The 57,671-nt window shown below is 41.5% G+C and carries 49 protein-coding genes (1 of these 49 only partly in view); 8 read left to right on the top strand and 41 right to left on the bottom strand.

Annotation, left to right across the window (positions count from 1 at the left end):
• Nucleotides 1–172: 172 nt before the first annotated feature.
• The 4 genes from RB160_RS16155 to RB160_RS16140 all read right to left on the bottom strand — a co-directional run bounded on the left by RB160_RS16155 (nucleotide 173) and on the right by RB160_RS16140 (nucleotide 4,244).
• On the bottom strand, nucleotides 173–1,201 hold the full coding sequence (locus RB160_RS16155; RefSeq protein WP_316571458.1) for a threonine aldolase family protein: 1,029 nt from the start codon (nucleotides 1,199–1,201) through the stop codon (nucleotides 173–175).
• Between the two features lie 147 nt (nucleotides 1,202–1,348).
• Entirely contained in the window at nucleotides 1,349–2,566 is a 1,218-nt protein-coding gene (locus tag RB160_RS16150; protein ID WP_316571457.1) for a M20 family metallopeptidase, read from the bottom strand.
• 186 nt (nucleotides 2,567–2,752) lie between these two features.
• Nucleotides 2,753–3,427, bottom strand: coding sequence for a VOC family protein (locus RB160_RS16145; protein WP_316571456.1), 675 nt, complete (start codon nucleotides 3,425–3,427; stop codon nucleotides 2,753–2,755).
• A gap of 253 nt (nucleotides 3,428–3,680) precedes the next feature.
• Entirely contained in the window at nucleotides 3,681–4,244 is a 564-nt protein-coding gene (locus tag RB160_RS16140) for a 3D domain-containing protein (RefSeq protein WP_316571455.1), read from the bottom strand.
• Nucleotides 4,245–4,535: 291 nt separating this feature from the next.
• Here RB160_RS16140 and RB160_RS16135 point away from each other — a divergent pair, with 291 nt between their 5' ends.
• Entirely contained in the window at nucleotides 4,536–5,111 is a 576-nt protein-coding gene (locus RB160_RS16135; protein WP_316571454.1) for a TetR/AcrR family transcriptional regulator, read from the top strand.
• A 114-nt stretch (nucleotides 5,112–5,225) separates the two neighbouring features.
• A complete protein-coding gene (locus RB160_RS16130) occupies nucleotides 5,226–7,334 on the top strand; it encodes an MMPL family transporter (RefSeq protein WP_316571453.1) in 2,109 nt (702 codons plus the stop codon).
• 238 nt (nucleotides 7,335–7,572) lie between these two features.
• On the opposite strand, the gene RB160_RS16125 is transcribed toward RB160_RS16130, so the two are convergent.
• The 5 genes from RB160_RS16125 to RB160_RS16105 form a co-directional block, all read right to left on the bottom strand.
• The gene (locus RB160_RS16125) at nucleotides 7,573–8,661 is read right to left on the bottom strand and encodes an NAD(P)-dependent alcohol dehydrogenase (RefSeq protein ID WP_316571452.1); all 1,089 of its coding nucleotides are present in this window, start codon (nucleotides 8,659–8,661) and stop codon (nucleotides 7,573–7,575) included.
• A 577-nt stretch (nucleotides 8,662–9,238) separates the two neighbouring features.
• The gene (locus RB160_RS16120; protein WP_316571451.1) at nucleotides 9,239–9,475 is read right to left on the bottom strand and encodes a hypothetical protein; all 237 of its coding nucleotides are present in this window, start codon (nucleotides 9,473–9,475) and stop codon (nucleotides 9,239–9,241) included.
• Nucleotides 9,476–9,497: 22 nt separating this feature from the next.
• A complete protein-coding gene (locus tag RB160_RS16115; RefSeq protein ID WP_316571450.1) occupies nucleotides 9,498–9,734 on the bottom strand; it encodes a hypothetical protein in 237 nt (78 codons plus the stop codon).
• A 477-nt stretch (nucleotides 9,735–10,211) separates the two neighbouring features.
• Nucleotides 10,212–10,727: a hypothetical protein gene (locus tag RB160_RS16110; protein ID WP_316571449.1), complete on the bottom strand. Its 516-nt coding sequence runs from the start codon at nucleotides 10,725–10,727 to the stop codon at nucleotides 10,212–10,214.
• A gap of 186 nt (nucleotides 10,728–10,913) precedes the next feature.
• Nucleotides 10,914–11,114 carry a hypothetical protein gene (locus RB160_RS16105; RefSeq protein WP_316571448.1) on the bottom strand — a complete coding sequence of 67 codons (201 nt, stop codon included), beginning with the start codon at nucleotides 11,112–11,114 and terminating at the stop codon, nucleotides 10,914–10,916.
• A gap of 1,071 nt (nucleotides 11,115–12,185) precedes the next feature.
• Here RB160_RS16105 and RB160_RS16100 point away from each other — a divergent pair.
• Nucleotides 12,186–17,513: a S8 family serine peptidase gene (locus RB160_RS16100; protein ID WP_396954731.1), complete on the top strand. Its 5,328-nt coding sequence runs from the start codon at nucleotides 12,186–12,188 to the stop codon at nucleotides 17,511–17,513.
• A 155-nt stretch (nucleotides 17,514–17,668) separates the two neighbouring features.
• On the opposite strand, the gene RB160_RS16095 is transcribed toward RB160_RS16100, so the two are convergent.
• A complete protein-coding gene (locus tag RB160_RS16095) occupies nucleotides 17,669–18,148 on the bottom strand; it encodes a PaaI family thioesterase (RefSeq protein WP_316571501.1) in 480 nt (159 codons plus the stop codon).
• A gap of 391 nt (nucleotides 18,149–18,539) precedes the next feature.
• Between RB160_RS16095 and RB160_RS16090 the strand changes: the two genes are divergently transcribed.
• Nucleotides 18,540–20,177, top strand: a complete 1,638-nt coding sequence (locus RB160_RS16090) for a hypothetical protein (RefSeq protein WP_316571446.1) — start codon at nucleotides 18,540–18,542, stop codon at nucleotides 20,175–20,177.
• 120 nt (nucleotides 20,178–20,297) lie between these two features.
• On the opposite strand, the gene RB160_RS16085 is transcribed toward RB160_RS16090, so the two are convergent.
• From RB160_RS16085 to RB160_RS16000, 19 genes are all read right to left on the bottom strand, one after another.
• On the bottom strand, nucleotides 20,298–21,071 hold the full coding sequence (locus RB160_RS16085) for a TerC family protein (RefSeq protein WP_316571445.1): 774 nt from the start codon (nucleotides 21,069–21,071) through the stop codon (nucleotides 20,298–20,300).
• A 427-nt stretch (nucleotides 21,072–21,498) separates the two neighbouring features.
• Nucleotides 21,499–21,912, bottom strand: a complete 414-nt coding sequence (locus RB160_RS16080; RefSeq protein WP_316571444.1) for a RidA family protein — start codon at nucleotides 21,910–21,912, stop codon at nucleotides 21,499–21,501.
• Between the two features lie 176 nt (nucleotides 21,913–22,088).
• Nucleotides 22,089–22,583 (bottom strand): DinB family protein, encoded by a 495-nt coding sequence (locus tag RB160_RS16075; protein ID WP_316571443.1) that lies wholly within the window; start codon nucleotides 22,581–22,583, stop codon nucleotides 22,089–22,091.
• A gap of 167 nt (nucleotides 22,584–22,750) precedes the next feature.
• Nucleotides 22,751–23,155: a VOC family protein gene (locus RB160_RS24050; RefSeq protein ID WP_396954733.1), complete on the bottom strand. Its 405-nt coding sequence runs from the start codon at nucleotides 23,153–23,155 to the stop codon at nucleotides 22,751–22,753.
• Between the two features lie 67 nt (nucleotides 23,156–23,222).
• Nucleotides 23,223–23,750 carry a P-loop nucleotide/nucleoside kinase family protein gene (locus RB160_RS16070; RefSeq protein WP_316571442.1) on the bottom strand — a complete coding sequence of 176 codons (528 nt, stop codon included), beginning with the start codon at nucleotides 23,748–23,750 and terminating at the stop codon, nucleotides 23,223–23,225.
• Nucleotides 23,751–24,054: 304 nt separating this feature from the next.
• Nucleotides 24,055–24,756 carry an ABC transporter ATP-binding protein gene (locus RB160_RS16065; RefSeq protein WP_316571441.1) on the bottom strand — a complete coding sequence of 234 codons (702 nt, stop codon included), beginning with the start codon at nucleotides 24,754–24,756 and terminating at the stop codon, nucleotides 24,055–24,057.
• Complete coding sequence (locus RB160_RS16060; protein WP_396954730.1) at nucleotides 24,756–26,396, bottom strand: ABC transporter permease; 1,641 nt, start codon at nucleotides 26,394–26,396, stop codon at nucleotides 24,756–24,758. The genes RB160_RS16065 and RB160_RS16060 overlap by 1 nt, the downstream gene beginning before the upstream one ends.
• A 152-nt stretch (nucleotides 26,397–26,548) precedes the next feature.
• A complete protein-coding gene (locus RB160_RS16055) occupies nucleotides 26,549–27,628 on the bottom strand; it encodes a Fe(3+) ABC transporter substrate-binding protein (RefSeq protein ID WP_316571440.1) in 1,080 nt (359 codons plus the stop codon).
• 411 nt (nucleotides 27,629–28,039) lie between these two features.
• Entirely contained in the window at nucleotides 28,040–28,756 is a 717-nt protein-coding gene (locus tag RB160_RS16050; protein WP_316571439.1) for a DUF6946 family protein, read from the bottom strand.
• Between the two features lie 94 nt (nucleotides 28,757–28,850).
• The gene (locus RB160_RS16045) at nucleotides 28,851–29,234 is read right to left on the bottom strand and encodes a hypothetical protein (RefSeq protein WP_316571438.1); all 384 of its coding nucleotides are present in this window, start codon (nucleotides 29,232–29,234) and stop codon (nucleotides 28,851–28,853) included.
• Nucleotides 29,235–29,625: 391 nt separating this feature from the next.
• Complete coding sequence (locus RB160_RS16040; protein ID WP_316571437.1) at nucleotides 29,626–31,353, bottom strand: sigma 54-interacting transcriptional regulator; 1,728 nt, start codon at nucleotides 31,351–31,353, stop codon at nucleotides 29,626–29,628.
• Nucleotides 31,354–31,388: 35 nt separating this feature from the next.
• Entirely contained in the window at nucleotides 31,389–32,351 is a 963-nt protein-coding gene (locus RB160_RS16035; RefSeq protein WP_316571499.1) for an ABC transporter ATP-binding protein, read from the bottom strand.
• A 3-nt stretch (nucleotides 32,352–32,354) separates the two neighbouring features.
• Nucleotides 32,355–33,344 carry an ABC transporter ATP-binding protein gene (locus RB160_RS16030; RefSeq protein ID WP_316571436.1) on the bottom strand — a complete coding sequence of 330 codons (990 nt, stop codon included), beginning with the start codon at nucleotides 33,342–33,344 and terminating at the stop codon, nucleotides 32,355–32,357.
• A gap of 14 nt (nucleotides 33,345–33,358) precedes the next feature.
• Nucleotides 33,359–34,267, bottom strand: coding sequence for a nickel transporter permease (gene nikC / locus RB160_RS16025; protein ID WP_316571435.1), 909 nt, complete (start codon nucleotides 34,265–34,267; stop codon nucleotides 33,359–33,361).
• Nucleotides 34,268–34,291: 24 nt separating this feature from the next.
• A complete protein-coding gene (gene gsiC, locus RB160_RS16020; RefSeq protein WP_316571434.1) occupies nucleotides 34,292–35,212 on the bottom strand; it encodes a glutathione ABC transporter permease GsiC in 921 nt (306 codons plus the stop codon).
• A gap of 66 nt (nucleotides 35,213–35,278) precedes the next feature.
• Entirely contained in the window at nucleotides 35,279–36,901 is a 1,623-nt protein-coding gene (locus RB160_RS16015; protein ID WP_316571433.1) for a glutathione ABC transporter substrate-binding protein, read from the bottom strand.
• Between the two features lie 23 nt (nucleotides 36,902–36,924).
• Nucleotides 36,925–37,947, bottom strand: coding sequence for an asparaginase (locus RB160_RS16010; RefSeq protein WP_316571432.1), 1,023 nt, complete (start codon nucleotides 37,945–37,947; stop codon nucleotides 36,925–36,927).
• 603 nt (nucleotides 37,948–38,550) lie between these two features.
• The gene (locus tag RB160_RS16005; RefSeq protein WP_316571431.1) at nucleotides 38,551–39,906 is read right to left on the bottom strand and encodes a hypothetical protein; all 1,356 of its coding nucleotides are present in this window, start codon (nucleotides 39,904–39,906) and stop codon (nucleotides 38,551–38,553) included.
• 410 nt (nucleotides 39,907–40,316) lie between these two features.
• Nucleotides 40,317–40,583: a nucleoside hydrolase gene (locus tag RB160_RS16000; protein WP_316571430.1), complete on the bottom strand. Its 267-nt coding sequence runs from the start codon at nucleotides 40,581–40,583 to the stop codon at nucleotides 40,317–40,319.
• A 232-nt stretch (nucleotides 40,584–40,815) separates the two neighbouring features.
• Between RB160_RS16000 and RB160_RS15995 the strand changes: the two genes are divergently transcribed.
• Nucleotides 40,816–41,046: a WGxxGxxG family protein gene (locus RB160_RS15995; protein WP_316571429.1), complete on the top strand. Its 231-nt coding sequence runs from the start codon at nucleotides 40,816–40,818 to the stop codon at nucleotides 41,044–41,046.
• Between the two features lie 111 nt (nucleotides 41,047–41,157).
• Here RB160_RS15995 and rihC read toward each other — a convergent pair whose 3' ends face one another.
• The 4 genes from rihC to RB160_RS15975 all read right to left on the bottom strand — a co-directional run bounded on the left by rihC (nucleotide 41,158) and on the right by RB160_RS15975 (nucleotide 45,158).
• Complete coding sequence (gene rihC / locus RB160_RS15990) at nucleotides 41,158–42,054, bottom strand: ribonucleoside hydrolase RihC (RefSeq protein WP_316571428.1); 897 nt, start codon at nucleotides 42,052–42,054, stop codon at nucleotides 41,158–41,160.
• A gap of 546 nt (nucleotides 42,055–42,600) precedes the next feature.
• Nucleotides 42,601–43,416, bottom strand: coding sequence for an undecaprenyl-diphosphate phosphatase (locus RB160_RS15985; protein WP_316571427.1), 816 nt, complete (start codon nucleotides 43,414–43,416; stop codon nucleotides 42,601–42,603).
• 684 nt (nucleotides 43,417–44,100) lie between these two features.
• Complete coding sequence (locus tag RB160_RS15980; RefSeq protein ID WP_316571426.1) at nucleotides 44,101–44,304, bottom strand: hypothetical protein; 204 nt, start codon at nucleotides 44,302–44,304, stop codon at nucleotides 44,101–44,103.
• Between the two features lie 197 nt (nucleotides 44,305–44,501).
• The gene (locus tag RB160_RS15975; protein ID WP_316571425.1) at nucleotides 44,502–45,158 is read right to left on the bottom strand and encodes a hypothetical protein; all 657 of its coding nucleotides are present in this window, start codon (nucleotides 45,156–45,158) and stop codon (nucleotides 44,502–44,504) included.
• Nucleotides 45,159–45,489: 331 nt separating this feature from the next.
• Between RB160_RS15975 and RB160_RS15970 the strand changes: the two genes are divergently transcribed.
• The 3 genes from RB160_RS15970 to RB160_RS15960 all read left to right on the top strand — a co-directional run bounded on the left by RB160_RS15970 (nucleotide 45,490) and on the right by RB160_RS15960 (nucleotide 48,968).
• A complete protein-coding gene (locus RB160_RS15970; protein WP_316571424.1) occupies nucleotides 45,490–46,722 on the top strand; it encodes an MFS transporter in 1,233 nt (410 codons plus the stop codon).
• Nucleotides 46,723–47,075: 353 nt separating this feature from the next.
• Nucleotides 47,076–48,491, top strand: coding sequence for a YfcC family protein (locus RB160_RS15965; RefSeq protein WP_316571423.1), 1,416 nt, complete (start codon nucleotides 47,076–47,078; stop codon nucleotides 48,489–48,491).
• 258 nt (nucleotides 48,492–48,749) lie between these two features.
• On the top strand, nucleotides 48,750–48,968 hold the full coding sequence (locus RB160_RS15960; RefSeq protein WP_316571422.1) for a hypothetical protein: 219 nt from the start codon (nucleotides 48,750–48,752) through the stop codon (nucleotides 48,966–48,968).
• Between the two features lie 394 nt (nucleotides 48,969–49,362).
• Here RB160_RS15960 and RB160_RS15955 read toward each other — a convergent pair whose 3' ends face one another.
• The 8 genes from RB160_RS15955 to RB160_RS15920 form a co-directional block, all read right to left on the bottom strand.
• Entirely contained in the window at nucleotides 49,363–50,814 is a 1,452-nt protein-coding gene (locus tag RB160_RS15955) for a serine hydrolase domain-containing protein (protein WP_316571421.1), read from the bottom strand.
• Between the two features lie 158 nt (nucleotides 50,815–50,972).
• Nucleotides 50,973–52,742, bottom strand: a complete 1,770-nt coding sequence (gene ggt / locus RB160_RS15950; protein WP_316571420.1) for a gamma-glutamyltransferase — start codon at nucleotides 52,740–52,742, stop codon at nucleotides 50,973–50,975.
• A 360-nt stretch (nucleotides 52,743–53,102) separates the two neighbouring features.
• Complete coding sequence (locus RB160_RS15945; RefSeq protein ID WP_316571419.1) at nucleotides 53,103–53,969, bottom strand: gamma-glutamylcyclotransferase family protein; 867 nt, start codon at nucleotides 53,967–53,969, stop codon at nucleotides 53,103–53,105.
• Between the two features lie 77 nt (nucleotides 53,970–54,046).
• Entirely contained in the window at nucleotides 54,047–54,889 is an 843-nt protein-coding gene (locus tag RB160_RS15940; RefSeq protein ID WP_316571418.1) for a winged helix-turn-helix domain-containing protein, read from the bottom strand.
• A 184-nt stretch (nucleotides 54,890–55,073) separates the two neighbouring features.
• Nucleotides 55,074–55,772, bottom strand: a complete 699-nt coding sequence (locus RB160_RS15935) for a CBS domain-containing protein (RefSeq protein ID WP_316571417.1) — start codon at nucleotides 55,770–55,772, stop codon at nucleotides 55,074–55,076.
• Between the two features lie 198 nt (nucleotides 55,773–55,970).
• Nucleotides 55,971–56,513, bottom strand: a complete 543-nt coding sequence (locus RB160_RS15930; protein ID WP_316571416.1) for a hypothetical protein — start codon at nucleotides 56,511–56,513, stop codon at nucleotides 55,971–55,973.
• A 25-nt stretch (nucleotides 56,514–56,538) separates the two neighbouring features.
• On the bottom strand, nucleotides 56,539–56,778 hold the full coding sequence (locus RB160_RS15925) for a DUF7669 domain-containing protein (RefSeq protein WP_316571415.1): 240 nt from the start codon (nucleotides 56,776–56,778) through the stop codon (nucleotides 56,539–56,541).
• 26 nt (nucleotides 56,779–56,804) lie between these two features.
• Nucleotides 56,805–57,671: the 3' portion of an AAA domain-containing protein gene (locus RB160_RS15920; protein ID WP_316571414.1), read on the bottom strand. 1,872 nt of this gene lie beyond the right edge of the window; 867 of the gene's 2,739 nt are visible here — the last part of the coding sequence; its start codon lies off the right edge, out of view; it ends in the stop codon at nucleotides 56,805–56,807.

The raw sequence follows: 57,671 nt of genomic DNA, 5'->3' as shown, positions 1-57,671 counted from the left end.
ATGTAGTATGACTGATTAGCCAACTTTACGTGTCATCAAAAAAAAGGAACCTTAGAAAGGATTCCTTCTTGTTGTTTAGCTTATGAATGGTGGGTGGTACGCACTTTCGTGTGTTTAAACTAGAACAGACAAAATTGATTACTGGCCCTTTCTTAATTGATTACTCATAGCCTTATAACTTCAGCCTTCTAAAATCCTCAATCAATTCCATCACAGCCTCTTCTTTTGTTGCCCAGGAAGTGACGAACCGAACCGCCGAAGAATCCTCATCAGCTTTCTCCCAAATTAGGAAGGCATATTTTTTTTGCAGCTCGGCGATCAGCTTGTTAGGCAAAATTGGAAAAAGCTGATTGGACGGAGAATGGGTCAGGAAACGGATATTGTCTTTTTCCAAGGCAGACCGAATGAGCCCGGCCATGCGGTTCGCATGCTCCGCTAGTTCAAAGAAGAGGCCGCCCCGGAACAGCTCCTGAAACTGGATTCCAAGCAGCCGTCCCTTGGCGAGCAAGGCACCTTTCTGCTTCATATGGTAGCGGAACTCCTCCTTCAGCTGGTCGCTGCAAATCACAAGCGCTTCTCCCAAAAGGGCCCCGTTTTTTGTTCCCCCTATGTAAAAAGCATCAACGAGCCCAGGCAAATCTTCAAGGCTCAAATCATTTTCTTCGGAACATAAGGCAGAGCCAAGCCGGGCGCCATCCATAAAAAGAATGAAACCGCGCGATTCGCAGACCTCCCTCAAATCTTGAAGCTCCTTTTTCGAGTAAATAGAACCGATTTCCGTGGAGTTCGATATGTAAACCAATTTCGGCTTGACCATATGCTCATCGGTATGGCCGTCCGCCACTGCATGAACATGATTTGGAGTAAGCTTGCCATCCGCCGTTTCCACGGTAATCACTTTATGGCCGGTCGCTTCAATTGCGCCTGTTTCATGCGTGGCAATATGGCCAGTGCTTGCCGCAATGGCTGCTTCATGCGGACGCAAGAAAGCGGAAATCGCGATGAGATTCGTCTGGGTCCCGCCTGACAGCAAATGAACATCGACATCAGTCCTGCCAAGCTTTGCTTTAATAAGTTCGACCGCATTTTTTGTAAAAGAATCCTCCCCATAGCCATCCTCTTGCACCAAATTAGACTCCATCAGCGCACTTAGAATCCGCGGATGCGCCCCTTCACTATAATCATTTTTAAAACTGTACATTAAGCATTTCGCTCCTTTTTGGACGTTGTCTATTTCATTTTATAAGATTGGGCGGCGAAAGGGAAAACTGTTACTTCAGCTACCCAAAATAAAACAAGCCGGAAATCAGTATGATTTCGGCTTGTTCTTGAATGATATATCCCCTAATTAAACTGATTCCACAGCAACAGCCGCTTCGTCCTCTACCGCAAGTTCAAGCAGATAATGGTGGGTGATTGCAAGGAATGCCTGCCCTGCCAGGGCCATCGCCCGCTCATCGAAATCAAATTTCGGATGGTGGTGCGGGTAGCACGCTCCCACTTCCGGATTCTCAGCCCCCGTATTGAAAAACATCCCCGGCCTTTCCTGAAGGTAATAGGCAAAATCCTCGCCGCCCATCTTAGGGTCGAGCTCGACAAGCTTTTCCTCGCCAACCACGTTTTTCATTACATCATAAAAGATCTCTGTCTCTGCTTCATGGTTCACCACCGGCGGATAGCCCCGCTCATAGGTGATTTCAGCGGTGGCATGGAACGCCGCGCAAATCCCATCCACAATGACTTTCAATTCCCTTTCTATCTGGTCGCGCACCTCGGGATCGAATGTCCTGACCGTTCCGGAAATCTCGGCGGAGTCGGCAATGACATTAAAAGCATTCCCAGCATGGAACGAGCCGACCGAAACAACCGCGGGCTTCAGCGGATCAACGAGGCGCGAAACGATATGCTGGAGCTGATTGACAATCTGGGTGCCAATGGCGATGGAGTCGACCGTTTCATGGGGATAAGCGCCGTGTCCGCCTTTTCCGTTAATTTTTATAACAAAACGGTCCGCAGCAGCCATCATTGGCCCCTTCCGATACCCATATAGACCATACGGAAGGCTTGCGTTTAAATGCGTACCAAATACAACGTCAACGCCATCAAGGCATCCATCCGCTATCATCGCGGCCGCGCCCCCTGGGGCAACCTCTTCCGCATGCTGATGAAGAAGGACCACATTCCCATGCAACTGTTCACGGTGCTCGCTCAGCACCTTTGCAACCGCCATGAGTGTGGCTGTGTGCCCGTCATGCCCGCACGCATGCATGACCCCCGGAACGGACGATTTGTAAGGAACGTCTTTTTGATCTTGAATAGGCAAGGCATCAAAATCGGCCCTGAGAGCAATCGTTTTCCCCGGCTTGCCGCCCCTGATCGTCCCGACAACTCCGCGCCCCCCAACGCCAGTTCTCACTTCAATGCCCAGGCTCTCGAGATAACCGGCAATTTTCTGCGGAGTCCTGACTTCCTCGAAGGACAGCTCCGGGTTCATGTGAAAATCCCGTCTCCACTCCACCATCTCACCAAACAATTCTTCCAATCTTGCATTCCAATTCTCCAACAAGCCGATTCCCTCCATTATGTATATGAATTATGCTTCTTTTTAAATCTTCTGAAAAACATTATAGCACTTATGGAGGCCATTGGACTCTTAAAAATGATAATTACATGAGGACAACCGTATATAATCTTTTATTTTGTGAATCGGGATGCCATTTTACGCTTGCATGGGTTCTTACGTATGCCATTCTTATTTCAATTTTTCATAAAGGATTTTAACTTTATCTCGTTTTTCTTCAAATTCCACTTTTCCAAATCCAGCCACGTAAACTGTAACAGGATGGAATCGTGCATATTTGTCAGAAAAGAACCATTTCCTATCTGTTTTCACAATAATAAACAAACCATTTGCATCACCAACAGGCGTCAAGCCTTCACTATCATTTCGCCAATTAGGAAAACCTGACGCATTGAGTTTCCTCACAAAGGGGATTACATCATCTACAACAATTCCTATTTCACTTATATTAAGGAAATCCTTAGAAGAAAAGTTATTGCTGGTTCCGTTACGCAAATGATGGCGGGCTATTAATTCGACGATATTTCCAGAAGGATCTTCAAAATAGATTGCATGTGCGTTCCAACTTTCGAAATGGACTTCGACATTCCCATCCTCACTGTTTAGCGAGATTCTGGATTTAGCCCAAGCTACCGCTTCGTTAAATTTGTTTTCGGGAATATTAATTGCGAAATGGTAAAAAGGATTGCCACTAAGGCTTTCGCGAAAATTCACGTCTGTTTGCCCAACCTTCACAGTAAACTCTTTATCCGATTCAGCGGAGATGGGTAACTCAAGTACATTTCTATAGAAATCTTTCATTTCGGTTAAGTTGGATGCCAACAATGCTAGTTTACTAAATTCCAAAACGATCGCTCCTTTTAATAATTTGTATCCTAATTATAATAGGAATTCCCTTCCGTAAAATCCTCCATTGGGACAAAATCCTTTTCTACTTATGTTCCGTAAATGTATACGGCTAAAGTTGCAGGAGACCTATATTCCATACTATGAAAGTGCGCCGATCTTACCTACGTTTAAAGCGCTTCTAACTGTGGCACGGCAAGTAGGATCCGTAACATAAAAAGAGTCTGCCGAACCATCGCGGCAAACTCCCATTTTAATAATATACTTTGATCTTGATCGTTTTCGTTCCCCACTGAAGCGCTTTTTTGTGGTCAGGGATGAAAACATCGATTTTATTTCCTCGCACCGCGGAACCCTTATCACCAGCAATCGCTTCGCCGTATCCAGGGACATATACTTTTGTTCCAAGAGGGATCAGCTTTGGATCTACCGAAATGATTTTCAAGTTCGGGTTCTTTTTCAGGTTTATGCCTGTGGAAGTGATGCCGCTGCAATTTTTGCAGCTGCCCGTGTAGGCTGTCGCCTTTACTGTGATTTCCTTGTAGCCCTTTTGAGCGGATGCTGGTTTGGCAGCTTGCTTTTTCGCCGGCACCGCATCTGTACTGCTAAGTTTTAAAACCTGATTTAACTCGATTTTATCTGATTTCAAGTTGTTCCATGTTTTCAATTGATTTACTGTTATGTTATGTTTCTTGGCGATGCCCCATAGGCTATCACCTTTTTGAACCTTATATGTAGCTCCAGCAGCTAAAGAAGCATTCGAAAAACTGAAAAGTACAACAATCGCTGTCACTAAGCTCAAGATGGTCTTTTTCAAATTCTATTCTCCTTTAACTTCCTTGATAGGAATATGATAGCAATTCAATGTAACAATCACGTTACACTTAAAAACTATTTTTGTTACAAAAAGCTGAAACATTTCAGAATTGTACTATTTTTCACCACTAAGCTAAATAGAGTAATCAGGAATACGTACGAGAAGCAGTTTGGGCAGTGAAGGCCCTCTCTTTTGCTGAGCGGTTGCAATTCAGGTTGAACGATTTTTAAGAAGATGATACCATCAAGGCTGAATGGGAGTGGTTTTGGTAAACATAAGGAGAGATATACTATGGCACGTGACCGAAAGTTTTCTACTGAAGAACTATTTGAACTGACACAAAACCTGTTGCTTGAGCATGGATATGAAGGATTTACCTTTAGTATCCTCGCCGAGCACCTTAATGTGTCCAGAGGAACATTGTATAAATATTACGAAAATCGTGAGGAACTGATTACGGAATTCATGCTTTATGAAATGGGCCAGTTTCTTGCTGATGTAAAAGAAATCCAATCTATTGAAGGTTTTGAACAAAAATTTGATTTCCTGCTTAGCCTTATGTTTAAAAATCCAAAGCTGCACAAGCTTATTGAAATTGGCCAGCATGTACGCGCCGATGTGAATGAAAAAGTGCAGGAAAATATTGCCCAGCTCGAAAAGCTGCATGTACAGATGTATCACAGCATGGAAGGCTTTATTAAGTCAGGGCGGCAGGAAGGGATACTCAAACCGGAGCTTCCCGATTCGCTGATCCTCGGTTTTATTTTTCAATCTGTAGCAATCCCCAATCATTTCGGAATTCCACATGAAAAGTGGGTTGCGGCTATAAAGGAGATCATTGCTACTGGAATGTTAAGAAATATTTAATTGACACTGCTGTCACTTTGCAGGATAATTTTCTGAGACAGCAGTGTCATTTTTTTTCGACTGAAAGTGACAGATTTGTCACTTTGGAATAAGGAACAGGAAGGAAGCGAAAGAATGAGAAGATTTCTGGAGGCAATTACAGACCGTGTCACGACTAGAAAAGGCATGTGGACGACATTGGCCATCTGGCTTGTTGTCACAATGGCCTTGGCAGTGTTTGCTCCTGGGGCAAAAGAATACGAGGTTACGAGCATCGCTTCACTGCCCGAAGATTCCCAGTCCGTTATTGCCCAATCTAAAGCGGATCAATACTTTTCAGATAATGCAGGAATTCCTGCCATTTTAGTGTTCCAAGCGGACAAAGGAGAGATTGCCCTGGAAGACCTTGCATCCATTACGGATGAAATCGTTGCGGCAGACATTATAGGCGTTGATGAGGTCATTCCTTTATCAGCGTTGCCGCCACAGGCTGCTGCCGGTTTTTTCTCAGGGGATAAAACAACGGCGGTCGTTCCGTTAACACTTGACGCATCATTGGAAAATAAAGAAATTAAAGCATCCAAGGAAAAAATTGAGGAAGTAGTTGGCGATGCCTCGGAGTTGAATCTCTATATTACGGGTCCGGCAGGGATTGCAGCAGACTCGCTAGATTTATTTTCCCGGGCTGATGTTGTCCTCATTTTATCGACAGTAGGCCTCATTCTTGTATTGCTTATCGTTATTTATCGCTCGCCTTTATTGGCATTGATCCCGCTTTTGGCAGCGGCATTCGTCTACGAAGCCGTCATGCAAATTCTAGGTTTGATGGGAATGGCAGGGCTTGAAATCGGCAATCAGACTTTATCGATTATGTCGATCCTCCTGTTTGCCGCGGTTATCGATTACTCCTTATTTGTGTTCTCGCGCTTCCGCGAGGAGTTGAAGGATCATGAAGATAAATTTATGGCAATGAAGCTTGCGATGCGTGAAACAGGTATGCCGGTATTCTTCTCCGGTGGGACAGTCCTTGCCGCGATGCTTGTTCTGTTCTTTGCCGAGTTTGGCGACTACCGAAACTTTGCTCCAACGTTTGCGATTGCATTGGCCGTCATCATGATTGCTTCGGTTACATTGGTGCCTGCCCTGTTCACACTTTTCGGAAGAAAATCGTTCTGGCCAAAAGTGCCAAGGGTTGGGGAGGAAAAAGTAAAATCAAATTCAATCTGGAGCAAGGCTGGCCGTTTTGTAACGAGGAAGCCAGGTGTGGCGGTTGCACTAGTTTCAGCCTTCCTTCTGCTTTCTGCGGGCAATATGTTCAATTTGAAGTATGAATTCAATACAATGAATTCATTTCCGGAAGACATGCCTTCGCGCAAGGGCTATTACATTCTTGAGGAAAAATTTGAAAAAGGCGACCTTGCTCCTACAACCGTCATATACGAAGGCAAGGAAGCTGTTTCTGAAGACCAGCAAAACGCGCTTGCAAAAGAACTCTCTTCCAAAGACCTTGTCAGCAATGTCCGCATGAATGGCGTTGCGGAAGAAGGCAGGGTCCTGAATTATCAGCTGACATTTGAGGAAAGCCCTTATTCTGTTGAAGCAATGGATGCGATGGAAGCGATTATAATGGATAAGGAAAAAATCACCAAGGATACCGGCCTTGATGGCAAGCTTTACTTCGCTGGTGAAACGGCAGGCTCGGTCGACGACAGATCGACTAATGGCCGGGACCTAATCGTCATCGTTGCCCTTGAAACACTCCTCATCTTTGTCATGCTAATTGTTTTGACCAAAACGATCCGCATGCCGATTTACATGATGGGAACCATTCTTGTGTCATTCCTGGCTGCATTGGGCCTGGGAATGTTCCTGACGAACCTGTTCTTCGATATTGATACAATTTCAAACCGGGTTCCGCTATATTCGTTCGTCTTCCTTGTTGCGCTCGGAATTGATTACAACATCATGCTCGTTTCCCGTTATCAGGAGGAAAGGAAGAAGCATCCTGTAAAGAAGGCCGTTGAGATAGCGGTAGCCAATACAGGCGGTGTCATTTCTTCCGCAGGCCTGATTCTTGCAGCGACATTTGCTGTCCTGATGACCCAGCCAATTCAGCTGTTGTTCGTGTTTGGCTTCATCGTCGCAGTTGGCATCCTGCTCGATACGTTCCTGATCCGGGGAATCCTCCTGCCAGGGCTGATTGTCTTTTTTGAAAAAGATAAAGCAGTTAAGGCGGAATCGTAGAATGTAAATTAGACTGGCCCAAACGTGGTCAGCCTTTTCCATTATTCCTGCTTTTTTATAGAACAGTCCTGGCACAGCCTGAGTTAAGCTCCGTCTTTTCTCAAAGTTATACTTCCTTGTCAGATGACACCCATTATTGGTAATTGTCAAAAAAAACCACATAGAATCCTTAATTTTTCTAAAAACAAAAAACAGGTACCTAGGCTTAAAAGGCCGAGGTACCTGTCCATATTTTTCATTATTCAAATGTTACTACAGGTTTGATTGTTTTTCCGCTCTTCATATCTGCAATGGCTGTTTCAATTTGTTCAAACGGATATTTCTTGATAAATTTATCAAATGGAAACTTGCCTTCCTTATAATAATTAATTAATTGAGGGATAAATACAGGCGGGTTGGAATGTCCCTCTGTTGCCCCTACAACAGTACGATTTGGGGCAACCAAGTCATCATGTATATGGATGGATGCTTCTCCGCCTACCCCAACGACTGCAACTGTTCCACCTACTGCCAAACATCTGATAGACTGAAGGACTAATGCTGGAACGCCAGTAGCTTCAAAAGCATATTGCGCGCCTTTTCCTGTAATTTTATGAATTTCACTTACAACGTCTACCTCCTTGCCATTTAAGGTATGAGTTGCGCCTAACTCTTTTGCCAATGCTAATCGTTCTTCATCAATATCCACCGCGATAATAGTTTCACAGTTTAACAACTTGGCCGCCATAATTCCGCTAAGACCCACTCCCCCGCATCCAAAAACAGCTATAGTTGAACCTTCTTCTGGATTTAACACATTCAAAATCGTTCCTGCCCCGGTCTGGATCCCGCAAGCTAAAGGACCTAAAATAGTTAAATCAACATCTTTATCAACTTTTACAAGGCTATCAATATGAGCTATAGAATATGTCGCCAAAGAAGATTGACCAAAAAGTATAGCTACTGGCTTATCTTTATGAGATAGACGTGTTGTCCCATCTTTCATCGTTCCGCCAAAATTAAGAGCACCTATATACTCACAGCTTCCTTGTTTTCCCTGTTTGCATGCAGGACAAGTACCACAGTAGGTAAATCCAACCACCACGTGGTCTCCTACATGAAAATCAGTTACTTCATTTCCTACTTTTTCAATAACTCCTGCCCCTTCATGTCCTAATGCAATAGGAAGTGGGGTAGAGATTTCTTGTTCAGAGACGCTTAAATCTGTATGACAGATCCCTGTACCAACCATCCTTACTAGAACCTCATCCGATTTAGGTTCTGCGATATGTACATTTTCCAATCGTATATTCCCTTTTTCTTCAACTAACGCAGTTTGAATATTCATCTAGCTTCCCCCTTCGTGATGTATATGATTACCCCGAGCGTCAATCTATTGATATAGTCCATATCTATCTTAAAAAGATATAGTTACTAAATGAATTGAGTACAAAAGGTATCTATCAATAATTATAGGGAAATAATATTTTAATTCAAATATTTTGAACTAATATAATTAATCGACAATAGAGAAAGACCTGTACCTTTCTCTGCCATTTCAGAAAAGTTAATACATATCGTTATCTGTGTATATACTTACCAAACCAAAAGAGACACCTTACCAAAAAACAGGCAAAGACATAACTAAGGGGATTGGATATAAAGTACAAAATTTGAATTAACAGTGCTATCACTTAGCTATTTGTGTTAGAATTAGCAGGCATTTTGGTAAGTAAAATAATAAAGAAATGGTTGGAGCGTTGATTGCTCCAACCATTTTTTTCGTATTATTCACTTTAACATTAGCACCCGTTTGTTTAAGGCGTTTATTCACAAACTATGTTAATACAAAATAGGAGTATCGCATTGTGAGAGAAGTTGGAAATGACTAAAAATAAAAAACCTCCCATATAGAGAAGTTAAAATCATAGGTTTCTATTGTGCTTAGCCATCCGCTTTAAGTGTTCAACTTCCTCTTTAGAAAGTTTCACTTTTCCTGATAAATGATTAAAGACCTCTTTTATACTAAATTGCTTTGTTTCTTTTACTTTTTCTTCGGTTAAATCTGGATCTGCAATAGAACCAAATCTCAGTCCTTCTAAGAATCCTTTGGCCGCATCTTTAATTACATTTGGTTGTTTCTTATCTTCTTTTTCAGCCAATCCTTACCCCTCCTATGTAAAATTAAAGACTTTTTAGTTGTTTGTCATCATTCTCTTTAGTCTTGATTTTATTTAAACCAATTTCAAACAGCGAAAGCAACAGACCCATCAGAATAAAACTACTCAATACAAGAATCACATTAATTATTCTGTCTATCCAAGGAATCTTCACAAAGATCCCAATAGTGCCGATGGCTAAAGAAAATAACAATAAAATGACAAAGTATAGGTTGGTTCTTCGCTGTTTTTTAAAACTCATAAAAGCACCTCCTAATTAATAAGTATTAGTAATTATTGTAAATATAACTGCACCTAAAGTTTGCAAAGAGTTTTTATTTGGAGCATTTATATTATACCATAATTTTACATAATTATCAAAAAAATATGACAATAATAAACTTCAGGCGTTCTTCAACAAAACTCCCGTTAGCTTAATAACTTAAAAAAGGGTATAAACAAAATAACGGGAATTTTGTACGTTAAGGCTGAAAACGTTGATATAAAAGGAATTTTCTAATAACGTTTATTTATGGTTCTATCTCACGTAACAGGGTACCAAATAATAGCTCCAATGGTGTTCCAAAATCCAAAGTGTCAGCACAATCCTTTTTGGGACCGCCTTAGCGTACAGAAACAGCCTACTTTCTACTTCCAAATACGCTTGCCGTATAAAATTGTCGAAATGTTAGCGAGACCCTTTTTAACATTCTATAGGCAGTTGAACTTACTTGGTCCCTTAATCCTCATAATCTATATAGTTAATATCATTTGGATAAGGACCAATTTTATCCCAACCATCAAATGCTTCATATTCGTAGATTAAAATTCCTGAATCAGTTACTTCTTTTATTGTCAGAACAACTACAATTTTTTTGGGATGTGCACCAGGTATGTACAATGGGGCATCTAATGCCAATTTATTATTAGTATCTCTATATTGAATATAGAAACTAAGGTCGTTGGGTCCATTAAATGTTTTAGGCACATGGATTTCGCCTAATTCGTTAGCATTTAAACCTTTCACTGAACCGATTTTTTTATAATTTGGGTCACCTATAGTTCCTAAGGAAAATTGCAGGTCAGGTAATTCTACATGACTCTGGTTTATTACTTTAACTGTTATCCCATCTTCGTATTCAGGATAGTATGTATCCTCCTTTAACCAAAACTTATAAAAGATTAAAATGCCTATAACAAGAAAAAGAACAAAAAATATAGTACCAATTAATATCGTACTTTTCTTTATTACCACAATATGAAATCCTCCCTTTTTTACCCTAAGTCCCATATTTCCACATATCCATAAACCTGTTAAACTCTACTCCCCGTTTGTTCAATAACCAATTCATTAAAAAAGGCTGCTACTCCTTCTTGGATCAATGCACTCGTTAATGCTATTAGCAACAAGGTATTTATTACTTAAAGCTGAAAAACAAATTTAGCGATTAGAATAATTAATTTTCTTATCATTTGAATTTACAAAAACGGTTATCTCATTTTGATTTTTATCTTTTCCTTGAATTACGAAGTATACAGGTGTTAAATTTTTTGCATTATCAGGGACAACTTTGCTTAATTCATCATCACTTAAAAGTCTGATATCTACTTTCTCAATCGTTGAAAGATTATAAATATCCATAGCACCTTTTGTGCTTCGTCTTGTGTTACCTTGGGTCCTTTGAGAGTGCTGTCAGTGCTACAACCATAAGTTACAAATAATATTGTTATCATCAAAAATAGAAAGAGTTTCTTAACTTCCAATTGATATCACCTCGCCTCTTTTTCTTATTTGACGATTCTTTTATAAAGGCTGTTTTCGTAAGCTTTGTTGTTTTTAGATAGGGTTTTAAAAATCAACTTTAATTCTGGGGGTTTAGCAAAAACCAAGGTATCTGTGGCAAATATTAATAAAATTGTAAAGAGAACAACAATGAGGCTGGCCGAAAAGTGGCCAGCCTTTTCCCTTGTTCTTAACATGTTCAATCCTTAGCATAGCCCGCGTTTTTGATGATTGCCGTTAATTTTATTTCCTATTAACAAATACAGCCAAACATTTAATATTTGGGAAAATTTTTTTCTAAATAGCCTCCCTCCCTATAAACTTTTAAGTTTTTAAAATATTTCCTTGTTTGTTCCTTCAATTCACTAAAATAATCATCACCTATAAACTGGTATCCGTATTTGCCAGTTTTACAGTCCTAGTGGTCCATCCTTCATTCGTTTTTGAGCTAAAAAAATCCGGATACCCATAACTTAAAATTCAGGCTGATTGAAACGCTTTTTGTCAAATAGAGAAGAATGCGTATGTTGCCGGGCCGGCAGACAAAATGAATCAAATGACTAATAAAGCAACGGAAATCTCTGTTAGGGAGGATCAAATAGCTGTTTGTACGGTTCACTCGACAGATAGACTGTATTTGTCGAAATCTTTAACAGGAAAAACATAGTATTATAGAGTAATTCCTTCCCCCTAAAAGCAATATTGCTTCTTCCAAACCCCCTCATATATTGCTTCATTTTCTTTCTACCACGATAATATTTCATCTATTTGCCATATTGGGAAAATCGTGCCAAACGATAAACGATAGTGGATTTTTACCTGTTGTCTAAATATTCAGATTCCTTTACTCTTGTTAAAAGAAAGGAGGTTCGTCTGCTTTTTTATGTTTTTTACAAAGAAATTGATTAAGTGAGAGGGAGTTGAAATGTATTGGTAAAAAGCAAGAGATTGCGTAAATGGGTTTCTCAATGGCTTATATTCATACTTGCACTAACAACACTCACTGCTCCGGCCTCTGCTTCAGGAAGTGCTTCCATGCAAAAGGCTGATCTTCAAACTAACGCACCTCAACTAGCTGCTGACAAAATTGCTCCTAAACTAGCCAAACAATTTGAAGACGATGAATACGTCACCTACCTCATTAAAATGAAAGAACAAGCGGATGTTAATGCCGTTTCGAAAAACGCCCATGATGCATCACGAAAGAAAAAAGAACCTCCGGCCGTTGCCAAGCTTGCTATGCGTAACGCTGTTGTTTCCTCTTTGCTGGAAACAGCCTCCCGTACACAATATGGTTTGGAAAAATACTTAGAAAGCATGCAAAAAAAAGGAGAAGTAAAAAAGTTTGAAAGCTTCTTCATAGTTAACGCAATGTCCGTAACGAGTACGAAAAACGTTATGGAAAAAATCGCTTTACGCGCTGAAGTAGAAAAAATTCTGCCGAATGAAGAGCGGTTCCTAAATAAAGCGGAAAAGTCAACGGCTACTGAGGAAAAGAATGCAACAGCAGATATCCAACCTAACAATATTGAGTGGAACATTAATCAAGTCCGTGCTCCTGAAGCCTGGGAAATGGGAATCGATGGAACTGGCACAGTGGTTGCGAACCTCGATACAGGTGTCGATTTGAACCACCCTGCGTTGAAGCGGAAATGGCGTGGATATGACTCGAACGGCAATGTGGTGAATCCAGAATTCAACTGGTTTGATGCCCACAGTGGCGCTTCCATGCCTGTCGATACGGATGGCCACGGAACTCATACGATGGGTACGATGGTTGGTTCTGAAGCAAACGGAACGAATCAAATCGGTGTCGCACCTGGAGCGAAATGGATGGCGGTCCGTATATTCAATCCATCTACGACAGATGAGATTATCTTGCGGGGCGCCCAATGGCTTATTGCCCCGGTTGACAGTAATGGGAATCGCCACCCGGAAATGGCTCCGGATGTTGTGAACAACTCATGGGGCGGCGGCCCTGGCCTTGACGAGTGGTTCCGGCCAATGGTCCAGTCATGGCGCGCGGCACAAATTTTCCCAGAGTTTTCAGCGGGAAATGTCCGTACCGGCAACCCGGGAGGACCCGGTTCTGTAGCGAACCCTGCTAACTATCCGGAATCTTTTGCAACAGGGGCAACAGACATCAACAACAAAGTAGCTTCTTTCTCACTTAGAGGCCCGTCTCCTTATGAAGAAATTAAGCCTGAAGTATCCGCTCCAGGAGTAAATGTTCGCTCCTCGGTACCTGGCGGGGGCTATGAAGGCGGATGGAACGGGACATCGATGGCCGGCCCGCATACAACGGCGCTAGCCGCATTGCTGCTTCAAGTAAACTCATCCCTCACGGTGGACCAACTTGAACACATTATTCAAACAACAGCAATACCATTAACTGATGCCGAATATCCTACAAGCCCGAACAACGGGTACGGAAGCGGATTGATCAACGCCGCTGATGCTGTAGGCTCGATTCTAAGCGGACTTGGTTCTGTATCCGGGCGGGTCGCTACCGCAGGTGATGATTTCGAAAAGCCTGTAATCGAACACACTCCTGTTACCATAGCCTACACAGGGTTTGACATTCCAATTTCAGCCCGTGTATCGGATAACGTCAGTGTCGTTACCGTAGAAGCCTTTGCCCGAGTCAAAGGCAGCACACACTGGACGTACATTCCAATGACACGAAAATCCGGTGACTATAAGAACGGCGTGTATGAAGCCTCTATTCCTTACTTCCTCGTTGATACGAGAGGGACGGAATACTATATCCGCGTAAACGACTACGGCAATAACGGTTTTGAAACAAACAAATACCAAATTGAAGTATCCAATGGAGTGAAGCCTGGTTACATGCAGGACTTTGAAACAAATATTGACGGCTTTAGAACTGGCGGGACGAATAACACATGGGAGTGGGGTGTTCCTGTCGGAGGCCCTGGTTCGGCAGCCTCTGGTGAAAAGCTCATCGCAACGAATGTTGACGGGCCATATCTCAATAACTCCAACTCGTACATGATGATGCCTCCTATTGATCTTCTGGATAGCAATGAAGGTGCACTTCTCTCCTTCAAGCACTGGTTCAACCTGGAGACCAATTTTGACAGAGGCGTCGTGTATGCAGCAGCGGAATCCACCAATTTTGAATTCGTTTCTTTAGCTTCCTTCACAGGGGTAAGCGGTGGATGGAAAAACCAAGTCGTTGACCTATCTCGATTTGCAGGTGAACAGGTATTTGTTATTTTCAACCTGCATTCAGATGGAACCCAAACACGGGATGGCTGGTATATCGATGATGTGGCGGTTATCGGAGCGGATAATGTCGCGCCTGCTGTACCGGCTAACTTAACCGCCCAGGCAAATTCTCTCGGAATTGTATCGCTTGACTGGTCAGCTGTTGCCGATGCAGATTTCAAAGAATACAATGTTTATCGTTCTTCTGTCTCAGGCAGCGGCTATGAAAAAATCGGAACGACAACTGACAATAGATTTTCAGATTCCAACACTGCCAATGGCGAGACATATTTCTATGTCGTAAGAGCAAAAGACTACTTTGGCAACGAGAGCGGAAACTCCAACGAGGTATCTGTCACCATCACCGCCCCGGTAACAGTATACAGTGATAATTTTGATGGCGAAACGGATAATGGCTGGACACATTCCGGTACAAGGGATGAATGGGAGCGCGGTACTCCTTCCGGAACTGGTGCGCCAGTACCTCCATCCGCTCCAAATGTTTGGGGAACGGATCTTGATGGAAATTACGAGAGCAGCAGCAACTTCTCTCTCGTCTCTCCAGTCATCGACCTAACGCAAACAACAAACGCAACACTTGCATTCTCGCACTGGTATGAGCTTGAGACAAACTATGATAAAGGCTTCGTTGAAATTTCCAAGGATGGCGGTACAACCTGGACCCAGCTTGGATTATTCAGCCACTCCACAAACGGCAAAAACTGGTCTACCGTTACGTATGATATTGGCGCGTATTCCGGCCACCAGGTTCAAGTACGATTCCGCGTAACATCCGATGGCAGTGTAGTAAAGCTCGGATGGTATATCGATAACTTTATGGTTTTGGCAGCTTCTGGCCCGCAAAATTCTCAAAGTGATGTTCAAGAAATGGTTAAGCCGAAAGCGGTTTATAATGAACCAGCACTGAAATTGACAAGAACAGAACCGGATGCATTGCCAACACAACCTCAAGGCGGAGTTGGGCTGCAAAGCCTGCCTGCCAATGCGACTGTTACTGTCATTGAAACAGGAAGGTCTACAAGGACGGATGCAAGCAACGGACGCTTTAGCATGATTCATGTGGCCGGTGACTTCACCCTTCGTGCGGACGCCTACGGATTCTATCCACAAACCCGTCCTATACAAATTGTTGACGGAAGGGATACATCAGTCAGCTTTACACTTGAACCGATTCCATATGGCATCATTACAGGTGTAGTGACGGATGAAAGATCCCACGAACCAATTCCAGGTGCGACAGTAATGGTAATGGAAGATGCCCGGATTACACCAGTAACAACAGATGAAAACGGCGCATTCTCCCTTGAAGTTTTGGAAGGCACGTATACTCTCGCGGTTTCTGCTGATGAATATTACAACAAAAATTCAACAGTTACCGTTACAGGCAATGGTTCGGTTGAATCAAATGTAGCCTTGAAACCATTTGTCGGATTTGAAGGAACAATCGGATATGATGATGGTACAGCTGAAAATGCCCGCGCATGGAACGCAGCCGGCAATGCCTGGGCAGTGCGGATGACTCCTGAAAATGGTGCGGCGCAAGTAACAGGCGCTATGTTCCGCTTCTGGAATACCGAATGGCCAGTTCCAGGCGGCACGGCATTCCAGTATGCGATTTATGATGCCACTGGTGCAAATGGTGCACCAGGCCGATTGCTTGCAGGCCCAGTCAACGGGACGGCTAAACGCGATGGCACCTGGACATCAGTGAGCTTCCAAGAGCCCGTTATGGTCGATGGCGATTTCTATGTTGTTTATATCCAAACATTTGCGAATCCTAATACTCCAGGATTGGCTACCGATGAAAACGGCAAGAACGCTCAGCGCAGCTGGCAAAGAATCAGCGGAGCTTGGAGCCAGTCTCCTGCAGCCGAAGGCAACTACATGATACGCGCGGTCGTTCAATACCCGATCGGTGCGCCAGTTATCACATCTCCGGCAGATGGCTCCTTTACAAATGATGAAAACGTTACAGTAACGGGAATTTCCCAAGCCAATGGTGCTACTGTCAAGCTGTACAACGGCAGTGAACAGGTTGGAACCGGTACGGTTGAAAACGGGAAGTTCAGCATCGAAACAACGTTGAATACAGGTGCAAACTCCCTATCCGTGGAAGCGGCCGTAAATGGAAAGTTAACAGACCGCTCCGAGCCTGTCAGTGTGACCCTGGATCAGACCGCCCCTGACCTTAATGTCACGGCACCAGTCCAGGATTACAAAACAAACCTTGAAATGATTTACGTAACAGGGACTACAAGCGACGAACATCTTGATACGTTAACAGTGAATGGCCAATCTGTAAAAGTTAACGCCGACGGTACTTTCTCACACAAAATACTAGTAGACGCCGGTGAAAACACGATTACGATAGCCTCAACTGACCGCGCGGGCAACACAACTACAATAACCCGCAATGTAGTCGTCGACCTTAGCGCACCAGAGATTACAAACATTTCACCAGCTACTGACGTTCGCATTAAGCCAGGTGAAAACGTGCATGTATCCTTCGACAGTGAACCTGGACTTAACGCTTCTTTCCGGATCGAACTGCCATTAATGCCATCTAGCGGCAATAATCAGATTACAATGGCAGAAACGTCCCCGGGACATTACGAAGGAACGTATAAAACACCTGACACCTTTAAGGTTGATGGCGGGGTTATTGTCATCCGGGTGGCAGATCAATCAGGCAACCAGGTTGAAGCAGCGGCACCAGGAAAGCTATATGTGGCCGAACCTCCAGCGGAGAACAAAGCGCCAACCGCAGTAATCAAAGGCGAGGCAACAGCCAAGATGAAAAAGGCTACGAAATTCGATGGTTCCCAATCCAGCGATCCTGATGGAACAATTGTCAGCTACCAGTGGAACTTCGGTGATGGAACAACCGGTACCGGTGCAACTGTTAATCACACATTTAATAAGAAAGGCACCTATACCGTCACGCTAACTGTTACTGACGACAAAGGTGCGACGAATTCAACAACGCACAAGATTGTGATTAATTAATCCGATCTAGTCTTCCAACCTTCCCCCTGAGAAATCAGGGGGGTTTTTTGTTTTTCAAAAAAATTATAGCCAGGGCAGCTATGTAATCAGCCCTGGCTTTCCATTTACTTATAAAATTCCCACATTTTGATTCTGGCGATGCCTCGTACACCACTTTATTTTAAAAACGTACTAGGCATGACGACAGAAACGACCTCTCCGCGGGCACAAAGGATATCCTTCGCAAATACTTCGGTATGAACCTTCCATCTTTTTGGATGGATTTCTTCCACAGTTCCAATTGCTTTTAACGGAACATCTTGTGGCGTTGGTTTAAGGAATTCCACATTAAGTGAAGCAGTCACAAACCTGGGCGGTTCAGATCCATCTCCTATTTCATTCCCATTCTTTCGATGTAAAGCAAGTGATGCGGATCCCGTTCCGTGGCAATCAATCAACGAAGCGATCATTCCGCCATAAATAAACCCCGGAATACCCATGTACTTTGATTCAGGAGTAAAGATTGTAACCGTTTTATCACCTTGCCAGCCAGTTCGAAGATGATGGCCATCTTTATTTAACCGGCCGCACCCATAACACCAAGCAAAATCATCTGGGTAAATATCTTGTATTGCTTTTTCAACTCTTTCTTCCATCATTCATTCTCCTTATTAATCTATTAAGCAAAAGTTTGCATTTCTCCGGGTTGTACCATAAATATATTAAAGTTGTTCCATATGCACAACAGTTTACTGACAATTCAGTTTTCAAGAGAGCTCTGTTTTAAAGTGATACACGAAAGAACCTTCCCGCAATTCCTCATTCAACTCCCCGGTTCCTGACTCTCATGCTGGTGAATTATCGGTTGTAAGAAGGAAATTGATTAGAAATGCAGAAAAGATAGTCATACCACTAAATGTATGAGGAGGATTTTCCTTGTGGAAGCCTATGTCGGACTATTTTTATATGAAAGCTGATTTGCCGCCAGGGATGACGAACCAGATTCAGAAGTATGTCCTTACCCTTCCACATTCGAGATGGAGGAATATGGATTTTCCAATCCCAAAGGTGAATCCTACTCTATTTTTTGAGGATTCCGGGGAGCCTTCAGAAATTGAACTGCATCACAAAAACAATCATATTACAATGATTGTTCCTCATAATTCATCCTTGTTCACGTTTATTGATAAAGAGATGATTTATGAGAAGCTCAGCATCAGCCAAAATATATGTATCTCGCTTTTCACTCTTTTACCGATTGAAGATTATGATGAGTACAAAAAGAATATCATTGATAAAAATTTTACCGAAGAAGACAAAAAAACGCTTGCTTATTTCTATCATGGTTCTTTGAGCTACGGGTCCTTTTTAGAATTTATGTACCTCGTTGCACACTTTCCAAATGATATTGATATTCCGATATTTAATAAACATAATACTGTCAAATACAAAAAGGTATTTGACCATATTGTGCAATCAATTGGTTTGGATAGCAGTTTCTATAATGGGAAGATTCTTCATGATGTGATTCAAGGAAAGGCAAAGTGGAAAACATGGCCTGAGGAAATCCTCTCCCCGTCTGTTGGTTATAAATTCAGTCAACCAAGGATAAACAAAGACGCAACATGGGATGACTTTTATAAATTTAGCCATAAACATTTTCTTTCATGGTCGGAAATGGATTTGATTAAGAAGAAAGCGGCAGAGGATTTACTCGATTCCTCTATCCTTTTCATGATTGAGGAACGATGGAATATCCCCTTTCGTGAGGTAGAACAATATATTATGGAAGTAATTTCTGTTGAAAAACAAAAGAAATGGGATATTCTCTTAAACCTCGGAGGTTATAGCTCTTTGGATATAGTAAGGAAAAAGATTTCAGATATTCAAAAGTCAAACAAACGGGATAAGCTTTATGTGAATGAAGATTGCAAATTATGCAAAACATCATTAAAAGAAGCATCGATCCGATTAGAGGATATTCCAAATAAAGTGTTTCAGGCATTAAGAGGCGTAGAGATTCCGGTATGTGGGGATTGCCTAATTTATTGCACCCAGGCTTGGGGAAATATCTCGATGCCGAAGCGCCAAAAAATAGCTTCTACTCGGGTGGAACTTATTGATTTAATTAAAAAAATGGCATACGAAACAGGAGTAATTCCATCTAGCAATCCCCTCACCTATTTGGCTCAAGTCCCACGGAAGTTTTTATTGTATGGATTGGTGCTATTGTGGCAAATGCCCTTTGGCGAAGATCGAAAACGGATAGCCCCCGACGGCTGGCTTGGGCTTTTAGCAGAGGCAAATATATTGGATAAAACCAATGGTAAAATTTTCGGACGATATGTAACCGCAAAAGATGGGCATCCTTGCAGATCCTTAGCTGAAAAGTATATCGATGATTGGCTATTCAGCCACGGCATCAAACACGACATAGAACCAGCCTATCCGTATGACCGTGAGTTAAATCCTAATGGAATGCGGGCCGATTTTAAAGTTGGAGATACATACGTGGAATATTTCGGACTCATTAGCAACGAGGATTACAGAAAAAAGACTGAGATAAAGATTGATTTAGCCCAAAAATATCACATACCATTAATTGAAATTTATCCTGAACATTTGAATGATAAGGAATTAGGGAGGAAATTTTCTTCTTATCTTAATAAGCATATAGCCAAATAAGCTTTTCAAAAAACAGCTCGTAAGTTATGGCTGAACTAATTAATATGCAATAATAACAGCGGCAAACCTTAGTTTGCCGCTGTGCCTTATTCAACAGATTAAAAATGGCCTTGTTACCTTTTAGGATTTACCTTCTGTTAATGACTTATTTCCAGGTGCAAACCATCCGATTAAGGCAATACCCACTAATACTCCATAGAAGGTTAGAGTCCAGGGGGTACTGTGTGGAAAGTCATGATTTAAGACCCCAATATCTTCATGAGAAAGGGTAACTACAGCCAGTTTGACACCGACCCAGGCAACAATGGCATAAGCTGTTGTTTCCAATGCTGGACGTTTTTCAAGAAGCTGTACAAACCACGCTGCTGCAAACTTAATCAAGACAAGGCCAGCAACACCTCCTAGAACAACAACAAGGAACTGTCCTCCGTCCATACCCCCGAAATTTCCAAGAGGTGAATCTGGAAGGCCAAGGGCAATAGCAACTGCCGCTAGAATCGAATCAATGGCAAAAGCGAGGTCCGCTAATGCAATCTTCCCTACAGTGGGCCAAAAACCTTTCCCAGCAGCTTCCTTTTCATCGTCTTTATGAATATTCTTATTGTCTTTCCCGAACTTTGCCTTAATGACATGCTTTAATCCAAGGTAAAGAAGGTAAGCAGCTCCTATCGCTTGAATCTGCCAGACGTTTGCAATAAAGGAAATCGCGAAGAGTGCAACAAATCTGAATGCAAAAGCCATAAGGATTCCGTAATTTATAGCCTTATTTTTCTGTTCTTCTGGTAAATGCTTGGCTATTACTGCAAGCACAAGGGCATTGTCTGCCGATAACAACCCTTCCAATCCAATTAGGATTAACAATGCCCAAGCATATTCCAGCCATATTGACTCCATTTACTTCTCCCCTATCATTAACTAATATGTCATTTATGAGTTTCGCTAACGATAGGTTTGCCAATTAAGGAACAGACAATTCTTAGGATTAATGCAAAAAAATATTTAGTGCAGTTACTTATCTGCCCTTTTTGGCTATTCTTAACCAAAACATCCTTTGATCCCAATTTACCTGAAATTGGGATTATGGAATTATAAAAGGGTTCTTCACCACAAAAAGTAGTTTTCGCAAATATAAAAACAGCACCCGTGGTAAGCTTCGTGTAGCTTTGCATTGATAATTCCGCTCATAATAGGCTCCAATAATCGCTACAATATACAAGTGTCGCACCGCTTTTACATCTATGGACGAATGATGAATCAAAAATTTGTATGAAAAATAAAAAACTTGGCACCGATTTTGGTTACCAAGTTCTGAATTCAATGATTAATCTTTTTTATCAGCTATTGCAGCAACAGCCTCGATTTCCACTAGTTGATTCGTGTATCCTAACAAAGTTACACCGGACAATGTACTTGGAACATCGTGCTCTCCGAACTCTTTTCGGATGGCATTCCAGGCCATGACTAAATCATCCTGATTGGATGAGGCAACCAATACACGCGTATACGCGATATCTTGTATAGTGGCACCCGCTTCTTTTAGTGCAGCTTTCAAATTGGATACACACATCCTCGCCTGCACTTCAAAGTCGGTATCCTCGGGTACTTTCCCCTTGTTGTCCAGTGGGCATGCCCCCGCCATAAATAAAAGATTCATTCCCTCAGGGACTTTACTTGCATAAGCATAATCCACAGTAGGAAGTGTAGAAGAGTGGATTAAAGAAACTTGTTTTTTCATGGTACTCCCCGCTTTCGTTAGGAATCTACTTTCGGAAACCCTTGAATTTTATTTCGATAAGGAGTTATCCATAAAGGAGGAAACTCACCCGCTTCACCATACAGAATGAAAAAACCTTCACCGCGTCAATACTGCTCTTATGGCAGGGCGAGGAAGGTCTCTGAATTATGGGTGCTTTAGGACCAATCAACGCCACCCCAAGAGGATTGCAACTTTCGCAAAAGAACAATTTGGCCGATATGATACGTATCGTGCATCATAATATTGCTGAGTAAACGCTCAATAGAGTACCTGTTAGCTGCATGCGGAGCTTTTAACTTTTCATCATCAAGGTCCGCAATGGCCGTTTTTAAATTATTCATGACTTCATTAAGGCGCTGTACTGTCTGGGCCCATGCATTTTCGTCTTCTGGATCCCCCGGATTTCCAAAGGTTTCTTCATTGTCTTCTGGCTTATGCAGATTCTCTGTGCCTTTAATTCGATGGATTACGTCTTCATTCCAAAATATTAGGTGGTTAACAATCTGCCAAATTGAATTGCTGCCCGAACTTGTCCATGCTGCCTCAGCTGCGGTGACTCCATTAAGCGCCTGATCCATGGATGCAAACCACTCATTCTCATGGTAATGCATGTCGAGTTGTTCTAAAAACATTTTGGATACAACTTGCATACAACCACTCTCCTCACTGTTTAGTGTAAACTTTCAAAGTTAAAGACAAGAACAAATATGACGATAATATAAATTAATTCGGCTTATCTAGCTTTATTCCTTCATCATGACAAATAAAGTACCCTATAACGCAGACCTTTTTAAGTGTCCACTCTATAGGGCTTGCTTTAATGGATATTCTTTTCAGTACAAGTAATTTCTATTGTATTATTCATGGGGTCTAATATAGGAAAACTCCAATACCCTTTCCATTTGGGCCCATTATAAAATTTTGGAATCTCATTCCTTAATACCGAATGGACAATGTCTTTGAAATCTTCTTTATCACATTCTAAAGACCAACCTGTCCTAAGTTCTGTCCCACCTTCCCACCCTGGTTGAATGGAATACTTATTGGATGGCTGGATAACATCTTCATTGTAACTAATACTTAATTGGTGTTCACCAATCTTAAATGAAATCGAACCTTCACCATCCCATATGAGGTCTAAATGAAGTATATCTGAGTAAAACCCCTTCATTTTCTCCAAATCGTTACAAAATAGATAAGTGAATCCCCATCGCTTTGCTATATTAAAACCCCCTTTTTAGAAAATTTACCCCTTCCACTAAGCTGCCACTTCGCTGAAGTAAAAAGGCCTAATTTTCAATTACAATTTCTCCTTCGCCTTTTGGAGTTTCGAAACCATTAAGATAAGAAGTTAAGATTTCTTCACTAATAGGGACCGCATTAGCATCAAAGCGTTTATTTCGTATCTTAAGCCGTTCACGCAAATCATCAGGATGAACATTTAAATAAATTAGTTTCCATTTACCTCCTGACTCTTCAATAAGTTGTTTATATTTATCCCTTTTTGCACGAGTCCAAAAACTGAAGTCAATTACCACCTGTTGTTTATCGTGAATCAATTCGATTAACTGATTGCACAATCTTCGTTCTGCCTCTATCTTGTATTCTTCAATCTTTTCAATTGGGAAATCAATCCCAAAACGGCCATGAGTAGCCCATATTTCCTCATCGATAGAAAGACGTACAAAACCCTCTTTTTCTAATTGTTGTGAGAATGTAGTCTTTCCGGAACCAGCCACACCACACATCATTACCACCAAAGGGATGATATCATCTCGTTCACGATAAATGATGTCAAAATTAAGCTTTTTAAACATCTGGATACTTCCTCCATATTTGTTATAATCCCATCATAATCTTTACATACGTTCGAATCACTTATAAACTGCCAAATTAGTTAAATTAAATTCGACATATATCTTTTTCAATTATCTAATGTGTAATAAGTTGGAACCGCCGGATAATAATTACCAATGTTTAAGTCTTTCAAATTACTTTTTTAAAAGGAAAATGCAAAAAAAATCCACACCTTAACGAGCAGGCGTGGATCTTATATATGGGTATAATCATTATTTTTCTTTTGAAAGATAGCACTGTTCGCGCAGATCCGCTGGCTTGGGACTAGCGAACGATCGACAGCGCTGTTTTCTGTTTCTCCACCCTGACTGTGGATGACTTTACTTTTCCGTTTTCGATGTAGACAATCCGGTCAGCCATGGCTTTTGCATCTTCCTGGTCATGTGTGACGAAGATAGACGTAATGCCAGTCTTTTTAATGATATCCCTGAGTTCGCCTCGAATTCTTTCCTGCAAGCCCGCATCGAGGTTGCTGAATGGCTCATCAAGAATCAATAAGGAAGGCTCGGGAGCCAGCGCTCTTGCAAGCGCCACCCGCTGCTGCTGTCCGCCGCTTAACTCATGTGGGTACCGGTTTGCGTATTCAGATAGATTCACCAGCTCTAGCATTTCTTCCAAGCGTTCGCGCTTTTCTTTTCTAGTTTTATTTTTCAAGCCGAACAGAATGTTTTTTGCTACAGTCATATGCGGGAAGAGAGCATAATCCTGAAACACAAAACCAATTCCCCTTTTTTCCGGCGGTATAAAACAGGAGCGATCACAAACTGTTTTGCCGCAAAGGTCAATCGAACCGTTTTGAGGACATTCAAGCCCCGCAATCAACCTAAGAATCGTACTCTTTCCACTTCCACTTTCCCCGAGAATCGACACAATTTCGCCTTTCTCAATATCCAGGCAAAAGTCCTTAATGACAGCTTCTTTCGCATTTTTATATTTATAATGTAAATCTTTAATTTGAATAAACATTAGCTGTTCTCCTTATCTGCGAGTTTATGGAAAAAGAAAATGAAGATTCCGCTTAATAGGATGATTAATAGTGATGCCAATGATGCTTCCTGTACCCTCTCATCGTTTGCATATTTATATGCCTGGGTAGCAAGCGTTGAAAAATTAAACGGCTGTAAAAATAAAGTTAATGGCAGTTCTTTCAGGATATCGACAAAGACGAGAATAAAACCGCTGAAAACAGCTCCTTTTATCATTGGGAGGTCTACCCTGAAAAAAGTTTTTATAGTCGACGAACCAAGCATGCGGGATGCTTCCGTATAGCTATTGCCGACCTTTTCAAACCCCGTTTCAATGGAGTTATACCCAATCGCCAAAAATCGGATGATATAGGCGGAGACCAGCATGACCAGTGTAGTCCGCCATACGATGGTCGGCTCCATCTTGATTGCTGCCAATAGTTCTTTGTTGGTCGTATCCAACCATAGAAAAATCATAATGAAGGCAATAGCGATCGCGGCTCCCGGGATGGAATAGCCAAGCGTTGTCACCCTTGAGAAAAACTTCGCGACAAGCCCCTGCTGCAGCCTCGTATAGTTGGAAATCACAAGTGCGATTATCACAATGATTATAGCGGCAATGGCTGCCACATAGATAGAATTATAGGTGAGAATCAAGAAATCCTTATTCAGAACCTTCTCATATGTCATGAACGCCCATCGAACCAGTTGGAGAAGCGGAATGATAAAGGCGATGGAAAAGATCCCAAAGGTATAAGCAAATACAAGCCAAGCCTTTATACCCTTCAGCTTTTTAGGTTGAACTGGGCGAACTTTCGTCGTGGAAAAGCTATACCGCTTTCTACCCCGCAATATTTTCTCCAAAACTAGGACAATGATGACCAAAAGCATGAGCGAACCGGCAAGCTTAAGCGCCGAATCAAGGTCCTTCATCCCGTACCATGTCCGGAATATTGCAGTACTGAACGTCTGGATTCCGAAGTAGCCGACAACGCCAAAATCATTAAGTACTTCCAGAATGACAAGCGTCACGCTCCCTACGATGGAAGCTTTGGAAATTGGCAATGCAACCCGGAAAAATATTCCTAATGAGCTTCCTCCGAGAAGCCTTGCGTTCTCAATCATCGATGATGACTGATTTTGAAAAAAGCTCTTTGTGATTGTATATACATAAGGGAACAGGCACACAGTGAAGATGAATACTGCCCCCTGAATGTTCATGATATTGAAGTATTTTTGATTTACTGTCATGTCAAATGAATTTCTGAGTGTCGTTTGAATGACGCCTGTGTAATTCACAATCCCGTGATACGTATACGCAGCGATATACGGCGGGATGGCAAGGGGCAAGATTAATGCCCACTTCAGGAAATTCCTTAACGGAAAGTCATACATTGTAATTAACCACGCTAAGCTCGTTCCGATGACTGTCGTCGCAATGCCTGTGAAAAAAATTATGACCAGAGTATTCCGGATATAATCTACTAACAAATAATCCTTTATATGCTGCCAGTTTTCGTTCGGCTCTGAAAAAAGCTGAGCCCCAATAATGATATTCGGTATAAGAATGAGAATGATGAGGACCAGGCTAAGCAGGGACCAAATATTAAGTTGTTGTTTTACAAATCTGCCCAGTCTCAACGGTGACACTTCCTTTTACCTATTCAAACGGTGTTTGCATGACTTACTCTCTATATTAAGTATAACGAAAATCATTCTCATTTGAAATAGTATTTTCTGTGAACGATTTTACCGAAGCACCCTAAGGGCGCTCCGGCAATTGTGTCATAATATTATTTCCAGCCAACTTCGTTGAAGATTTTTATAGCCCGTTGCTGATTTTCTCCAAGAACGGATAGATTAATATCCTGTTCTTTGAACTCGCCCCATGATTTTAGGAAATCAGATGGCTCAACGTTAGGGTTAGCCGGATACTCGAAGTTAACTTCGGCAAATTTGCCCTGTGCTTCTTCACTTGAAAGAAACTCCATGAACTTGATTGCATTTTCTTTGTTCTTTGCATGCTTTGTCACTGCAATTGCACTAACGTTAATGTGGGTTCCTGTTGTTTCCTGGTTCGGGAAGAATACACCGACTTGTTCTGCTACTTTTTTCTCTTCTGGATCTTCAGATACTGACATAAGCCCAATATAGTACGTATTCATAAGCGCTACATCCGCTTCACCGGCTACAACAGCCTTTGCCTGGTCGCGGTCATTTCCTTGAGGATCCCTAGCCATATTTGCTGCAAATCCTTTTGCCCATTCTTTTGCTTTATCTTCACCCATTACTTCAATAAAAGATGATAGCAGTGAAATGTTGTACATATTGTCCGCAGGGCGCGCAACAACTTTTCCCTTCCATTCAGGCTGTGCCATCGCCTCATAAGTTGATAGCTGTTCAGGCTTTACACGGTCTTTCGAATAGACAAGGACACGGGCCCTTTTTGCCATACCGAACCAATAGTTCTCTTCGTCACGAAGCTTTGCAGGAATGTTTTTATTAAGGACTTCACTTTCTACAGGCTGAAGCAAATCAGCTTCTTTCGCTACATAAAGGTTCCCAGCATCGGCTGTGAAATAAAGGTCAGCTTCAGTTGCTTCCCCTTCAACATTAAGGCGCTCCATCAGTTCGTCGCCTTTTCCTTCAACGACATTTACTTTAATCCCGGTCTTTTCTTCAAAGATTTTATAAAGATCGTTATCAGACTCATAATGCCTACTTGTATAAAGATTGACCACTCCAGGCTCTTTCTTTTCTTGGGGTTCATTTGCAGGCTGTTTTTTCGCCGTATCTGTTGAACTAGCACAACCAGCCAACGCACCGAAAACTAGCAAAAAGATTAAACTAAAACCAAATACCTTTTTCTTCATGTCTGCACCTCTTGATTGGATTTTTTAATTGAGAATCTTTTTCATTTCTCTTGCTACCCATAATATATAATGATAATCATTATCAGTCAATCATTCTATGATGTTTTTTTACGAGTGTTAAAATTTGGACACCTTTCCGCCATTAAATGTTAACAATCTATTTATAGTGGAAAGTCAGTTTGAAAGTTGGTGAAATGAAAAAAGACCTCCAATTTATTTGGAAGCCTCCATTGATCCTGGTTTGGAACCTTGTTTAGATTTGTGGTGGAGCGGTACTTTTCGGTAAAATCAGGGTTGTTTTAAATGGGATTTTTTCGCTAACTTACCCGCGTGGATGAACTTCCCGTCATACATTTTGTAAAAACAGGCTCTGCTCACCTTTTCTTGCAAACATAGTCATTAATTTCTAGGTTAGCATTCTAGCTTTCTCAGTTGAGAAAGCTCCTTTGGCATTACCTTGGTGCCCTTTACCCAACCAAAATAAAGATTGACTCCGTTAACGGCCACCGGACCAACAACTGCATTCCTCGACGGTTCTAAATTAAACAATTTGACAAAACTGGCATAGTCATCAAACCATTTGCCTTCCTCACAAAAGGAATGAACAAGCATCAGTGCGTTGTTTGCATTTATCTTTTTTGCTTCCACTATTGCCGAGGCAGTCCGATGCAGTAATTGATACCTTATTTTTTGGGTATCTTCTTCTTTTAAATTCAGCAATTCTAACAAATAAGCCAATCTTTTTGTTTTCCCATCAGAAGGAGTATCCCCTTTCCAGGTTGCGACCACTTTATCTCCGAATGGTTCGGACACCTTTCCTTCTACCATGATCGTCAATAACTCATTATTGGCTCTGGCTAGAAGGTAAAGGTCATTATGAGAAATCTTACCTCTCCCTGGTAAAGAAACTTTGTACTCCGGGAATCCATAAAGCACCTCCACATCTTGTAAGAGAGGAATATTACTACTCTTAAATACTCTCTCTACACAAGATGGCAGATTTTCTGCTTCTTCCCAACAGTGAGCTAACTCGTATGCAGAGCAGCCCTCCTTCCATTGCGTATCCCGATTTGGCAACAATTCACTCCAAGACTCTACTCCTTTTGTTGGAACATAGTATTTCCCCATATTCACTTCTTCCTTTCCGTTTTATAAAAGAATATTAAGAGAAGTTCCCGTTTACACTTTTCATCTAAATAGCTTAGCATTGCAGTAATATGCTTCAAACTACAAACTCCTTCGGTATCTCTCCCTCCCAGACGAACTTAACGATAACTTTTTCACCATTTTCCAATTCGCGTTCAAGAAAAATCCCTTCATCTTTCATTCTCCGAGCAATTTCCTGTTTAACGTCCTGACCCCAGTTATTCAAATAATTCTTTCCGTATTTGTTTTGAAATGCACGTTTATCTGGCAAATCCATTGCCTCTAAGTCCTTAGCAGAAATGTGATGCCTGTAGTTATATATCCCATGTTCGCCTTCACGCAGGTATTTTACCTGCCTTCCCTTCGAAGGATTCTTTTTTCCGTAGGTAAAACTGAATACCCCATTCTCAAGTTTCCCGCTAGTAATGTTATTTACTTTAACAACATCATAGATTTCCATTTGGCCGCCCCCTTTATTAATGTTTACTAACCACTAATTCGGCAAAAGCTATATTTTTCCTTTTCAAAAACACGACAGTTTAAAAATTATCAATCGCCCCCTTTTCCAAATAGAATGAAGATTGACACAAACAACTACCCTCACCATATGAAAAAACACCCCCAACCTTCGGAATCCCAAAGTTCGCGAGTGTTTCTCATGCGTTTTCTATTGTCTGGCAGCTTCTAATAACCCGTTCCTGAAACCTTAAGCTTAATGTCGTAACTCATTTACATACATGTAAAGCACACTTTCGATGTTATTCCGACACTGTTTCAGCCACGTGCAAAGCGATACGTATGAAGGCAATGTTTAACTAAAAGAATTTAAATGACCGGAGGTAAACTTCCCATCACTCAACCGATGCAGCCTCTGTTTGATCTAGAAAGGACAAAAACTCTTCACCTTTCCTCGAAATGGTTGATCCTGCCCTTCCTTGGCGGACAATAAGAAGGCCCAGCTTGTGAAGGATTTCCATCCGCATTCGAAGCTGCTGTTCCGATAAGATCATCCCTTTTTGGGCGAGGAGGTTTTTGACCGTGGCTCTCCCGTAGGAACTTCTCGTCTTTTTCCCCTCTAGAAAAATCCGCATTATTTGGACGCTTTCCTCCAAAAATCCATGGGATTCTATTTTCCGAATAACTTCGTCAAAGTTTTGCTGTGGCTTTAGCGAGGAAATTAAACTTCCACTTCGATCTTGAAATCTTATACTTAATGGCAAGTGGTCGACTCGGATTGGTCCATCATCCAGAAAAAGCAGATACGTTATTGCGTTATAAAGCTCTGTCACGTTGCCTGGCCAATCATAGTTGATTAACTCGTCCATTACTTCCTGCGAGATGATTACGTTACTTTTGTTCAGCCTACGCTTAAAATCATCTATTAAGGCTGGCAGATCTTCTTTTCTATCAATTAATGAGGGAACGTGCAAAGTTAAATGCAATTGATTTACCAAATCAGGCAGGAATTGACCTTTTTGCGCAAGATTGCATAAATTTTGATTTGAGCTTGTAATGAGCCTGCACATAAATGGTATGGGCTTGGTTCCGCCAACCCGGAAGAACATTTTTTCTTCCAATGCCTTAAAAACCTTTTGTTGAATCGGCATAAGCATTCCATTTATTTCTTCCAGATAAACTGTTCCATTTTTCGTAACCTCAAACAAGCCAAGAGAGGTCTGGCCGCCGTCTTCATATCCGAACAGTTCCTTTTCCAACATATCAAGCGATTTGGACTTGCAGTTGATTGCGATGAACGGTGAAGCTTCGGATGCGGAACCATTATGGATTGCCTGTGCCAGCATACTCTTTCCCGTGCCTTCTTCCCCTTGTATATGAATTGGACCCTGCATCAAGGAATAGCGTTTCGCAAGCAAAAGGGTTTCCTTCATTGATTCACTCACTGCTACGACGTCCTTAAAATGGTATGCCGCAACATTGCGAATGTCCTTCACATTTTTGTCGACAGTTTCATTAGTATCATTGTTATTCAACGAGAGTGAGACCAAGGATTTAATATAACGTTTAAGTATTTGAATTCGGTCGTTTTCTAGCGCGGCAAGTTCCACCAGCTCAAAAAAGGTCTCGATATCGAGGAGGCGCGGCCCTATGTCGATCACATTCGGCAATCCAGCTGGAAGAAGCCCCTTTTCCCCCGGGGTCAAAATATAATCAATGGAATTAGAAATAGGTTCATCCGGACTATACGCAATATATTCATGCTCAAAAATGGTCTGCTTTAAGGATTCCACTGTTTCGTCCGTATTTACTTTTGTATCGTTTACAACCAATATTTTTTTTCTTTCCGGAAGATTAATGATTTCTTTTGCATTAACAAAATTCATATCCCGCTTGGCTATAATCATCGGACACTCCGGCGGAATAAGCTGGGTCACAATTCCTTTGATCATGTTGTTGGATAGGATAACGATATCCCCTGTTTTCACGGTGTCCGAACGCAACTCTTTAAGAGGACAAGGATTAAGTATAATTGCATCTCCCAATATTTCGATGATTTGTTTCGAAATTTGGGAGAGATACCTTTCCTGTATGGCTATAATGTGTACTTTTTTTTCACCCATCCAACATACCTCCAGCGGACATGACATTTACAATTTTAGTATAAATGGCAGGAAACGAAATGGCCATCCTCCAATTCTCGTAGAGCTGGAACATCCACTTTGCATTGCTCTACCGCAAACGGGCATCTCGTATGGAAAGTACATCCCGCAGGAGGGTTGGAGGGACTTGGTATATCACCTTTTAAAAGAATTCGTTCCCTCTTTATACTTGGGTCAGGTATTGGCACCGCAGACATCAGTGCCTTCGTGTAAGGATGCAGGGGGTTTCTGTACAGTGTTTCTTTGTCAGTCAGCTCAACGATTTTCCCCAAATACATGACACCGACCCTGTCACTGATATGCTCGACAACACTTAAATCGTGGGCGATAAAAAGGTAGGTTAAACCGAATTCCTCCTGAAGGTCCTTCAATAGATTAAGGATTTGGGACTGAATCGAAACATCTAGGGCTGAAACTGGCTCGTCTGCAACGATTAATTTCGGATTAATGGCGAGCGCCCGCGCTATTCCAATCCTCTGCCTTTGCCCTCCACTAAACTCATGAGGGTATCGGTCAGCGTGGTAAGCGCTTAAGCCTACCACTTCAAGTAAATACTGAACACGTTCCCTTAGTTTATCTTTTGGGTACCCGTGGACAAGCAAAGGTTCTTCAATGATTTCGCCTACTTTTAACCGAGGATTTAAAGATGCATACGGATCCTGGAACACCATCTGAAAGTCTTTTCTCATCGAACGGATTTCATCATCAGTTAAATGTGTGATATCCTTTCCTTCAAAAAGGATTTTCCCCTCTGTTGCCTCCAGCAATTTCATAATCATTCTGCCAGTAGTAGATTTCCCGCAGCCACTCTCGCCTACAAGCCCCAAGGTTTCCCCTTTTTTTATTGAAAAAGAAATATCGTCGACCGCTTTGACATAGGTAGTGTTTTTGCCAAATAATCCTTTTTTCTTCGGAAAGTATTTTTTTAGGTTGCTAACTTCCACCAAAGGAGCTGTCATCATTTATACCTCCAATACTTCGGAATTCTGATAGAGCCAGCAGCGGCAAGTGTGTCCGTTTTCCACTTCCCTTAGTTCCGGGTCATTGGATAGGCATACATCCATTACAGCCGGACAGCGTGGAGCAAATTTACAGCCCTCTGGCATATTTCCAGGCGTTGGAACATTGCCGGGGATGGAGTCGAGCCGGCTGATTTTTTGGCCAAGCTTAGGAATTGATTGCAGCAACCCTTTCGTATATGGATGCTTCGGGTTTTTAAAAATGGAATAAACATCGGATTCCTCAACAACCTTGCCTGCATACATCACGACTACACGATCGCACATTTCCGCAACCACACCTAAATCATGCGTAATCAGCATAATGGCCGTACCGCTTTCTTCCCTCAGCTTCCTCATAAGATCAAGTATTTGGGCCTGGATGGTTACATCAAGCGCGGTAGTCGGTTCATCCGCGATTAAAAGCTGCGGCCTGCACGACATCGCCATCGCGATCATAACCCTTTGTCTCATTCCCCCGGATAACTGATACGGGAACTCATTAACGATTTCTTCCGCTCTCGGTATCCCGACAAGCTTAAGCATATCGATTGCATGCTGTCGTGCTTTTTTCTTGTCATATTTTAAATGGAGCCGAATCGATTCCTCCATTTGCTTTCCAATTTTATATACAGGATTTAACGAAGTCATTGGTTCCTGGAATATCATCGCCATTTCATTACCACGGATTTTCCTCATTTGACTTTCAGACAACTCGGCAAGGTTTTTCCCTTTAAAGTGAATGCGCCCATCGACGATTTCACCCGGGGTGTCATGAAGGAGCCGCATGATTGATAAGGAGGTTACACTCTTGCCGCAGCCCGACTCCCCAACAATGCCTACCGTTTCCCCTTCATTGACCGTGACAGTAACCCCGTCTACAGCTTTAACAACGCCGCGGTCACTTTTGAAATGGGTTTTCAGATTTTCAATCTTAAGTAATTCCCGAGCCATGACAGGTCCCCTTCCTAATCTTTAATCTTTGGATCAAGCGCATCCCTAAGGCCGTCACCGAGCAGGTTAAACGCTAATACAGTAATAAAAATAGCCAATCCTGGAAAGAACGTTACATGAGGGGCCGTACTTAAATAATCCCTGCCCCCGCTTAGCATCGCTCCCCATTCGGGCGAAGGCGGCTGGGCACCCAACCCTAGAAAGCTAAGGCTTGCTGCTGATAATATCGCGGTTCCAAGCCTCATCGTAAAAAACACAATGATACTGGAAACAGTACCGGGAAAAATATGCTTCCATATGATTCTTTTATGCTTCGCGCCAATCGACCTCGTCGCTTCCACATATACAGTGGACTTAACAGCCAGTGTACTGCTTCGGACAATCCTCGCGAACATCGGAACACTGAAAATCGAAATGGCGATGATGACATTTCTAAGGCCCGGCCCAAGGATGGCGATGATGCCAATCGCCAGGAGGATTCCCGGGAAGGCAAACAATACATCGCAAATCCGCATGATTACACTATCAATCCACTTGCCATAATATCCACTTACCAATCCAAGTATCGTTCCAATTGCCGCACCTAATAAAACGGAAACGACCCCGATAAACAAGGAAATTCGTGTTCCTTCAATAATCCGGCTAAAGATATCACGGCCGTACGCATCCGTTCCGGCCCAGTGCTGCATTGAGGGGCCTTCCAATACGTGTTCATAATCGAATTCCGCTGCTCCATACGGTGCGATATAGGGGCCAATGAGGGCGATTACGAATAGGAAAAGCACAAACGCCCCCGCAATCACTGCCATCTTCTGTTTCTTGAACTTCCGCCAAAATTCTGTGTAAGGCGTCGATTTTTTAGGTACGGCTGGTTTATCAAACGGCACAGAAATTGTTTGCTCCCCTGCATTTATGTTGGCCATGGTCTTCCTCCTTTTCGCTGGCTTCTATTCATACCGGATTTGCGGGTTTAAAAATCCATAAAGCAAATCGACAAACAAGTTGATTAAGATAAATTCCAATCCGAACAAAAGCATTAAAGACTGAATGACAGGATAATCACGGAACGCAACGGAATCAATTAAAAGCCTCCCAAGGCCAGGCCAACTGAATACCGTTTCAATGACAATCGAGCCCCCGAGCAGGAAGCCGAACTGCAGCCCAACCATCGTCACGACCGGGATCATTGAATTTTTTAATGCATGGCCCCAGACAATGTTATTCTCTTTTAAGCCCTTCGCCCGGCCTGTCCGAATATAATCTTCCTTTAATACTTCCATTAAGGAGGATCGTGCAAATCTCGCCACCACCGCGGCAACCCCAGCTCCAAGTGTAAGAGACGGAAGGATATAGCTTTTCCAGGAATCCAGGCCTCCTGTTGGGAGCCATCCCAGCGTAACCGCGAACAATTGAATCAACATTAGCCCGAGCCAGAAAGATGGCATCGAAATACCGGAAACTGCACCAAACATCCCCAAATAATCCTGCCACTTGTTCCTCTTCGTGGCTGAAATCACCCCGATTAGAAGCCCAAACAGGACAGCCCAAACCATGCTCCAGACGGTTAGCCAAAAAGTGGGCATGAATCGGTCGGCAATCTCAGTCAGAACAGGACGCTTCGTTTTTAAGGAGACTCCCAAATCACCTTGAAATAGGTTCGTAACGAATGAGATATATTGTTTATGCATTGGCTTATCCAATCCCAGTTCTTTTCTGACCATCTCTACATCCTGCAAGCTCGCATCCTGGCCGGCCACAAGCCTGGCAGGGTCCCCTGGAATCATATGTACAAATAAAAAGATAAAGATTGATATAAGGAATAATATAGGCACAATTCCTGCTATTCTTTTTAAAAAGTAGTTAGCCAATGTAATCACTCCTTGCATATAGAAGTTGAGCGCTATAGAAACCATATAGCGCTCAACTTTTATATATTATTGTTTAATTTCAAGGTTCTGGACGCTTAATGAACCATCTGGAAGCAGGTAGATTCCTTCAAGATAATTCTTTTTGCCGGCAATCGTATCATCGACTGATAGAAAGGCCCATGGGGCGTCTTTCCAGATTTCTGCTTGAGCCTTCTCATAGGCTGCTTTCCGCTTGTCTAGATCAGCCGTTGCCAGTGCATCTTTAATAGCCTGGTTTACTGTATCGCTATTATAATAAGCCGTGTTATAAGATTTTGGCGGGAAAGCATCCGTACCGCCAACAAGCGGCCTGATTCCCCAGTCGGCATCACCAGTCGAAGGCGACCATCCGCCATAATAAAGCTCAAGCTCCGCATCTTCAGGATTTTGCACGGACCAAATCTTTTCGGACATTGTTCCTGTTTCCATTGGGACTACTTCAACCTTCACCCCGATTTGGCCGAGCTGCTGCTGGATGAATTCCATTCCTTTTTGTGCCGTGGAGTTGTTGCTACCCCAGACTTTTGTTTCAAAGCCATTTTCATAGCCCGCTTCTTTCAACAATTGTTTCGCTTTTTCAATATTAAATTCATATTCTTCCTGTTTGGAATAGAATTGGGTGTTAGGAGCGATGACGGAATCCAGTTTACTTGAAAACCCATTCATGACCACTTTTACAAATGCATCTTTGTTGATTGCATAGTTAATGGCCTGGCGAACCTTTGGATCATTAAATGGTTTTTTCATTGTGTTCATTGATAAATACCGGACAATGATTGATTGGTTATTCTCGACTACGATGCCTTTTTTACCGTTAATGCTTTCCGCTTGTTCTGTTGGGACAGGGTAAATGAAGTCCGCTTCCCCAGTTTGCAGCATCGCAACACGCGCGCCATTTTCCGGAGTTGGCTTGAACGTAATCGAATCTACTTTCGGGTTGCCTTCTTCACGGTAATTCTCATTTTTAACAACTTTTAAAAAGTCGGTTTGGTTCCATTCGCCCAACTTGAACGGGCCTGTCCCTACCGGATTGCGGGATACCTCTTTTCCGTATGTTTCAAGGGCCTTTGGACTGATGATCATGGCAGCCGGATGGGCAAATGTGTTGATCATCGCGCCAAATGGTTCTTTCAGGATGACTTTAATTGTGTTCTCATCAACTACTTGAGTTTCTTTAACGATGGCAAAAAGACTGTGGCGCTTTAAATTGTTATCGGGGTTGGCTAAGCGGTCGATGTTAACCTTTACCGCTTCGGCATTGAAGGGTGTTCCGTCATGGAACTGGATGCCTGTTTTAAGTTTGAAGGTAAATTCTGTTGCTGTATCATTTGCTTCATAGCTTTCGGCAAGAACAGGAATAACTTTCATATCCTTATCGAATCCTACTAAGCCTTCTAGCATTGTTTTTTGGGCGGAATACGATAATGTATCATTTGTATCATGCGGGTCCATGCTGATAAAATTATCAGCAACAGCAATCGTAATATCATTGCCTTCTTTCTTTGCAATTTCCTGGTTTTCAGGTGCCTTTATTTGCTTTTTGCCGCCGTCGGATTTACCCGAACTGGTATCTGAATTGGAGCAACCGACCAGGAACACCGCCATTACGAGCACCAAAGCGATCACTTTAGACATAAAATGTTTTTTCACTACTGTTTCCCCCTTTAAACTGATTAATTTAAAACTGCAGTGCTAACGAGGCTGAAATTCGAGACTATCCTGCCAATCTCTTCTTGGCGGGCATTTTTCAATGTAGGAAGGTAATGGTCATTTAATTGGCTTATTTGGGTTTCGGAAAGAAGATTCAACTGTTTAAGTACCTCTACCGCAGCGGGGTACACCGCCCTGGGAGTCCCATCTGAAATCTTGATAGCGATTCCCAATCCAGTTTCATAATCGCCAATGCAATAAACCGCTTCGGCACCAGCCTTCCCAAAAAACCTACCCTGTCCCGCAATCATGAAATCCGTACAGAAACGATCGGTCCCGGCTACCATTTCTGGAGCGGCAATCATTGCTTGGGTAATCCTTTTTACTGTTTTTTGTCTGGATTCATCGAGTGAAGAAGGATTGGCCATTCTGGCAAAACTGTAGGCAATCCGTTCGAGTGGAAGCCCGTGGACCGGAACCCCGCAGCCATCAATGCCAATTTTAATGTCTTCCTTTGGAAAATCGGCCATCTCACTTACCGCGTTAAGAATTCTTTGTTGAACAGGGTGGCCGGGATCGTAATAATTCTCAAGGGTTTCTCCCATATGCTTGGCTGTTGCCAGCATCCCTGCATGCTTGCCCGAGCAGTTATTGAAGAGAGGAGTGACTTCTTGGCCACTGAGGATCAATTCTTTGTATGTATTCTGCCAACGGGGGATATGTACTCCACATTTTAAGGCCGAATCATCAATTCCAACCCTTTTCAGAATTTCAAGGACCCTATCCGTATGCTGCCGCTCACCACTATGGGAAGCACAGCATAGTGAAAGATCCGCATCACTGAATCCAAAACGGTCTGCCGCACCAGTTTCGACAACCGGAATCGCCTGGATTGGTTTCATTGATGACCGGGCATAGACAAATCGGTTTGGATTGCCGGCATAATACAGAAGTGTTCCTTGAGAATCCACAACTGCAATATCACCGTTATGCGAGCTTTCCAACAGATCGCCCCTATAAACTTCTACAAGATTAGTAGCTTCCATCCTTTTATCACTCCCCCTTTTGCACACAAATTATTAGATAATTCAAAATTATAATAAAATAGATAACAACCAATTGCAACTTATTCTTTGGATTTTTCTGAAAATTGGGTAAAGTGTACTAATTTATTCGAACCAAATACAACCTATTAACTTCTTTTTGAAAGACTTTTACATAAAAGGGAGTGAAAAATGTCCCGACTTTGAAAAGAGAAACCAGGGATTTCAATGCTACAAACGTAAGCAGATGGGCACATTAGTCCGGTAATTTAGCTTAATAAATTTGATATTATGTACTCTTTCACAACATTTACAATAAAAAAGAATAAGAATTATAAGAAAAAAATAAAAGCCAGGCACGTATGAAAAGGCCCTGGCTCCCTAATTAATTTATTGTCTTATTTAGTGATCAATCCCGATTTAAAAACGTACTAGGTATAAGGACAAGAACGGCCTCTCCCCAGGCACAAAGTAAATCGTTTACAAATACTTTGGTTATAAAATTTTCAATTTTTTGGAATCGATTTCTACCACAGTTCCAATTGCTTTTAATGAAACATCTTGTGGAATTGGATTTTGGAATTCCACATTTATCGATATTCGCCACTAGTTTTGAACCCGGATATTCCCGTACTCTAGTTCTTCCTTGAAGATGTTATCCGCGTAGCCAAGATAAACTGTATACGTTCCAGCGTAGGATTTAACCATCAATAGATGCTGGGACTCTTCATTATAAAGAAAAACATCGCCATCTTCATTTACAAGCTTATCACCCGGATATTCACTTATCACTTGCTCTTCCAAGTCCTCGTATGAAATCTCGAAGTCGATACTGGTTACTTTTTCATTAAAATATCCAATCCTTATCCCATCATAAACATTGATTATTTCACTTTCGCCTAATTCATCTTCTTCACTGGAAGTTGGTTGGCCAAAAACGCTGGCTACAAACTTCTCGCTATCCTGCAATGTAATTCCATTTATATAAAATTGGTTCTCTTTAACCATGAATTCAATCTCACTGTTAACTGCTCGCTCTTTTTCTACTTGTTCTTGAACGGGCGATGGTGTAGAATTCCGTGTATCAAAAACGGCTGAAAGGATTACCTTCAAGTATGGAACACTGTCCTCTATTAATTGCTCAGTTTCCTTAATCGCTTTCTCCTTTTCAGGAATTCCTTCGCGTAACCCGATGATATTTTTTATGGTTTCTACTTGTCTTTCCGGAATTTCATAAAGTACATAAAAACTTTTGGAGAATCCATTATCCATGTTATACCTCTTCTTTTCCCCAAAAAGTACATTCATTGTAAAACGTCCTGTCGACTCGAAAGATGTTTCAAACGTCCTTAGAACATACTGTTCACCACTATAGTTGTGAAGAACTCTGTATTCCAATTCATTAATCTTCTGTAGGATTGTTCCACTAAATTCGTCAAGCACTGGTTTGTTTAAAGGTACTGGGTAAGGAAAATTTTTCACCAAGTCATCATGCTGCTTTTTCATCACCGGCAATTTTGCCTTTTGTTCCTCCAAATACACCTCTTCCTCCATATACTTTTCTACCTCGTAAAGAAAGCTCGTCACAGGATCACCGTTTCCCTCAGTCTCCAGCGATGTTATATAATCGTGCAAAATATCATAGTCCCTGGCTTCTATCCAACTAGTAAATTTATCCTCTAAAAAAGAAATGCTTTCTTCATCTTCTGTTTGCATTAAGGAAGAAATTGCATAATCAACAAGTGGTTTGTATTCTTCCCTTTTGGCATTTTCATTAATAAATACATACACTTTCTTATATTCCCTATTTTTAAGATGGGTTTCAATCTCGTCTTCGCTGATCGTCTTAACCTTTTCTGTATTGGTTTCCTTTTCAGAACCACACGCTACTAAAACTATAACCAGGTGGACAATCAACAATGCTTTAGAAGGCCTAAGGATTTTGAGATATGATAGTTTCATTCTTAGAACCTCCTTCAAAAAATACATACTATTCCGGAACCAAGGAAAGGTTCTTTAACCTATTTGCCTATTGCCAAAGAGAATAAACTTTCGGTTGTTAAATTAGGTAAAAAGGACTTTGAACAAATATATTGTCTATTTGAGGGCAAAGTACTTCCAAGCATGCGATTCATCCTCCAATAAAATATATTTATCTAGCTATATTTCTGAAAAATTTCTTCATAACTTTTTGACTGACAACAACCCCCCATTAAAAGATAAAGGACGCTCCTGACTAAGGAACGCCCTGTTCAATACTGATTGATTGGAATGTGTTTACCTGCATTGAGCCGCTTCCGTGGCTCGGTCTCATTATTATTCTCTTAAGATTGGATTCACTGCGTAACTGAAAACTTCGGTATTAATCAAAATTAAACCAATTTAGTTAATGTGCCAAGGAACCATTCCTTAAAGGCTTCAACATCAATTCCGACAGCAACATGTACGTTCGGTTCTTCGTGTCTAAACTCTTCCATAGTCATGCCGCTCGCCGGGCCTTCGGTAACTACCTTTACAAGTCTAGGCTCGACCGTGGACATCTCGGGATTTGTTAAATAAGCAATGGTACAAGAGTCATGCAACGCGACGCCTTGTGCCATATCTCCGTCCCGATAATTGCGGAAGATCGCATTAAACATTTCAGCAGATTTTTTCGGGGATTATGATAACACGTCTTCCCCGATTCGGGCTTTCAATGTAACATCCAGGCCAATCATTACGATATCCAAACCGGATTCGAAAGCCATATCAAAAAGCTATAGAACAACCAGCTTGATGGCAGATCCCATGCGGAAAAATATTTTAAATTCCATGCATAATTATTCCATCAATTACGAACTATAAAAGTAATTTCGAAAGGAGGAAGCATTGATGTATAAAAAACTTCTGTATTCACTTTGTGCCCTTTTAGTTACTATCATGATGTTTGGGAATTACACTGGTTTAGCTCAAAATCCAGTTGCAAACCTTTTCAAAAGTACTGAAAGTGCACAAGACATGAATAACAATGATGATGATGATGATACGGATTGGGGATGGATTGGGATAATTGGTCTGGCAGGTCTTTTAGGAATGAGAAGGAACGATAGGAACAATAGATAGCCAAGAACACAGCTCCCTTTACGGACAGTTGAAAGCTTTATAAACAACCCGAGACCAAGCCGCTTCTATGAGTGGCTTGGTCTCGTTATTAAACGTTCGGATTTTCAGAAATTAAACCATTTTCGCTAATGTGCCAAGGAACCATTCCTTGAAGGCTTCAACATCAATTCCAACTGCGACATGTACATTTGGTTCTTCATTTCTAAACACTTCCATTGTCATGCCGCTCGCCGGACCTTCGGTAACTACCTTTACATGCCTAGGCTCAACAGTGAACATCTCGGGATTTGTTAAATAAGCAATGGCACAAGAATCATGCATTGCGACACCTTGTTCCATATCTCCGTCCCGATAATTGCGGAAGATCGCATCGAACATTTCAGCAGATTTATTCGGGGATTTCGATAACACATCCTCCCCGATTCGGGCTTTCAATGTAACATCCAGGCCAATCATGACGATATCCAAACCGGATTCAAACACAATTTTTGCGGCATGGGGATCGGCCCAAATATTAAACTCGGCGGCACCGTTCACATTTCCACCTGATAGCGAACCACCCATTAAGACAACTCTCTCAATTTTGTCTTTCAATTGAGGATACATCAACAGCAACGCCGCAATATTTGTTAAAGGACCAACCGGGACAAGGGTAATCTTCTCTTCCGATTCCTCCAGCAAGGAACGCGTCGCTTCAACCGCATGCTCTTTTAAAATGGTACGCGCCGGCTCGGGGAAGTTGTAGCCATCCATCCCCGTCTCACCATGAACTTTGTTTCCCAATGCCGGATTCAATAAAGGCGTTTCCATCCCTTTTGCAACCGGAATATCCTTATCGAAAAATGTGACAAGCTTCAGTGCGTTTCTTGTGATGTTATGAATATCTACGTTTCCTGATACGGTTGTAATTAATTTTACGTCCAGTTCATCCCTGTAAAATGCCAAGCCCAATGCAGCGGCATCATCAATACCTGGATCTGTATCAATAACAATTGGAATTCTCCTCATTATATTGTGCCTCCTTGTGTACGTTCTTAGGTGTGAGTTTTATAAAAATAATTGATATGACATCCTAATGTGTAACCGTTTACACATCTATCGTAAACTATTCTAAAATAACAGTCAATCCTCCTAGGTAGAAATACTTTTTACTATTTTTCCAAGGGATTCCTTTATGTTTTATAAGAGCAAATCCCTCGAAAGTTAACGGGTTCGGTTTTTAAGTACAAAATTCGAATTAGCAGTACATTTCGCACGGTAATACATATATGAATTAGCCCACACTTTAGCAGTAAAATTAGCACGCAAAAAGCTGGGAGCCATTATGCTTCGAGCTTTTTTTAGTAGCACTGTTTAAGATAAGCACCAGTTAGTTTAAGTGTAATCCTTCACAATATAGGAAACTTTTACGGGCAGTTGATACCCTACCTATCCTCTTCGTTAACCTTTAGAATCATGAGATGGGGGTCTTACTGCCCGCTAATGCGGGATAAAATTTACATTTAACAAGGATTGCTATTTTACTTTTTTAGAACTTTGTTTGCATTTTTGTTCTTAAAAGAATATTAAGAGTAATGTTCCAACGATAAAACAATAATATGTAAAATAAACTAATTTCCCATTTTTCATGATTCCCATAAACCATCTCATTGCAAAATAAGTCATAAAAAGTGTTGCAATAAATGCTGATAAATATGGAATTGCTAAGTCTGATTTATTCGGTTCATTCAAAAAGTCGGAAAAACCGAGTACAACACCGCCGAGACTAACTGGGATATACAACAAAAATGAAAATCGAAGTGCTGTATCTTGTTTCATACCCACAGCAATTGCTGAAATGATTGTCGCACCCGAACGGCTAATTCCAGGAGTCAATGCTACGGCCTGTCCTAAACCTACAATCCATGCATCCTTAAAAGAAATCTCACCTTCTCCTTTAATTCCCTTCATATTACGAATTAACCACAGTGCAATTCCTGTAACGAAAAGCATTACTGCAATGGTGCCCATACTAACATTTTCTGCGATATAGTCATTTAATATAATCCCAAGAACAGCTGCCGGAATAGTACCTATGACTATAAAGCAAACGAAGCGAAAGTCACTTTTGTATTGAATGTTATTTGTTTTCAAATAATATATCGAATTACTAATAAGCCTAACAATATCTTGTCTATAAATATAAAGTATTGCCAAGAGTGAAGCGGTATTTGTAAGTATTGCAAAAGTAAATCCTTGTTCCCCAAGCCCTAAAATTTCGCTGGCAATCATTACATGACCACTTGATGACACGGGGATAGGTTCCGTAAAGCCTTGAACTAACCCAATAATAATCATCTTTATTATATAAATAATTTCTGATTCTCCCATTTCTAAGTCCTTCTTTCTTTTTTGACTTTATCTTATCGTGCGAAAGTATTCCTTGTAATGACCTTAAGGTATATTTTAATCTAGGTCTTGAGGCTTATTAAACTCTTCTGCACCGTTCGTTTATTAAGGCATTCAACAAAAAAGGGCGGTAATCCTTCTCGGATCATCACCCGTATGTTTAAATACACTTGTTCACAAACATAGCTCTATTACAGGAATGCTGCTCCTTATGTTGAATAAGCTCCCTTAATTTTTTTTACATAAATATCCAAAAACCCTCTTATCATTTTCAGCACACTAATTCACATAGCAATAAGCATGCCAATACGCACGTTGACAATAATTAATGTCATCTTGCTAAAAGGGTTGCGAATTCGAATGCTAAAACGCCATAAAACACACAGAAAACCTTTATATTTCAACAAAAGGATGCAGTCCAATTCAGTCGCGAATTGGACTGCTAATTAGTAAGCGAATTGAGTTTTTGTACTCGAAAACCGAATCCGTTACTCGAAAGTTATCTTCCGTTTCGGTTTTCAGTTTTGCCAACTGGAATAAAGTAATCCCCATCCTAAATTCAGATGGGGATTGCCTACTAATAGTATTCGTTGTGGAACCATATCTAGGTGGTGCCTGGCGACTATTGAAAACCTCCGTATCTTTTTCCAAATCGGCTATACATAATTATTTATTCTCAAGTTCCTTTAGCTCGTTTATCAACTGGTCAGTACGCTTCGCATTGCCTTCCGCGAAATTTTCGAGCCGATTCTTTAGCTCAGGATCCTCATGGATATTGTCGGCTGTGATTAAATAGGTCCGCATCAGGTCCTCTTCCACTTCAAGCGTATGTTTAAGGACTTCCTCCAGCTTTTTCTTATCATCATTCATAACTTGCGCCTCCTTTGCCAGTATCGTTCTCTATACTATTCCCATTCTCTGACTGGCAAAAACAGCAAAAGAGCGCCAATTAAATCGGCGCTCCCTTGTACTGTTCAAGCTGTTTTTGTAAAAAATTAAAAATAAAAAAAGACCAGTGCTATGCCTGATCTCTTGCACAGGCCTCAACTATTACTCGTATCCAAAGTTTATTTCGAATCTTTCCATTCTCCCTGCGAACCAGCTGTTCCAGTCGACTCATCTATCTGCACTTTTGAATATATTCCCTGAGCGTTAAGCAGTTCAATAACCGTCTCGAGTTCCTTCTTCTCTGTAATCACCACATAATCTGGTGGAGCCAGCTTATTTTTAAAATTGAAACTGACCTTAAATCCATTGTTTACCCGGGAGTCAAGGCCATATAAAGCATGCCAACGGACAATCTTCTCCACTGAGTATTCCTTTATATCCGAAGAAGGAATGAATTTGCTCTCAAGAATGATTCCATTGGGTACAATATAAAAATTTCCGGGGTGCTTGACTGCGTTTAGAATCAAATAGAACAAATAGGCAGAACTGAACAGAGACGAAGACAGCCAATCAATATACATCACAAGAACAAGTAAGGTTGCCATAAGAATGAGCACTGCACCTGTTCCCCATTTAACAATTCGATACGATTTTGTTTGTTTGGATAGCCTCGATGTGATTTTCCATTCCCCCGGAATAAGGACACTTGAAAATTGCCCTTCTGCCACAGGGAATAACGAATTTTCAGCAAGGTCAATTGCCTTCTTAAGGTTAATAAAATTTCGTATCAGACAATAAATACCGATTATAGAAATGAGTGCGAAAAGTATAGACACAAGATACCTCCGTTTGTCCTCTCAGTGCTTTCCCAGCTTTCCCCTTGGTACGATGTCATCTTATAAGCGGTGTTGATTTCGCGGGTCGTATCAGCTGAGCTTACCTAATGTTATTGCTTATTCAATTATAGCATGGGTTACCTGTATGAAGAGGTGCAATACCTCCAAAAGCAGGTAATGAATGAATCTTCTTCCTCCATACAACCTCGCCTTATTTCAATTTAGATTTCATCCTTATGTGAAAATATTTTATAAAAATCAGGGAAGAATAATTTTCACCTGTAAATCATCCTTATTCATAAAAATAGCCTTGGGAGGCGGTCTTTCCTCTATGCCTAAATTCAAAGTTAAACTATGGACAAATCAATATGTAATCATTATTTTATTGTCTTCAGTCATGTTCGCTTCTTTTTATATGATTACAGCGGGTTTCCCAATTTTCGTATCAACTATAAGTAATAATCCTGCGATTGCTGGAACCATGACGACGACTTTAATGTTGGCATCATTAGTTACGCGCTTCTTTGCAAGTGTGATCATCCAAAAAGTGAATATGAAATTGCTTCTCATTATTTCGCTTGTTTATTTTATAGGAACGATTGGCCTTACTTTTGTAAATGACTCGATTGGATTTTTAATTTTCATTCGAGCACTGCAAGGTATCGGATTTAGTATGCTTACGATTTTGGTCTTTACAATATCAAGCAATATTGTTCCTCGATCGCGGTTAGGAGAGGGCATTGTTTTTTTCGCAATGTCTACAAGTGTTGGGACAACAATGGGGCCACTCATCGCGATTTCTTATCTTGCAAATTTTTCGTTCCGTTCCATGATGGTATTGACTCTCGGGCTTATGGCTTTTTCGCTAGTGTGCAGTTTTTTCACAAAAAACAATACGATTAAAAAGGAAGAGGAAAAGCCACAGGAGACAAAGAAAGAACCTTTCTATAAGTACATGTACGATAAGCGTGTCCTTCTTCCATGTATCTTGGTGGCACTCAATTATATGGCAATCGCAGGAACTGTCAACTTTATAGGAGCGTTTGGAAAAGAGATCAATGTCGGGGGAAAGATATCACAGTTTTTTATCGCACAAGCAATTGCAATGGTTTTAGTTCGGTTAGTCTCTGGCAAGATATTCGATAGATGGGGCCATAGGGTCCTTATTATTCCGGCCGGTATCGCAGGTGCTGCAGGTTTGGCCTTATTGGGTTTTTCTACTGGTATGGGGATGGTTTGGGTTTCAGGAATACTATTCGGAATCGCTTATGGAATCGTCCATCCAACGATCCAGGCTTGGGCATTAACGCTTGTTCCAGCTGACAAAAAAGCAACCGCCAATTCCATGCTTCTTATTTTTATTGATTTTGGTTTGGCCATTGGATCAGTAGGCCTCGGGTTCTTAGCTAAAAATGTCGGGTATGGCAGGACGTTTAGTTATTCTGCAGCTTTTATGGTTGTAATCCTGTTATTGTATCTCTTTGGAAGCAGGAAAAAAGTACCCTCTGAAGCAAAAAGGGAAAAACGGCCTGAACGAATCAAATTAGCAATGGATAAACCATAAATCCAACGGGGCTGTACCATTGCCATAATGGCTTTGGTACAGCCCTTTTGCATTCGTTGAAAAAGGCCTCACTAAAACCCTTTTTCTACTTTCAATATAATTTCCACGAGTATGTTGGACTAGGTCATACTAATATTTCCCTTGGAAAAGCAGGTATATTATCTCATTTTTGTGCATGTTAACTAAATTTCATGCTTATTTTATGCTTGATTTAATTTATATGTTTATCTTGAACAAATCCTTTTTTCATTTTCTATCCAAAAAACACGATGACAAGTCTTGGATTTTTAAATATTATTACAGTTAATACATTGTAAACCCTTTCACAAAAGGGCAACAAAGGGGGAGACATCATGGGTAAAAATGAAACGTTTCAGAAAAAAGGATTTCAGCTGCCGCATATTTATGTCATTTTGTTTTTATTTAGTGCAATTGCGGCAGTGGCAACTTACTTTGTTCCTGCGGGTACATTTGAGAGGATTCCGGGACCAGAGGGAAGAACGACTATTGATCCAAATTCCTACACACAAGTCGAATCAACACCAGTAGGACTGATCGATTTTTTAACTGTTATACCAAGGGGTTTAATTGATGCTGGGGAAGTTGTTTTCTTTACGTTTATTATTGGTGGAATGTTCATGGTTCTTAGGCGTACAGGAATTATTGAAATTGCTGTTGATAACTTATCGAGAAAATTCGCCAATAAAAGTGTTTTACTCATCCCAATTTTAATCACTGTATTTGCGGTTGTAGCAACGCTAATCGGTACACCAGAATTATCTTTAGTCTATATTCCGGTCATATTGCCGCTTATGATTGCATTAGGGTATGATTCGATGGTGGCGGCAGCTATTGCATTATTCGGTACTGTTTTAGGATTTACTGCTGGTGTCCTAAATCCAATCAATACAGGTTTGGCCCAAAAAATATCCGGGTTGCCAGTGTTTTCCGGGATGGGATTCCGGCTTATTCTTTTTGTTGTATCTGTAGCAATGGGAGTATTTTTTCTTATGCGATACGCAAATAAAGTGAAAAAAGACCCAAAGAACAGTTTAGTTTATGAAGATGACCGGGAAAAGCGGGCAATGTATCAAAAGGTTGGCAACGTAGAAAAAATCAAAGCGACTCCAAGGCAGAAATACGCTGCGTTAGCTACACTTGTTTTCTTTGGAATTTTAGTATACGGAGTTATCGGACATGGCTGGTTTATGGTAGAGATGTCTGGATTATTCGTTATCATGGGGATTGTGGTTGGTTTAATTGCTGGACTTACGACAACACAAATTTGTGAAGGATTTAACCAAGGGTTCCGTGATGTGTTAGTTGGCGCGATTATCGTTGGGGTCGCCAGGGCAGTAGCCGTGGTTCTGGAAGATGGACAAATTATGGATACCATTGTTCATTCCCTAGGTTCATTTGTTGGAGATTTACCACCTGTATTAAGTGCTGTTGGAATGTATGTTGTTCAGTTAACGATCAACTTCATTATCCCTTCTGGCAGTGGACAAGCACTTGTAACAATGCCAATCATGGCGCCATTAGCTGATATAGTTGGTGTTACAAGACAAACTGCTGTACTTGCTTTCCAACTAGGTGACGGATTCGCCCATATTCTCTATCCTACTTCAGGATACTTTATGGCAGCATTGGTCATTGCCGGAGTTCCATATCAAAAGTGGTTTAAGTTCTATATTCCTCTATTTGGACAATATGTTGTTTTATCTATTATTTTGCTGGTCATTGCCCAATCCATCCAATGGACAGGCTGATAAAAGAAGCAAGAGGTGTGCCCTTATCAAACGGCGCACCTCTTCTTTCATTTTTGGGTATTGTACTGGACCCTAACACTTGTTCCGCCAGAGAATAATATTCTTTTGCTAAAAAACAGCCCCACAAGAAGAAAATTTTGATAACCTGTAACGTATTTTCATAATTAGCGTCTGTACTAAAAATACCCGTTTAAGAATTCGGGAGGATTATTATTTGCGTGGGAATATCAGAATTTATCATGAAAGAGGGGTATGCACATGAATGAAAAACTCAAGGGAAAAATTCAAGTTCTACTGATGGTATTGATGGTGGGATCGTTAGTAGGAGCATTTGTGTTATTTTTTGTAGGAGAATACAATTGGGCACTTATTATAGGAGCCATTTTCTTCATTATAACAACCACGATTGCCCGCGACACCAGGATCACAAATACTTTATATGCATCGAGCCATCTTGACGAACCACACAAGTTTTAAAGTTGGCGTTCTCCCCTTCTTTTCAACAATTGAAGAAATGTGGATCTCATAACCATCTTCCTTGTCCTGGTAAAAGAGATCCACAACTGGTTTGTATCCTAGATAATGATTGACATAGGTGTTTGTATCGAACACGACAATTTTCTTATTCAACTTCCTCGTGCCTCCATGATTCTTCACGTTCATCATTTTTATTAGCCAGTTATCTATATAGGACTTTTTTTCTTCAATGGCTTTTTCGTCCCTGTAGCTCTGACCGGCACCAACAACGGTTAATCAACCTTAGCCCTATGGATTACAGCGCTAAAGCCGCTTAGCTTGTTTTTATTTTCTTGCCAGGGGGCAGTTCAGTCATTCTGAGCTTTTTTACGTATGATTATTATAATCTTTACCTTTATTTTATTGTAATTCGAAAATAGATTCTTAAAATGGAAAGAGCCAACCCAATAATGAAAACCATCCCCAATAGGACCATCGCTGCTGGAAACAGGCCGAATGCATCAAGTGTGGTCGAACTGTTATTTTGTAACGTTGGAACAATAAAAAACAGCCAGCCGATCAATATTGTTGGAACCAATTGGGGCACTAAACGAAGGATAAATTTCCAAGCAGGATGTTTTTTTCGTTTAGCCGACCATTTTTTACTCCGCAATATCCCTCTAATTCCTAAAATCAAATAAATCAATGTGATAACGCCAAGTGATAAATCGATAATTGTAGGTACTGGAGCTTTTATTTCAGGTTCTTGTCCCTCAGTCAATTGGATAATACCTGAGCTAATCTCATAAGCGTGTTCTAAAGTAGGGGTAAAGCTATTCAGTAAAACTGCAACGGCATAACCACTACTTGGTATGATGTCTTGTTGAGTTTGATACGTTGTTTCCACTCCGCTATGTGAAATGCGAGTTGGCTTTACATCGGGTGAGCTTAACTCCCAACCAAGTCCATATTTTTTGCTTCCAAGTTGTGGCGAATAAGATTCTTCCAATAACTTTTTTGATAATAATTGCTCCCCTGTTTCAGTCTTTCCCTCGTTCGTTTGCATGGAAAGCCATTTCCCCATATCGGATGCCGTTGATATGATACTCCCGGCTCCCGTATTCATCGCTTCAAGCTCTGTCCAAGGCATTGCAGTTCCATATGCTGTTACATGGCCTTTAGGCAGTCCTTTTACAAAATCCCCAGTATTAACAGTCGTGAGTGAGTCATTCATTCCTAGTGGAGAGAATACTTTTTGTTTAAGATATTGAGAAAATTCCATTCCGCTTACTTTCTCCACCAAAAACGCTAAAATCCAGTAATTCGCATTGCTATAATAATATTTCTCTCCTGGGTTTGATTGAAGCTTCCAATCATTCACTCGTTCTACCCCCGCTTTTAAGGTGCTGGCTGGCGGAACAATAGTCGGATTTGGAATTCCCGATGTGTGGCTCAAAACTTGTCGTATTGTAACGTCTTTCCATCTTGGGTCGTTAAGTTTTACCTCTGGCAAATAGTTAATGACTGGGGCATCCAGTTGGATTTTCCCTTCATCTACAAGTTGTAAAACAGCAAATGCAGTAAATGATTTGGATGCCGAACCGATTCTCATTAACGACTTTTCTGTTATAGGGTTCCCTTTAGAATCATGGCCATATCCTTTCTCATAGACTAATTCACCGTCTTTAACAACGACAATAGATGCACCGGGCAGCCCATTTCGATCTATATACGCAGTGACAAATTCATCAATATCTTCCGTATTAAACGATTCAGCGGCTTGGACACTTACAGAAAAGGGATGATGAAAAATAGTCGTTAACAGGATTATGAACAGAAAAATATAGCTAAATTTCTTCGTAATCATCAATAAACCTCCATAAATGCAAAAAACTAAGCGGAATGACCAGGCTTAGCTTTTTGCATGAAAGATGCAACGAAAGTGATCTGGGTCTTACAAATTGCGTTACCCATTCAATAAGAGCGTAAGGCCACCCTATTTAAGGTAATCCTTTGCGACCTGACCTACTTCCGATTCCCTTTTAAATTGATCCCAATTGCCGCGCCGTTACGACTCGAATCCGCGACTCCTTTAAAGATTCCTTTTTCATGGTCAATGAAAATGCTTTGAACATTGCCAATTGTGGTTGGCTCAGGCCCGAATTTATGCCCCATTTCGTTGAGCTTAGCAATGGTGTCATTGCTGATTCCCTCTTCAAAACGGTATGAATTGATGTTATTTGTGTATATTCTTGGCTGTTCTACAGCCTCTTTGAGCTCCATGTCATATTCGATAGCATGGAGAATCGTCTGCAGGACGGAAGTGATAATGGTTGGCCCTCCTGGTGAACCAACGGTCAATACTGGCTTGCCATTTTCAAACACAATTGTCGGGGTCATGCTGCTCAATGGCCGTTTGTTTGGTTGGACTTCATTCGCCCCGCCAGGAACGGCATCAAAATCGGTCAGTTCATTGTTCAGCATAATTCCGTAGCCAGGAACCATGATGCCTGTCCCGAAAAGCTGCTCAATTGTCGTTGTGTACGAAACAACATTTCCCCATCTGTCAGCTACAGTAAAGTGGGTAGTCTCGCCATATTTCCGATCATTTGGCTGGCTTGTTTGAGAGTAATTTGCTGAGCCAGTTTCATATTTCCATGGATTGCCGGCTGTTACATTCTTATTTACGCTGTTGAGACTGATAAGCGCTTGGCGTTCCTTGATATAGTCAGGATGTAGCAACCCGTTGATCGGCATGTTGACAAATTCAGGGTCGCCGGCATATGCCGCACGGTCCGCATAGGCAAGATGCATCGTTTCCGCCAGCAAATGATACTTTTCAACAGAATTTATATCGTATTGAGATAAATCAAATCCATCAAGGATTTTCAGCATTTGCAAAAGAAATACCCCGCCGGAGCTTGGAGGAGGCATGCTGGCAATTTGGTAGCCCTGGTAGTCTCCCCATATCGGTTTGTCGATTGTGACATCGTACTTCTGCAAGTCACTGACCTGCATGGAACCGCCGAAGTCCTGGACAACGTCCGCAATGGCTTTCGCTATGTCCTCTTTATAAAAAGCATCGCTCCCTTTTGCACGGATTAGCTTAAAAGTTTTAGCCAAATCTTTTTGAACGAGGATATCACCTTCCTGAAGTGGTTTGCCGCCCGGAAGGAAGACATCTTTGGCAGCCGTACGAGACAGCATTTCCTGATTGTCGGCAATCGCTCCGGCAAGAACGGAATCAATCGGGAACCCCTTGTCAGCTAGCTTGACGGCTGGCCCAATCAATTGCTCCATGTTTCTCGTTCCCCACATGTCAAGAGCAGTCTCAAGCCCCTTTAATGTTCCGGGAACCCCAACTGCTGTTCCGCCAGTCGATCGTGTTGCAAAAGGAATCGGATTGCCGTTTGCATCGAGGAACATATCAGGAGTCGCGCCAGCAGGGGCACGTTCCCGGCTGTTTACGATGGTCGTTTCCTTCGTTTTGCCATCATACACCATCATGAATCCGCCGCCGCCAATCCCTGACATCATTGGTTCAACGACATTCAGCGCGAACTGGATAGCTACAGCCGCATCAATGGCATTGCCCCCTTTTTCGAGAACTTCTGCTCCGATTTCAGAAGCAAGGGGGTGGGCCGTTGACACCATTCCATCCTTGCCAATGTCCACCTGACTGAAGTCGCCATAACTGAGTTTTGTATTTTTTGCCTCCCCAGTGATCGGTAATGTCCCAACCAATAACAGAACACAGAGCAAAGAAAACAAACCAACTCGCCATATTTTCTTCAAGCTAACCCCTCCTTGAAATCATTTCATTTCCATGGTAGGGAAAAGCTTAGAAAATTAGCAAGTCATTTGACGAAATCTTTTAAATTTTGAATATTTAGTACTAGCTTTTTTTCGGAAATAGGGAAATAGACTTGCGGAAGTTTCGTGATGTCCTGTCCTACGCGAAAGACAATAATTCCCGTAGCTTACGGTACTGCTGGGGGCCCTCCATTTGTGTTTGCTTTGGTACTCCTTTTGATGAAAAAGCAAAAATGTTATTTAGTTACCTGTTAGACCAACTAGCCAAACGGCCTGAACAAAAGTCCAGGCCTTCCTTAATAATCTTTTGTCCGACCAGAATCAAGCCCGTAAAAGTACCCATTAGACTTGGCCTCCAATCACTGTTTCCAACGTTTCCATATGGAGCTTGATTTTTGTAAAATAAGCCTCTGAAACAAAGCCGACCGCGCCGCGAATAATTTCTTCTTTATACCACTCAGGCGGAGCCATTTCCTCCTGTTTATCCGTGACAACAAAGGTCAGGGCCTCGACCTCCTTGCCATTCAAGCCAACCGTTACAAACGTGGGCCGGTAAGCAAACGGAGCACCTTCACGCCGATACAGGTATTCCCTTAAAGCCCGGATTGGAATGTTGTACACTTTGCCTTCGACCACTCCTCCTTCTTCAACAATATCCGCCCTCCCCCTGCCATCAACTGAAGACTTCCTCGAAAACCGGACCGTATAATTTTCCAAAACACCCTTCCCGAGCATTTCCTGAAAGTAATGGCCGACCCCATCCTTCCTAAACCTCCTGTCATCCATACAGCTGCCGTAGGCAAAATATAAGACTGAACCAGTTTTTCTCGCGATTAGCCTGTATTCCTTCCAATCGCCGTTCGGAATCCTTTTCACAAGCAAATCTGGACCGCCCGCATAATACAGATAGGCAGTAACTGCCCCTTTGTCTGTATAAACCAGTTGCTCGACCCGTTCATATAGGTTGTTTGTTCCACCTTCAACGTATCCTTCAAGCCGATCGAGACGGAAAAGCTCCTCGGCAGTTACCTCATACAGTTCACCAAACACTTTTGCCTGAGGATCCAGCCCCAGCGCTGGGTACCCGTATCCTGTGTCAAAAAGGGCGCCGTTCGTCCAGCACTGCTCCGCAATACGCACGGCGTTCTTTAACAAATGGTGATTCGACTCACCTTTCCGCAATGTCCCATAAACAAAAACTTTCACCATACCAATCAACTCCTTTTGTTTTGATAAGTTGAGTATATATAGAAAAGGTTGGGATTCGCCCAACCTTTCTTCGTCGTTCATTTGTGAAAAATATTCAGCGGTACCGGGCAAACCCATCGGTACCCGAGCCCATGTTTATTGATAATGATGCTTTGATATTCAGTAGGCATACTCGCTTTTACCTTCGTCCTGATTTTTGATATGTATGATTTAATCGTGCCAAGTGCGGGCCGCTCTCCTTCCTCCCATAAACTCATAATTTCTTCGGTATTCACATGCCGATTTCTACGGTCATAAAGAAATTCAAGGATCCTGGCTTCTTTTCTTTCCAGTGGCACTGTACTATTTAGCCCAGTGAACATAGGAGTGAAATCCCGAAAATCGAGGATTGCCTCTTTGTCAATTAGGCCATCTAGTAATTCATCGACTTCTTCATTTGACAAGACCGTTTTTTTGCCAGACGGATCCTTCACGATTCGCCCATCCGGGTACGTATCTGAAAATAAAACAATGGCTTCATCCAGTTCGCTCGTGAAGTTTCGATCTTCGTCAAGCGCCTTCGCCTTGTCTAAATTTGAAATCGCTTGATCATGTTCGTCCAGCCAAAAGTAAGCCTTCGAAAGCGTTATATAAGAACGCAACTTGCGAACATCCGACATCGGCTGGCTTAGAGCTTTTAAAAAATATTCAACACTTTTTCGATAATCCCTTAGTTCGAAGTAAACATGCCCCAATCGATACATCGCATCTGATTGGGCAGGAAACAGTTCCAGTACCTCTTCAAACAACCGTCTCGCATGTTCCATGTTCACATGCTTTAATTTTTCATCCGTCCCGCATTGGACCAGCAGCTTTGCATAATCGGCCTTAAGCTCCACATTATCCGGATCCTGCCGCAACTTTTTTTGATAGAGTTTCAACCCCTTAGAAAGTCAGGCCGTTTCATTCATCAATCCCTCGCGACCCTTCCAAGTCCTGATTTCATTCATGGCCCACAAATCCCCCGCTAATTTAGGTGAATATCAGTCTTAAATCCTTCAATATTAATAACCAGAACTAAAACATTGCTGCTGGATTATTGGCGATGTCAAACCGATTTATCCGCTATTGTCCGTTTATAATATCCCAAGTGGTAATAATACCTAGTAAAGATTCAGTGCTCTTCCCATTATGGGTAATCAATAACGCGTCTATTTTTGAACCATTCGCAAAAAAGTCTTTGAAGATTTCCTCAGCCTCAATAACCGTTGTATTTCGACTGATAAAATGAAAGTTGTCTTTGTTTTCTTCGCAATCTAGGATCGACTCCAAGGACGTTTCCATTAAGGAAAATACATCTTCTTCAACATGTTTAGCCAACCAATTTGTGATGCCATTTTCGGAAATTAATCCCACAAAATTGTCTCTATTATAAATAGGAAACTGGGAAAAAGCCTTTTCACGAATCATTTTCAACATATCTGTCAGTGAGTTATTTGTTTGAAAAATAATAACCTCGCTGCCAAACGCAGGGAGCACTAACTTAGGATTAATTAACTCATTTTGTATCCTTTCGATTTTCAGCACAGTAGAATCATGCGGTTCCGCAATAACAAAATTGGGATCCGTTCTTTCATGCACAATAGCGTTACGCAAATCCGCAAATTCGAGCAAATCATATTGATACCTTCTAATAATCGGATCACCTGGCACCGCCTTCTCGATCGCTTTTTTAAACGGAACATACTCAGACGTTTCCCTTTTCCTACTAATATGCTTTTCAATCAAATTAAAAGCTGATAGAAACCGTTCAGAATTTTTCATTTTGCGCCCCCTTTCATATATCCATAATCTTTCCCGCGGGTAATTTGGAATGACTTCTTCCGCTAATCGGTAATCACCGGTTTCTTCATCCGCGGGCTCTTCCCCAAATATTTAATGATGGTTTGTATAATATGATTTACTGATAAGTTCATCCAGTGAAAATTCGCTTGTAAAATCTGGCGGTACTCATTCTCTCCTCTAAAAACCACCAAAAAGTTTCTGCCAAAAACTCCTTTTAGGTTTATCAATTTCTGGTTGAATGGGTTCGGGAATAACTTGAGCCTTCTCCTCTAGTGTCTGTTGAACAGTCTCTTCATTAAAGATGCTAATAAGTTCATCCACAGATACTTCTTTTAAACTACAACGTTTTTTACTAGTTTGATTTAATGCATAATAACCGTTTGAATCCAGTTTCACATTGAATTTCCAGTGGGTCCCACTTACTTCTGTAACAACCATACTCTCTGTTGAAACTGTTTGTTCGAGGAAGATATCCAGGTCTGTATATAGAAATTTGTCAAATAGCCTAATAAGTAAATGTCCTTTTTTCGTTTGTTCACGATACCGCTTAATGTTCACTTCTCTAACATCAAACCAGTGGTGAGAATTTTGAATAGAAGGTGATAATACAAAATGATTTTCTTTTGTAAAAGCTGTTGTGTTTGACACTTGTTGGAGTCCAAGTATGTATGTAAGAACATCTTTATTGGTTTTTATTGAAGCAGAAACATTTCCAGCCATTTCAGCCACCTCTTTTACAAACTTTCTACAGCAAATGAGTTAATTTGTACCTCCCACGCTCTACTCTTTCCAACACTCGAAAATGTGGAGGAACTAATGAGGAGGGGTTGCCACCCTTGTCTTCAGGAACCATGTCCGCGAGGCTTGTACTTGAACTTTTCCATCGATTCGGATAGTTTCGATTCACCCACTCGTCCACTTCACTAATCGTTGCTTCTCCGCCCAAAGCCTGTAAGGCCTCGATAATTGCTTCACAATGAGTCATCAGCATGTCCTCCCTTATCTCATGTTTTAATCTTCTCCTATTAATTCGCTTAACTTCTGTTTCAGCCTTCCTTCCTCGCCGCTCCCCGTTGTCTTCATCCTAATAATCGGTATCCCATACTTCTCAAGAATCCGGTCCTTCAGCTCGTCACGCTTCAATTGCACTGGGTTATTGGCGTGGAAGGCATGTCCATCTACCTCAACAACCAATACCGGCATCTTATCCAGCATGTTGAATATCACGAAATCGGTATGGGTTAAGATATTCATAGCGTATTGTTTTTCCTCATCATTGAGTAGAACTGGGTCTTTAATTAGCATTCTTAAAGGCTGGTGGAGGACATGGTCTAAACTCTGAAAATCTTGTTCACTTAGAACCTTCTCTATGACTGCATTCATAAGGTTTTCTGATTTATGTAAGGAAACTGCTTTGCCTCTCTTAACTACGTCAAGCAACTTTTCCGAATAGCTAGTATAAAGAAGATCAAAAACTGAGTAAATTTGGCTTTCTATCACTTCAAAGTTATGGTATTTGATATACCTTACTAAATCGCCGATATTTGTGCCTTTCCAGTTTTCTGCCCCTTCGGCAGTGACAACGATTAATTGATTCACTGCGCGTGAAACCGCAACATTGATGAGATTAGGATCATCGGCAAAATCATTTACCTGAATTTCATTTGCTACAGTAGAAAGGATGATTATATTTCTTTCCCGTCCCTGGTATTTATGCACTGTGTCAGCCTCAATACTTCGGTCTCCAATGGTTTGCTGGAGCTCATTTGCCTGCTGGCGGAATGGAGAGATTATCCCAACCGTTGCCTTTTCTTCATCAATCTGTTGATCTTGAAAAATCTCATTGAAGATCATATCTCTCTGACGCTGGTTCTGCCT

The sequence above is a fragment of the Neobacillus sp. YIM B06451 genome (genome assembly GCF_032667185.1).
GTDB lineage: Bacteria > Bacillota > Bacilli > Bacillales > Cytobacillaceae > Bacillus_D.
This window is presented reverse-complemented; position numbering and strand designations above follow the sequence as displayed.

Excerpts from the sequence above, each read along its gene's own strand:
- RB160_RS15965 (WP_316571423.1), top strand. The coding sequence starts at position 47,076 with ATGGGTAAAAATGAAACGTTTCAGAAAAAAGGATTTCAGCTGCCGCAT.
- RB160_RS16055 (WP_316571440.1), bottom strand. The coding sequence starts at position 27,628 with ATGAAGAAAAAGGTATTTGGTTTTAGTTTAATCTTTTTGCTAGTTTTC.
- RB160_RS16080 (WP_316571444.1), bottom strand. The coding sequence starts at position 21,912 with ATGAAAAAACAAGTTTCTTTAATCCACTCTTCTACACTTCCTACTGTG.
- RB160_RS16030 (WP_316571436.1), bottom strand. The coding sequence starts at position 33,344 with ATGGCTCGGGAATTACTTAAGATTGAAAATCTGAAAACCCATTTCAAA.
- RB160_RS15935 (WP_316571417.1), bottom strand. The coding sequence starts at position 55,772 with ATGAAAAATTCTGAACGGTTTCTATCAGCTTTTAATTTGATTGAAAAG.
- RB160_RS16105 (WP_316571448.1), bottom strand. The coding sequence starts at position 11,114 with ATGGATATTTATAATCTTTCAACGATTGAGAAAGTAGATATCAGACTT.
- RB160_RS15955 (WP_316571421.1), bottom strand. The coding sequence starts at position 50,814 with ATGATTACGAAGAAATTTAGCTATATTTTTCTGTTCATAATCCTGTTA.
- RB160_RS15985 (WP_316571427.1), bottom strand. The coding sequence starts at position 43,416 with ATGGGAGAATCAGAAATTATTTATATAATAAAGATGATTATTATTGGG.
- RB160_RS16095 (WP_316571501.1), bottom strand. The coding sequence starts at position 18,148 with ATGGAAGAAAGAGTTGAAAAAGCAATACAAGATATTTACCCAGATGAT.
- RB160_RS15945 (WP_316571419.1), bottom strand. The coding sequence starts at position 53,969 with ATGGTGAAAGTTTTTGTTTATGGGACATTGCGGAAAGGTGAGTCGAAT.
- RB160_RS15970 (WP_316571424.1), top strand. The coding sequence starts at position 45,490 with ATGCCTAAATTCAAAGTTAAACTATGGACAAATCAATATGTAATCATT.
- RB160_RS16035 (WP_316571499.1), bottom strand. The coding sequence starts at position 32,351 with ATGACAGCTCCTTTGGTGGAAGTTAGCAACCTAAAAAAATACTTTCCG.
- RB160_RS15980 (WP_316571426.1), bottom strand. The coding sequence starts at position 44,304 with ATGAATGATGATAAGAAAAAGCTGGAGGAAGTCCTTAAACATACGCTT.
- RB160_RS16135 (WP_316571454.1), top strand. The coding sequence starts at position 4,536 with ATGGCACGTGACCGAAAGTTTTCTACTGAAGAACTATTTGAACTGACA.
- RB160_RS16090 (WP_316571446.1), top strand. The coding sequence starts at position 18,540 with ATGGATTTTCCAATCCCAAAGGTGAATCCTACTCTATTTTTTGAGGAT.
- RB160_RS15925 (WP_316571415.1), bottom strand. The coding sequence starts at position 56,778 with ATGACTCATTGTGAAGCAATTATCGAGGCCTTACAGGCTTTGGGCGGA.
- RB160_RS16050 (WP_316571439.1), bottom strand. The coding sequence starts at position 28,756 with ATGGGGAAATACTATGTTCCAACAAAAGGAGTAGAGTCTTGGAGTGAA.
- RB160_RS16075 (WP_316571443.1), bottom strand. The coding sequence starts at position 22,583 with ATGCAAGTTGTATCCAAAATGTTTTTAGAACAACTCGACATGCATTAC.
- RB160_RS16130 (WP_316571453.1), top strand. The coding sequence starts at position 5,226 with ATGAGAAGATTTCTGGAGGCAATTACAGACCGTGTCACGACTAGAAAA.
- RB160_RS16155 (WP_316571458.1), bottom strand. The coding sequence starts at position 1,201 with ATGTACAGTTTTAAAAATGATTATAGTGAAGGGGCGCATCCGCGGATT.
- RB160_RS15960 (WP_316571422.1), top strand. The coding sequence starts at position 48,750 with ATGAATGAAAAACTCAAGGGAAAAATTCAAGTTCTACTGATGGTATTG.
- RB160_RS15930 (WP_316571416.1), bottom strand. The coding sequence starts at position 56,513 with ATGGCTGGAAATGTTTCTGCTTCAATAAAAACCAATAAAGATGTTCTT.
- RB160_RS16040 (WP_316571437.1), bottom strand. The coding sequence starts at position 31,353 with ATGGGTGAAAAAAAAGTACACATTATAGCCATACAGGAAAGGTATCTC.
- RB160_RS16010 (WP_316571432.1), bottom strand. The coding sequence starts at position 37,947 with ATGGAAGCTACTAATCTTGTAGAAGTTTATAGGGGCGATCTGTTGGAA.
- RB160_RS16085 (WP_316571445.1), bottom strand. The coding sequence starts at position 21,071 with ATGGAGTCAATATGGCTGGAATATGCTTGGGCATTGTTAATCCTAATT.
- RB160_RS16115 (WP_316571450.1), bottom strand. The coding sequence starts at position 9,734 with ATGAGTTTTAAAAAACAGCGAAGAACCAACCTATACTTTGTCATTTTA.
- RB160_RS16045 (WP_316571438.1), bottom strand. The coding sequence starts at position 29,234 with ATGGAAATCTATGATGTTGTTAAAGTAAATAACATTACTAGCGGGAAA.
- RB160_RS16065 (WP_316571441.1), bottom strand. The coding sequence starts at position 24,756 with ATGTTTATTCAAATTAAAGATTTACATTATAAATATAAAAATGCGAAA.
- RB160_RS16125 (WP_316571452.1), bottom strand. The coding sequence starts at position 8,661 with ATGAATATTCAAACTGCGTTAGTTGAAGAAAAAGGGAATATACGATTG.
- rihC (WP_316571428.1), bottom strand. The coding sequence starts at position 42,054 with ATGAGGAGAATTCCAATTGTTATTGATACAGATCCAGGTATTGATGAT.
- RB160_RS15995 (WP_316571429.1), top strand. The coding sequence starts at position 40,816 with ATGTATAAAAAACTTCTGTATTCACTTTGTGCCCTTTTAGTTACTATC.
- RB160_RS16000 (WP_316571430.1), bottom strand. The coding sequence starts at position 40,583 with ATGTTTAATGCGATCTTCCGCAATTATCGGGACGGAGATATGGCACAA.
- RB160_RS16070 (WP_316571442.1), bottom strand. The coding sequence starts at position 23,750 with ATGTTTAAAAAGCTTAATTTTGACATCATTTATCGTGAACGAGATGAT.
- nikC (WP_316571435.1), bottom strand. The coding sequence starts at position 34,267 with ATGGCCAACATAAATGCAGGGGAGCAAACAATTTCTGTGCCGTTTGAT.
- RB160_RS16005 (WP_316571431.1), bottom strand. The coding sequence starts at position 39,906 with ATGAAACTATCATATCTCAAAATCCTTAGGCCTTCTAAAGCATTGTTG.